This window comes from Streptomyces sp. NPDC005494 (genome assembly GCF_042872025.1).
In the GTDB taxonomy this organism is placed as follows: Bacteria; Actinomycetota; Actinomycetes; order Streptomycetales; family Streptomycetaceae; genus Streptomyces.
In genome coordinates this window covers 57672-112667 of sequence record NZ_JBIAJR010000007.1, presented here as the reverse complement: position 1 = coordinate 112667, position 54996 = coordinate 57672, and the positions used below count along the sequence as shown (strand labels likewise).

At 71.5% G+C, this 54996-nt stretch carries 54 protein-coding genes and 1 pseudogene (1 of these 55 cut by a window edge); 31 read left to right on the top strand and 24 right to left on the bottom strand.

The window, feature by feature from the left end:
• Positions 1-166: the 5' end (the start) of a LysE family translocator gene (locus ACFYQ6_RS21140; protein ID WP_361584056.1), read on the bottom strand. 476 nt of this gene lie to the left of the window's left edge; 166 of the gene's 642 nt are visible here — the first part of the coding sequence; its start codon is at positions 164-166; its stop codon lies beyond the left edge, outside the window.
• Positions 167-238: 72 nt separating this feature from the next.
• On the opposite strand from ACFYQ6_RS21140, the gene ACFYQ6_RS21135 reads away from it, so the two are divergent.
• On the top strand, positions 239-1153 hold the full coding sequence (locus ACFYQ6_RS21135) for a LysR family transcriptional regulator (RefSeq protein WP_361584058.1): 915 nt from the start codon (positions 239-241) through the stop codon (positions 1151-1153).
• 51 nt (positions 1154-1204) lie between these two features.
• Here ACFYQ6_RS21135 and ACFYQ6_RS21130 read toward each other — a convergent pair whose 3' ends face one another.
• The gene (locus ACFYQ6_RS21130) at positions 1205-1636 is read right to left on the bottom strand and encodes an ATP-binding protein (RefSeq protein ID WP_388764268.1); all 432 of its coding nucleotides are present in this window, start codon (positions 1634-1636) and stop codon (positions 1205-1207) included.
• 225 nt (positions 1637-1861) lie between these two features.
• Between ACFYQ6_RS21130 and ACFYQ6_RS21125 the strand changes: the two genes are divergently transcribed.
• A complete protein-coding gene (locus ACFYQ6_RS21125) occupies positions 1862-2815 on the top strand; it encodes a helix-turn-helix domain-containing protein (RefSeq protein WP_388764266.1) in 954 nt (317 codons plus the stop codon).
• Positions 2752-2958, top strand: a complete 207-nt coding sequence (locus tag ACFYQ6_RS21120) for a DUF397 domain-containing protein (protein ID WP_361584065.1) — start codon at positions 2752-2754, stop codon at positions 2956-2958. Before ACFYQ6_RS21125 ends, ACFYQ6_RS21120 begins: the two co-directional genes overlap by 64 nt.
• On the opposite strand, the gene ACFYQ6_RS21115 is transcribed toward ACFYQ6_RS21120, so the two are convergent.
• On the bottom strand, positions 2951-4099 hold the full coding sequence (locus ACFYQ6_RS21115; protein WP_361584067.1) for an 8-amino-7-oxononanoate synthase: 1149 nt from the start codon (positions 4097-4099) through the stop codon (positions 2951-2953). The genes ACFYQ6_RS21120 and ACFYQ6_RS21115 overlap by 8 nt on opposite strands.
• Positions 4100-4242: 143 nt before the next feature.
• Between ACFYQ6_RS21115 and bioB the strand changes: the two genes are divergently transcribed.
• From bioB to ACFYQ6_RS21095, 4 genes are all read left to right on the top strand, one after another.
• The gene (gene bioB, locus ACFYQ6_RS21110) at positions 4243-5439 is read left to right on the top strand and encodes a biotin synthase BioB (protein ID WP_361584069.1); all 1197 of its coding nucleotides are present in this window, start codon (positions 4243-4245) and stop codon (positions 5437-5439) included.
• Entirely contained in the window at positions 5432-6736 is a 1305-nt protein-coding gene (locus ACFYQ6_RS21105; protein ID WP_388764263.1) for an adenosylmethionine--8-amino-7-oxononanoate transaminase, read from the top strand. Before bioB ends, ACFYQ6_RS21105 begins: the two co-directional genes overlap by 8 nt.
• 1 nt (position 6737) lies before the next feature.
• On the top strand, positions 6738-7427 hold the full coding sequence (gene bioD, locus ACFYQ6_RS21100; RefSeq protein WP_361584074.1) for a dethiobiotin synthase: 690 nt from the start codon (positions 6738-6740) through the stop codon (positions 7425-7427).
• Between the two features lie 70 nt (positions 7428-7497).
• Positions 7498-8193: a class I SAM-dependent methyltransferase gene (locus ACFYQ6_RS21095; RefSeq protein WP_361584076.1), complete on the top strand. Its 696-nt coding sequence runs from the start codon at positions 7498-7500 to the stop codon at positions 8191-8193.
• Positions 8194-8296: 103 nt separating this feature from the next.
• Here the strand turns inward: ACFYQ6_RS21095 and ACFYQ6_RS21090 are convergent, their stop codons facing one another.
• Positions 8297-8668: a fic family toxin-antitoxin system, toxin component gene (locus tag ACFYQ6_RS21090; protein ID WP_361584079.1), complete on the bottom strand. Its 372-nt coding sequence runs from the start codon at positions 8666-8668 to the stop codon at positions 8297-8299.
• Complete coding sequence (locus tag ACFYQ6_RS21085; RefSeq protein WP_073750044.1) at positions 8665-8892, bottom strand: antitoxin; 228 nt, start codon at positions 8890-8892, stop codon at positions 8665-8667. Before ACFYQ6_RS21085 ends, ACFYQ6_RS21090 begins: the two co-directional genes overlap by 4 nt.
• A gap of 88 nt (positions 8893-8980) precedes the next feature.
• Here ACFYQ6_RS21085 and ACFYQ6_RS21080 point away from each other — a divergent pair, with 88 nt between their 5' ends.
• The 6 genes from ACFYQ6_RS21080 (at position 8981) to mug (ending at position 15550) form a co-directional block, all read left to right on the top strand.
• On the top strand, positions 8981-9400 hold the full coding sequence (locus ACFYQ6_RS21080; protein WP_388764260.1) for a GNAT family N-acetyltransferase: 420 nt from the start codon (positions 8981-8983) through the stop codon (positions 9398-9400).
• Between the two features lie 208 nt (positions 9401-9608).
• On the top strand, positions 9609-10946 hold the full coding sequence (locus ACFYQ6_RS21075) for a hemolysin family protein (protein ID WP_361584086.1): 1338 nt from the start codon (positions 9609-9611) through the stop codon (positions 10944-10946).
• Positions 10943-11962, top strand: a complete 1020-nt coding sequence (locus ACFYQ6_RS21070; protein ID WP_356744043.1) for a hemolysin family protein — start codon at positions 10943-10945, stop codon at positions 11960-11962. The genes ACFYQ6_RS21075 and ACFYQ6_RS21070 overlap by 4 nt, the downstream gene beginning before the upstream one ends.
• A 322-nt stretch (positions 11963-12284) precedes the next feature.
• The gene (locus ACFYQ6_RS21065; RefSeq protein ID WP_361584090.1) at positions 12285-13121 is read left to right on the top strand and encodes an SGNH/GDSL hydrolase family protein; all 837 of its coding nucleotides are present in this window, start codon (positions 12285-12287) and stop codon (positions 13119-13121) included.
• Positions 13122-13512: 391 nt separating this feature from the next.
• A complete protein-coding gene (gene purB / locus ACFYQ6_RS21060; RefSeq protein ID WP_356744047.1) occupies positions 13513-14955 on the top strand; it encodes an adenylosuccinate lyase in 1443 nt (480 codons plus the stop codon).
• Between the two features lie 19 nt (positions 14956-14974).
• Complete coding sequence (gene mug / locus ACFYQ6_RS21055; RefSeq protein WP_388764255.1) at positions 14975-15550, top strand: G/U mismatch-specific DNA glycosylase; 576 nt, start codon at positions 14975-14977, stop codon at positions 15548-15550.
• 65 nt (positions 15551-15615) lie between these two features.
• Here mug and ACFYQ6_RS21050 read toward each other — a convergent pair whose 3' ends face one another.
• From ACFYQ6_RS21050 to ACFYQ6_RS21040, 3 genes are all read right to left on the bottom strand, one after another.
• Complete coding sequence (locus ACFYQ6_RS21050; protein WP_361584097.1) at positions 15616-16053, bottom strand: hypothetical protein; 438 nt, start codon at positions 16051-16053, stop codon at positions 15616-15618.
• Positions 16054-16177: 124 nt separating this feature from the next.
• A complete protein-coding gene (locus ACFYQ6_RS21045; protein ID WP_361584100.1) occupies positions 16178-16921 on the bottom strand; it encodes an ABC transporter permease in 744 nt (247 codons plus the stop codon).
• 5 nt (positions 16922-16926) lie between these two features.
• Complete coding sequence (locus tag ACFYQ6_RS21040) at positions 16927-17862, bottom strand: ATP-binding cassette domain-containing protein (RefSeq protein WP_388764253.1); 936 nt, start codon at positions 17860-17862, stop codon at positions 16927-16929.
• 108 nt (positions 17863-17970) lie between these two features.
• On the opposite strand from ACFYQ6_RS21040, the gene ACFYQ6_RS21035 reads away from it, so the two are divergent.
• The 3 genes from ACFYQ6_RS21035 to ACFYQ6_RS21025 all read left to right on the top strand — a co-directional run bounded on the left by ACFYQ6_RS21035 (position 17971) and on the right by ACFYQ6_RS21025 (position 21076).
• Complete coding sequence (locus tag ACFYQ6_RS21035) at positions 17971-19143, top strand: histidine kinase (protein ID WP_361584106.1); 1173 nt, start codon at positions 17971-17973, stop codon at positions 19141-19143.
• 4 nt (positions 19144-19147) lie between these two features.
• On the top strand, positions 19148-19798 hold the full coding sequence (locus ACFYQ6_RS21030) for a response regulator (RefSeq protein WP_388764251.1): 651 nt from the start codon (positions 19148-19150) through the stop codon (positions 19796-19798).
• A 120-nt stretch (positions 19799-19918) separates the two neighbouring features.
• On the top strand, positions 19919-21076 hold the full coding sequence (locus tag ACFYQ6_RS21025) for an ROK family protein (protein ID WP_356744061.1): 1158 nt from the start codon (positions 19919-19921) through the stop codon (positions 21074-21076).
• Positions 21077-21481: 405 nt separating this feature from the next.
• Here the strand turns inward: ACFYQ6_RS21025 and ACFYQ6_RS21020 are convergent, their stop codons facing one another.
• On the bottom strand, positions 21482-22249 hold the full coding sequence (locus ACFYQ6_RS21020; RefSeq protein ID WP_361584115.1) for a GntR family transcriptional regulator: 768 nt from the start codon (positions 22247-22249) through the stop codon (positions 21482-21484).
• A gap of 301 nt (positions 22250-22550) precedes the next feature.
• Here ACFYQ6_RS21020 and ACFYQ6_RS21015 point away from each other — a divergent pair, with 301 nt between their 5' ends.
• Positions 22551-23234: an alpha/beta hydrolase gene (locus tag ACFYQ6_RS21015; RefSeq protein ID WP_361584117.1), complete on the top strand. Its 684-nt coding sequence runs from the start codon at positions 22551-22553 to the stop codon at positions 23232-23234.
• Positions 23235-23520: 286 nt separating this feature from the next.
• Here the strand turns inward: ACFYQ6_RS21015 and ACFYQ6_RS21010 are convergent, their stop codons facing one another.
• On the bottom strand, positions 23521-24405 hold the full coding sequence (locus tag ACFYQ6_RS21010; protein ID WP_361584119.1) for an RNA polymerase sigma-70 factor: 885 nt from the start codon (positions 24403-24405) through the stop codon (positions 23521-23523).
• Positions 24406-24578: 173 nt separating this feature from the next.
• Here ACFYQ6_RS21010 and ACFYQ6_RS21005 point away from each other — a divergent pair, with 173 nt between their 5' ends.
• Positions 24579-25442 (top strand): alpha/beta fold hydrolase, encoded by an 864-nt coding sequence (locus ACFYQ6_RS21005; RefSeq protein WP_361584122.1) that lies wholly within the window; start codon positions 24579-24581, stop codon positions 25440-25442.
• Positions 25443-25505: 63 nt separating this feature from the next.
• Here ACFYQ6_RS21005 and ACFYQ6_RS21000 read toward each other — a convergent pair.
• Positions 25506-26303, bottom strand: a pseudogene (locus tag ACFYQ6_RS21000) (DMT family transporter); the annotation flags it as partial.
• 47 nt (positions 26304-26350) lie between these two features.
• Between ACFYQ6_RS21000 and ACFYQ6_RS20995 the strand changes: the two are divergent.
• The 3 genes from ACFYQ6_RS20995 (at position 26351) to ACFYQ6_RS20985 (ending at position 31285) form a co-directional block, all read left to right on the top strand.
• Positions 26351-27982, top strand: a complete 1632-nt coding sequence (locus ACFYQ6_RS20995; protein ID WP_388764248.1) for a PLP-dependent aminotransferase family protein — start codon at positions 26351-26353, stop codon at positions 27980-27982.
• Positions 27983-28052: 70 nt separating this feature from the next.
• Positions 28053-29633, top strand: a complete 1581-nt coding sequence (locus ACFYQ6_RS20990; RefSeq protein WP_361584128.1) for an alkaline phosphatase D family protein — start codon at positions 28053-28055, stop codon at positions 29631-29633.
• A gap of 233 nt (positions 29634-29866) precedes the next feature.
• Entirely contained in the window at positions 29867-31285 is a 1419-nt protein-coding gene (locus ACFYQ6_RS20985) for a GNAT family N-acetyltransferase (protein WP_361584267.1), read from the top strand.
• Here the strand turns inward: ACFYQ6_RS20985 and ACFYQ6_RS20980 are convergent.
• Positions 31179-32435, bottom strand: a complete 1257-nt coding sequence (locus ACFYQ6_RS20980) for a PLP-dependent transferase (protein ID WP_361584131.1) — start codon at positions 32433-32435, stop codon at positions 31179-31181. The two genes, ACFYQ6_RS20985 and ACFYQ6_RS20980, sit on opposite strands and share 107 nt — an antisense overlap.
• 60 nt (positions 32436-32495) lie before the next feature.
• On the opposite strand from ACFYQ6_RS20980, the gene ACFYQ6_RS20975 reads away from it, so the two are divergent.
• The 3 genes from ACFYQ6_RS20975 to ACFYQ6_RS20965 all read left to right on the top strand — a co-directional run bounded on the left by ACFYQ6_RS20975 (position 32496) and on the right by ACFYQ6_RS20965 (position 35756).
• Positions 32496-33026, top strand: a complete 531-nt coding sequence (locus tag ACFYQ6_RS20975; RefSeq protein WP_361584134.1) for an Lrp/AsnC family transcriptional regulator — start codon at positions 32496-32498, stop codon at positions 33024-33026.
• A gap of 68 nt (positions 33027-33094) precedes the next feature.
• Positions 33095-34786, top strand: coding sequence for a DUF885 domain-containing protein (locus tag ACFYQ6_RS20970; protein WP_361584137.1), 1692 nt, complete (start codon positions 33095-33097; stop codon positions 34784-34786).
• A gap of 91 nt (positions 34787-34877) precedes the next feature.
• Positions 34878-35756, top strand: a complete 879-nt coding sequence (locus ACFYQ6_RS20965; protein WP_361584139.1) for an ATP-grasp domain-containing protein — start codon at positions 34878-34880, stop codon at positions 35754-35756.
• 156 nt (positions 35757-35912) lie between these two features.
• On the opposite strand, the gene ACFYQ6_RS20960 is transcribed toward ACFYQ6_RS20965, so the two are convergent.
• The 3 genes from ACFYQ6_RS20960 to ACFYQ6_RS20950 all read right to left on the bottom strand — a co-directional run bounded on the left by ACFYQ6_RS20960 (position 35913) and on the right by ACFYQ6_RS20950 (position 40933).
• Positions 35913-39002: an AAA family ATPase gene (locus ACFYQ6_RS20960; RefSeq protein WP_388764244.1), complete on the bottom strand. Its 3090-nt coding sequence runs from the start codon at positions 39000-39002 to the stop codon at positions 35913-35915.
• Positions 38999-40165 (bottom strand): exonuclease SbcCD subunit D, encoded by a 1167-nt coding sequence (locus ACFYQ6_RS20955; protein WP_388764242.1) that lies wholly within the window; start codon positions 40163-40165, stop codon positions 38999-39001. The genes ACFYQ6_RS20960 and ACFYQ6_RS20955 overlap by 4 nt, the downstream gene beginning before the upstream one ends.
• Before the next feature lie 132 nt (positions 40166-40297).
• Positions 40298-40933, bottom strand: coding sequence for a YigZ family protein (locus tag ACFYQ6_RS20950; RefSeq protein ID WP_361584147.1), 636 nt, complete (start codon positions 40931-40933; stop codon positions 40298-40300).
• Positions 40934-41014: 81 nt separating this feature from the next.
• Between ACFYQ6_RS20950 and ACFYQ6_RS20945 the strand changes: the two genes are divergently transcribed.
• A complete protein-coding gene (locus ACFYQ6_RS20945) occupies positions 41015-41431 on the top strand; it encodes a CoA-binding protein (protein WP_361584149.1) in 417 nt (138 codons plus the stop codon).
• Between the two features lie 97 nt (positions 41432-41528).
• Entirely contained in the window at positions 41529-42341 is an 813-nt protein-coding gene (locus ACFYQ6_RS20940) for an aminoglycoside N(3)-acetyltransferase (protein WP_388764240.1), read from the top strand.
• Between the two features lie 153 nt (positions 42342-42494).
• On the opposite strand, the gene ACFYQ6_RS20935 is transcribed toward ACFYQ6_RS20940, so the two are convergent.
• A complete protein-coding gene (locus ACFYQ6_RS20935; protein ID WP_356744097.1) occupies positions 42495-43049 on the bottom strand; it encodes a YbaK/EbsC family protein in 555 nt (184 codons plus the stop codon).
• A 30-nt stretch (positions 43050-43079) separates the two neighbouring features.
• Positions 43080-43664 carry an XRE family transcriptional regulator gene (locus ACFYQ6_RS20930; protein ID WP_361584155.1) on the bottom strand — a complete coding sequence of 195 codons (585 nt, stop codon included), beginning with the start codon at positions 43662-43664 and terminating at the stop codon, positions 43080-43082.
• Between the two features lie 92 nt (positions 43665-43756).
• Here ACFYQ6_RS20930 and ACFYQ6_RS20925 point away from each other — a divergent pair, with 92 nt between their 5' ends.
• Positions 43757-44623, top strand: a complete 867-nt coding sequence (locus tag ACFYQ6_RS20925; protein WP_361584158.1) for an EamA family transporter — start codon at positions 43757-43759, stop codon at positions 44621-44623.
• A gap of 141 nt (positions 44624-44764) precedes the next feature.
• Here the strand turns inward: ACFYQ6_RS20925 and ACFYQ6_RS20920 are convergent, their stop codons facing one another.
• Positions 44765-45517 carry an acyltransferase gene (locus tag ACFYQ6_RS20920; protein ID WP_388764238.1) on the bottom strand — a complete coding sequence of 251 codons (753 nt, stop codon included), beginning with the start codon at positions 45515-45517 and terminating at the stop codon, positions 44765-44767.
• A gap of 145 nt (positions 45518-45662) precedes the next feature.
• Here ACFYQ6_RS20920 and ACFYQ6_RS20915 point away from each other — a divergent pair, with 145 nt between their 5' ends.
• Positions 45663-46193, top strand: a complete 531-nt coding sequence (locus ACFYQ6_RS20915; protein WP_388764236.1) for a gamma carbonic anhydrase family protein — start codon at positions 45663-45665, stop codon at positions 46191-46193.
• Positions 46194-46280: 87 nt separating this feature from the next.
• Here the strand turns inward: ACFYQ6_RS20915 and ACFYQ6_RS20910 are convergent, their stop codons facing one another.
• The gene (locus ACFYQ6_RS20910; protein WP_361584167.1) at positions 46281-46943 is read right to left on the bottom strand and encodes a DedA family protein; all 663 of its coding nucleotides are present in this window, start codon (positions 46941-46943) and stop codon (positions 46281-46283) included.
• Between the two features lie 200 nt (positions 46944-47143).
• Positions 47144-47581: a DUF4442 domain-containing protein gene (locus ACFYQ6_RS20905; protein WP_388764534.1), complete on the bottom strand. Its 438-nt coding sequence runs from the start codon at positions 47579-47581 to the stop codon at positions 47144-47146.
• A gap of 110 nt (positions 47582-47691) precedes the next feature.
• Here ACFYQ6_RS20905 and ACFYQ6_RS20900 point away from each other — a divergent pair, with 110 nt between their 5' ends.
• Positions 47692-48726 carry a hypothetical protein gene (locus tag ACFYQ6_RS20900; RefSeq protein WP_388764234.1) on the top strand — a complete coding sequence of 345 codons (1035 nt, stop codon included), beginning with the start codon at positions 47692-47694 and terminating at the stop codon, positions 48724-48726.
• Positions 48727-48793: 67 nt separating this feature from the next.
• On the top strand, positions 48794-50104 hold the full coding sequence (locus tag ACFYQ6_RS20895; protein WP_388764232.1) for an MFS transporter: 1311 nt from the start codon (positions 48794-48796) through the stop codon (positions 50102-50104).
• Here the strand turns inward: ACFYQ6_RS20895 and ACFYQ6_RS20890 are convergent.
• The 4 genes from ACFYQ6_RS20890 to thpR all read right to left on the bottom strand — a co-directional run bounded on the left by ACFYQ6_RS20890 (position 50066) and on the right by thpR (position 54031).
• The gene (locus tag ACFYQ6_RS20890) at positions 50066-50911 is read right to left on the bottom strand and encodes a fused MFS/spermidine synthase (RefSeq protein ID WP_361584174.1); all 846 of its coding nucleotides are present in this window, start codon (positions 50909-50911) and stop codon (positions 50066-50068) included. The genes ACFYQ6_RS20895 and ACFYQ6_RS20890 overlap by 39 nt on opposite strands.
• 55 nt (positions 50912-50966) lie before the next feature.
• Positions 50967-51818 carry a patatin-like phospholipase family protein gene (locus ACFYQ6_RS20885; protein WP_361584176.1) on the bottom strand — a complete coding sequence of 284 codons (852 nt, stop codon included), beginning with the start codon at positions 51816-51818 and terminating at the stop codon, positions 50967-50969.
• Between the two features lie 70 nt (positions 51819-51888).
• Positions 51889-53058 (bottom strand): elongation factor Tu, encoded by a 1170-nt coding sequence (gene tuf, locus ACFYQ6_RS20880; protein WP_361584179.1) that lies wholly within the window; start codon positions 53056-53058, stop codon positions 51889-51891.
• Between the two features lie 373 nt (positions 53059-53431).
• Positions 53432-54031, bottom strand: coding sequence for an RNA 2',3'-cyclic phosphodiesterase (thpR, locus tag ACFYQ6_RS20875; RefSeq protein WP_388764229.1), 600 nt, complete (start codon positions 54029-54031; stop codon positions 53432-53434).
• 250 nt (positions 54032-54281) lie between these two features.
• On the opposite strand from thpR, the gene ACFYQ6_RS20870 reads away from it, so the two are divergent.
• Positions 54282-54995 carry a TVP38/TMEM64 family protein gene (locus ACFYQ6_RS20870; RefSeq protein WP_361584184.1) on the top strand — a complete coding sequence of 238 codons (714 nt, stop codon included), beginning with the start codon at positions 54282-54284 and terminating at the stop codon, positions 54993-54995.
• Position 54996: the final 1 nt, after the last annotated feature.

The following is a 54996-nucleotide window of genomic DNA, read 5'->3' as shown; positions in this document are numbered from 1 at the left end:
CGGCGAGCGCGGTGTGCACCAGCAGCCCTCCGGCCACCCCCACCGCCGAGGCCAGACCGGACCGCCGAGAGGCGAGCGCGTTGCGTACGACGACGGTGAAGTCCGCGCCGGGCAGCGCGACCATACCCGCGGCCACGGCGACGAAAGCGAGCAGTTGTGCGTCCATGGGTCCACCTTGAACGCCCGAAGCCTTTAGCGTGTACTTGCAATCTCCTGGGTCCGCCAAAAGGAATGCTTAATGTACGACCCCACACGGCTGGCCGCGCTGGTGGCGGTGGCCGAGGCCGGCTCGATCACCCGGGCAGCGGCTCGGCTGGGTTACACCGCGCCCGCGCTCTCGCAGCAGTTGGCCAAGCTGGAGCGGGAGGCCGGGGCGGCCCTGCTGGTGAGGCACCACCGTGGCGCACGGCTCACGGTGGCCGGCGAGCTGCTGGCGGGGCGTGCCAGGCGCGTCCTGGACGAGATGGACCAGGCGCGGCACGAGCTTGCCCGACTCGCCGGGCTTTCGGGGGGCCGGCTGCGGGTGGGCACCTTCGTCACCGCCGGGATCCACCTGCTGCCCCCGGTGCTCACCGCGTTCCGCCGTGCCCACCCTGACGTTGAGCTGGCCGTCACGGACTACGAGCCGCCGGCCGGGGTCGCAGCGGTGGCGGCGGGCGACGTGGATCTCGCGTTGACCCACGCGTACGAGCCGGCGGCCCCTGATCCATTGCCTGCGGGAGTGTTCTCGGAGCCGTTGCTCGTCGAGGAGCTGGTGCTCGTGACCGCCGTCGGCCAGATGCTGTCCGAGGGCAGCGGCCCGCTGCCCGTGTCCGAACTGTCGGGCCGGCCACTGATCAGCAGCGCGCCGGAGCACCCGCCGAGGCGCGGGGTGGAGCGTGCGCTCGCCGAGGCGGGGGCGACGCCCGCCGTGGTGTGCGAGTCGCCCGGCTACGCCCTGGTGTGCGCGCTGGTCAGTGCGGGCCTCGGCGCGGCGGTCGTGCCGGAGATGGTCGCGGCGATGTCGCCGGCACCACTCGCCGTGCGGCGCCTGGAGCCGGCTGCGTTCCGGCGAACAATCTCGGTGGTGCACCGGGGGCCCCGGAACCTGGCGGCCGCGGAGACGCTGACGGCGCTGCTGCGCAGCGGATTCGGCCGTGCCACCACGTCGTAGCCGTAGGGCAAGCGCTCGCCCGGTCCGATGCGGCGGCCCGCCCGTGGGGGTTCAGGCCTGCGTGGGAACGGCCCATGGGAGCTCGATCGACACGGTCTTGCCCCCGTCCGGAGTCGGGCTGACGCTGAGTCGGCCACCGCTTTCCTTGGCGAGCGCCCGGACGATCACCATGCCGCGGCCGTTGTCCTGCCGTACGGCCGCGGGCAGGCGCTGGGGCCAGCGGGGGTGGCTGTCCGTGACTCCCAGATACAACTCGACGTCACGGTCGAGGCGCAGGTCCACGGTGAAGGTGGGTGACTGCCCGAAGGTGTGCTGGACCGCGTTCGTCGCGAGTTCCGAGACGATCAGCTGGATGGCGTCAGCGGTCTCGCTCCCGTCCGCGAGACCCCACTCGGCGAGTACGCGCGCCACGTGTCTCCGGGCCCGGGACACCGAGACCGGGTCGCTCGGCAGGGTGACAGTTGCTTCTTGCTGGTCTGCCATGGCGACGCCGTCCCTTTCCCGCCTGACCGACCCGCGATCGGCCTGGATTGTGCTTCGCGCCAGAGTGCCACCGATACGGCCCTCGGTGACGGCCATCCGCCAAGATATGCATATATCTGTCGCCCATTCCGGTGAACTCTCACCCGTAGCCGTACACAAGCGTCACACTGGCCACTTTCCGGGCCGCCGCCGCAGGCGGCTCCCCGCAGGAGGAGAGGAGCCGACATGCGCCACGGTCCGGCGGTACGCCGACGCAAACTCGGGGAGGAGCTGCGCGGCCTGCGCCAGGTTTCCGGGCTCACCAGCCGGGAGGCCGCGGACAGGCTGGGCTGGAATCAGTCGAAAGTGAGCCGGATCGAGACGGGCACGAGCGGGGTGACCGAGGGTGATGTGAGCCGCCTTCTGGACGTCTACGGCGTGGACGACGGGCAACTGCGCTCACTGCTCCAGCAACTGGCCGGCTCGGCCGGTGGCGGCGGAAGCGGCTGGTGGCACGCCTACCGCGGTCTCATCCCGCCTCAGTACCGGGACTTCATCAGCCTGGAGTCCCAGGCCGGTGCGGCCCGGACTCTGGAGACCTCGGTGGTGCCGGGGCTGCTCCAGACCGCCGACTACGCGCGAGCGGTGACCCGGTCCACGCTGGACGGGCTTCCGCCCGCACAGCTCGACTCCCTGGTGGAGATCAGGCTGGCCCGGCAGAGCGTTCTGTACGACTCCACCCCTCTGCGGCTCAGCGCCGTGATCGACGAGGCCGTCCTCCGGCGGCGGGTCGGCGGCCCCGGCGTGATGCGGGAACAGCTGCGCCACCTTGCGCACTCGGCACAACTGCCCCACGTGACAATCCAGTTACTTCCGTTCGAGGCCGGGAGCTACATCGGGCTCACAGGGCCTTTCGTTATCTTCTCTTTTCCGAACACTTCCGATCTGGATGTGGTCGTTCTTGACCATTTGACGAGTAGCCTCTATCTGGAGCGGAAAGAAGACCTTGCGGCGTACAGCTCGGCCTTCCGCTCCATGCAGGCTCACGCGCTGTCGCCGGAGCGTTCGCTGGACCTCATCGCCGCAGTAGGCCACGGCGGTCAGGCGGAACCTTCAGACTGCCCGAGGGGGGCACGATGTCCGACCGTCCCGCACAGCCCGGCCCCAGGTGGCGGCGCAGCAGCCGCAGCACCGGGATGAACAACTGCGTGGAAGCCGCACGGCTCGGCGAGGACCGGCTGGCGGTAAGGGACTCCAAGGACGTGACCCTGCCACCGCTGCGCTTCTCGGCGGGAGCCTGGACGACCTTCGTGGCCGGACTGCACGGGCCGCTGATCAGCTGACGGGCACGGGCGCCGTCGCGAGGACCGTCCCTACGGCGAAAGCGATCTGTTTCTCCGTGAGGTCCGCACGCGCCGTCAGCCTGAGCCGCGAGATCCCGTCCGGCACCGACGGCGGCCGGAAGCATCCCACCGCCAGGCCCGCACCGCGGCAGTCGGCCGCCCAGCGCACGGCGGCCTCCGCCGAGGGCGCGCGGACGGACACGACGGCGGCGTCGGGGCGTACGGCGGTGAGCCCGGCGGCGGTGAGCCGCCCGTACAGCTCGGCCGCGACCCTCCCGGCCGCGGCCGCGCGTCCGGGCTCCCGGCGCAGCAGCCGCAGGGCGCCCAGTGCTCCACCCACCGCCGCCGGCGCGAGCCCGGTGTCGAAGATGAACGTACGGGCGGTGTTGACGAGATGACCGATGACGCGGGCCGGGCCGAGGATCGCACCGCCCTGACTGCCCAGCGACTTCGACAGGGTCAGCGTGGCGACGATCCCCTCGCCGCCCGCGAGCCCGGCGGCGGCGAGGCCGCCTCGCCCGCCCTCACCCAGGACGCCCAGCCCGTGCGCGTCATCCACCAGGAGGGCCGCGCCCGCTTCGCGGCAGACGTCCGCGAGGGCGGGCAGGGGGGCTGCGTCGCCGTCCACCGAGAAGACCGAGTCGGTCACGGCCAGCGCCCGTCCACCGTGTGCGCGGAGCGCCTTGCGTACGGCCTCGGGATCCGCGTGCGGCACGACGGCGACGGCCGCCCGGGAGAGGCGGCAGCCGTCGACGATCGAGGCGTGGTTGCCCGCGTCGGAGACGATCAGTGAATCCTGTCCGGTCAGCGCGGTGAGAGCCGCCAGATTGGCCGCGTAACCCGAGGAGAACACGAGGGCCGCTTCGAACCCGCAGAAGTCGGCGAGCTCCCGCTCCAATTCGGCGTGGAGTGCGGTGGACCCGGTGACCAGCCTCGAACCGGTGGAGCCCGCACCCCACTCACGGGCGGCCTCGCCGGCGGCCGAGGTGACCTCGGGGTGCCGGGTGAGCCCCAGATAGTCGTTGCCGGCGAGGTCCAGCACATCCGTCCCGGACGGCCTGGGGCGCAGGGACCGGACGAGTCCGGCGTCGGCACGGCGGCGCGCCGCGTCGTCGATCCAGTCGAATGGGGCGTAGGACATGAGCGGGTCCCTTTTGTAGGCAGCTCACAGACCCTAACCGGGTGCGCAACAGGCCAGGGTGTGGCAATACACACAGCATCGGCCGGCTCTCCTGTCCGGTTCCTCCTTGGCCGATGGCGGTGCCGTACGTCAGGATCAAGCCCATGGACCTGCTGAACACGCTGGTGGACAAGGGGCTGCGGCGCGAACTGCCGACCCGTGACGAGGCTCTCGCCGTGCTGGCGACCTCCGACGACGAACTGCTCGACGTGGTGGCCGCGGCCGGAAAGGTGCGACGCCAGTGGTTCGGGCGCCGCGTCAAGCTGAACTACCTGGTGAACCTGAAGTCCGGGCTCTGCCCGGAGGACTGCTCCTACTGCTCGCAGCGGCTCGGCTCCAAGGCCGAGATCCTCAAGTACACCTGGCTGAAACCGGACCAGGCGACGAAGGCCGCCGCCGCTGGTGTGGCGGGCGGCGCGAAGCGGGTCTGCCTGGTGGCGAGCGGCCGTGGGCCGACCGACCGGGACGTGGACCGGGTGTCTCGGACGATCGAAGCCATCAAGGAGCAGCACGAAGGCGTCGAGGTGTGCGCCTGCCTCGGTCTGCTGTCGGAGGGCCAGGCCGACCGGCTCCGGTCGGCGGGCGCCGACGCGTACAACCACAACCTCAACACCTCGGAGGGGACGTACGGGGACATCACGACCACCCACACGTACGCCGACCGGGTGGACACCGTGCAGCAGGCCCAGGCTGCCGGTCTGTCGGCCTGTTCCGGTCTGATCGCCGGGATGGGCGAGTCCGACGCCGATCTGGTGGACGTCGTCTTCTCGCTGCGCGCGCTCGACCCCGATTCGGTGCCGGTGAACTTCCTGATCCCCATGGAGGGGACACCGCTCGCGAAGAAGTGGCACCTCACGCCCCAGCGGTGCCTGCGCATCCTGGCGATGGTCAGGTTCGTCTGTCCTGACGTCGAGGTACGGCTCGCGGGCGGGCGCGAGGTCCACCTGCGCTCGATGCAGCCGCTCGCCCTGAACCTGGTCAACTCCATCTTCCTGGGTGACTATCTGACCAGTGAGGGACAGTCCGGCCAGACCGACCTCGACATGATCGCGGACGCCGGGTTCGAGGTGGAGGGCGCGGGGACGACCACGCTGCCCGAGCACCGCGCGCAGCCGGCCGGCGGCTGCGGATCACACGACGGGGGCTGCGCTCCGTGCGGTGACGCGGCGGGGAGCGTTCCGGCCACATCGGAGACGGTGGGGGTGCCTGCGGCTCAGGCGACGGAAGCCGTCGCTGCACGCACGGACCTGGTGGCGGTACGCCGTCGTGGTGCGGGGACGGATCTCGCCCCCAATGCCTGATCCGCTCCGCCCCGCCGACCTCCTCGCCCTGGACCGGGCCCATGTCTGGCACCCCTACGGCCCGATGCCCGGGCGGCAGGAGCCGCTGGTCGTGGAGTCCGCGTCCGGTGTCCGCCTCCGGCTCGCCGAAGCCGCGGAGGGGCAGGCGGAATTGGTGGACGGTATGTCCTCCTGGTGGTCGGCGGTCCATGGTTACAACCATCCGGTCCTCAACGAGGCGGCCCGCGGGCAGCTGGACCGGATGAGCCACGTGATGTTCGGCGGGCTCACCCACGAGCCCGCCGTCCGGCTCGCGACCCGGCTGGTGGAGATCACCCCGGAGCCGCTGCGGCACGTCTTCCTCGCCGACTCCGGCTCCGTCGCGGTCGAGGTCGCGGTGAAGATGTGCCTGCAGTACTGGCGTTCGATAGGCCGGCCGGGCAAGCACCGGCTGCTGACCTGGCGCGGCGGCTACCACGGGGACACCTGGCAGCCGATGTCGGTGTGTGACCCCGAGGGCGGGATGCACGAGCTGTGGTCCGGCGCCCTCCCCCGGCAGGTCTTCGCGGACGCGCCACCGGACGGTTTCGACGCCGAGCCGGACGTCGCGTACGTGACGCACCTGCGCGAGCTGGTGGCCGCCCACGCCGACGAACTGGCGGCGGTGATCGTGGAGCCGGTGGTCCAGGGTGCGGGCGGGATGCGCTTCCACTCGCCCGCCTATCTGCGGGTGCTCCGCGAGGTCTGCGACGCCCACGACGTCCTGCTCGTGTTCGACGAGATCGCGACGGGCTTCGGCCGCACCGGCAAGCTGTTCGCCGCCGGGCACGCCGGGGTCTCGCCGGACGTGATGTGTGTCGGCAAGGCTCTGACCGGTGGCTATCTGACGCTTGCGGCGACGCTGTGTACGTCGCGGGTGGCAGAGGGCATATCGAGCGGAGAGGTGCCGGTACTGGCGCACGGGCCCACGTTCATGGGGAACCCGCTGGCGTCGGCGGTGGCCTGCGCCTCCGTCGACCTCCTCCTGGGTCAGGACTGGGAGCGGGAGGTGGAGCGGATCGGCGGCGGCCTGCGGCGCGGCCTGGCCGAGGCCGTGGAACTGCCGGGCGTGCAGGACGTCCGGGTGCTGGGCGCGATCGGGGTCGTACAGCTGGACCACGAGGTGGACATGGCGGCGGCCACCCGGGCGGCGGTGCGGGAGGGCGTGTGGCTGCGCCCGTTCCGCGATCTCGTGTACACGATGCCGCCCTATGTGACCGGTGACGACGATGTGGCACGAATCTGCCGGGCCGTGTGCGCGGCGGCGAAGGAAGGCTGAGATGACGATCCTGGTGGTGACCGGTACGGGCACCGAGATCGGCAAGACGATCGTGACGGCGGCGCTGGCAGCGGCCGGCCGGGACCGCCGTGTCGCGGTGCTCAAGCCCGCCCAGACCGGGCTCGGTCCGGGCGAGGCGGGCGATGCCGCGGAGGTGGCCCGGCTGGCCGGGGCCCATGTGACAGCGGTCGAACTGGCCCGGTTCCCCGAGCCGTTGGCACCCGAGACCGCAGCGCGCCGCGCCGGCCTCGCCCCCGTACGCCCGTACGAGATCGCAGATGCCGCGCAGAAGCTGGCGACCGAGCACGATCTGGTGCTGGTCGAGGGCGCGGGCGGGTTGCTGGTGCGCTTCGACGAACAGGGGGCCACGCTCGCGGACGCCGCACGGCTGATGGCCGCGCCCGTGCTGGTCGTGGCCCCTGCGGGCCTGGGCACACTCAACGCCACGGCTCTGACGACGGAGGCCCTGCGGGCGCGCGGACTCGTCTGCCCCGGCGTGGTGGTGGGCAGCATGCCGGCCGAGCCCGACCTGGCGTCACGGTGCAATGTCGAGGACCTGCCGGTGGCGGCGGGTGTGCCGCTCCTGGGTGCGGTTCCGGCCGGAGCAGGCGCGCTGGCCCCCGCCGACTTCCGTGCGAGAGCGGCGAGTTGGCTCGCGCCCGAACTCGGCGGAAACCGGGTCGGTGGATGAGCGGCTGAGCGGGCCCGTACGGGGGAGAATGCAGGAGGAGCGGTATCCCCCTGCGTGAAGGAGGCCCCTCATGAGCCGGCGCAACACGAGAACCCCGCGGGACGCGGTGCACCACCCCGTGTTCGCCCGCTTCTACGCCAGGATGAGCGTGGCCGCCGACCTCAAGGGCGGCATCGCGGCTCATCGTGAGGAGCTCCTCTCCGGTCTCTCCGGACGGGTCATCGAGATCGGCGCGGGCAACGGCCTCAACTTCGCGCACTACTCGGGTGCCGTATCGGAAGTGGTGGCGATCGAGCCCGAGCGGAACCTGCGCCGGCTGGCGGCGGACGCCGCGCTGCGTGCGGAGGTGCCGGTCGATGTGGTGCCTGGCACCGCGGAGGCGCTGCCGGTCAAGAGCGAGGCCTTCGACGCGGCGGTGGCATCGCTGGTCCTGTGCACCGTACGGGACCTCCCCCGGGCCCTGGCGGAGATCAAGCGGGTGCTCAGGCCGGGGGGCGAGCTGCGCTTCTTCGAGCACACCCTGGCGGAGGGCCGGGCGCTGGCGACGGCACAGCGCGCGGTGGACCGCACTTTCTGGCCCCTGTTCTTCGGGGGCTGCCACACGTCACGCGACACGATCACGGCTCTGGAGGAGGCGGGCTTCGAGCTGGGGATGTACCGCAGGTTCCGCATCCCCGAGCACGGCGTGCAGCTGCCGACCACCCCGTGCGTGCTGGGCGTGGCCAGGCGGTCCGCAGTGGTGGACCGGTCGGACCCGACCCACTAGAGCGAGGGTCGGGCTCCCTCGGCGGATGCCTTGCGGCCGCCCTCACGGGTGCCCGTCAGAGCGGTGCGGGCACCGTCACAGGCTCCAGACGGTGCGGGCTCCGTCACAGGCTCCAGCGGCGGAGTTCGTCCGCGATGGCCCTGACATCCGCCTTTCCCTCCTTCACGAGCCGCGCGAGATCGCGGACCTGCTCGGGCGAGGTGATGATCTTCAGTCCTGAGGCGACGAGATAGCCGTAGGCGACGGCGGAGGCGAACATCGCGTTCGAGTGTTCGAGCGCGGGCACGTGGAGAAGCAGCTGCAACAGGGCAGCCGCCCGGGAGTGCGGGTCGCTGTAGACGGGGCTGCCGAAGATCTCTGCCTCGTGCCGGCTGACAGCGGCGACCAGCGCGCCCCAGTCGACGACCTGTGGATCACCGGGCGTCTTGTGCTCGGCGACCATGAGCAGCCAGGAAAGGTCGATCTGCAGGTTCAACGGGTGCCTTTGCGCTCCGTGCCGAACTCCTCGGCGAACACCGACTCGTACTGCTTCATGAAGTCGGCCGCGGCCTCGACGAAGGTGTGTCCCACTTCGCCCGCATCCTGTTTGACGAGCTCCTCTATGTAACGGTTCACGCTCATCCCCCGCTGGAGGGCACGCTGTCGCGCGGCCTCGGCGGTGGCCTCGTCCACTCGAACGTTCAGCTGAGTCTTGGGCACGCCCTCACGCTAGCGCGTGCGCGCTAGCACCCGCAAGAGGAGCGGAGGCGCGTACCGTTCTCCTCACGCGGTCTGGTTGGCTCTGGCCATGACCGACCTCGAAATCCGCCACGCCACCCTTTCGGACATCGACGCCGTGCTGCGGTTCTGGCGCGAAGCCGCGGAGGGAATCAGCATCACGGACGACCGCGACGGAGTCGCCGGGCTCATCGACCGGGACCCCGAAGCCCTGCTCCTCGCCGTATGCGACGGCCGGCTCGCCGGGACGGTCATAGCGGGGTACGACGGATGGCGCTGTTCGGCCTACCGGCTCGCCGTGCATCCCGAGTTCCGCCGGCAGGGCATCGCCCGGGAGCTGATGGATGCCGCGGAGCGGCGTTTCCTCGCCCTCGGCGGGCGGCGGGTGGACGCCATGGTCCTCGAGGTCAACACTCAGGCCCATCACACATGGACAGCCGGTGGCTACCATCGCGAAGACCACTGGCGGCGCTGGGTCAAGTCCCTCTGAGCGGGTAAGGAGCTGCCAGAGGCCGTTGACCAGCCGCTCGACCTCTGCGGCAAGCCGGATTTTGCCGGTCCTTTACTATGTGATCTCGACCGTCCGACCCCTTCGAAAGGTGTGAGCGTCCGCCCATGGGCGAGCCCCCCAGTAGTAGATACCGCCGACACCGCGCGAGCCTCCTGTCCCTGCCCGATCATGGGACGGAGGTGAACCGATGACCGAAGTGCTTCTGCTTCTCGTGGCGGTACTGCTCTCCCTCGCCTGCGGCGCCTTCGTGGCGGCCGAATTCTCCTTGACCACGCTCGAGCGCAGCGACCTGGAACGGGCCGTCGAACGGGGCGAGCGGGGTGCGGCGGGGGCCCTCAAGGCCGTACGCAGCCTGACCTACCAGCTCTCGGGCGCACAGCTCGGCATCACGGTCACCAACCTGGTGGTCGGCATGCTCTCCGAGCCGTCCATCGCCAAGCTGATCCGGGGACCCGTCGAGGCGATCGGGCTGTCGCCCGGTGTGTCCTCCTCAGTGGCACTGGTGATCGGCACCGCCCTGTCCACCGTGGTCCTGATGGTGGTCGGTGAACTCGTCCCGAAGAACTGGGCGATCTCCTCCCCGCTGGCGGTCGCGAAGGTGGTCGCCACACCGCAGCGGATGTTCACGGCCGTCTTCCGGCCGTTCATCAGCCACCTCAACAACACCGCCAACCGGATCGTGCGCCGTTTCGGCCTCGAACCGGCCGAGGAGCTCGCCTCGGCGCGCAGCCCTCAGGAGCTGGTGGCCCTGGCACGTCATTCCGCGAAGGAGGGCGCGCTCGAGGCCGACACGGCCGAGCTCTTCGTCCGCACCCTCAACCTGTCCGAGCTGACCGCGGAGAACGTGATGACACCCCGCGTCCAGGTCACGGCCCTGGAGGTGCAGGCCACCGCCGAGGACGTCGCGAACGCCACCCGGGCGACCGGTCTCTCCCGCTTCCCCGTCTACCGGGGAAGCCTGGACACGGTGGTCGGTGTCGCGCACATCAAGGACGTACTGGCCATTCCGGCTGACGAGCGACCCCGTAAGCGCGTGTCGGAGATGCTGCGAGAGCCGCTGCTCGTACCCGAGACGCTGACTGTGGACCGGTTGCTGGACCGCCTCTCCGGCAAGCTCGCCATGGCGGTCGTCATCGACGAGTACGGCGGCACGGCGGGAGTCGTGACGCTGGAGGACATCGTGGAGGAAGTGGTCGGCGAGGTGCGGGACGAACACGACCCGCACGAGACCCCCGACCTGGCACCCGCCGGTGAGGACGCCGACGGCCGAACCCTGTGGTCCGCCGACGGAGCCGCCCGCACGGACCAGCTCCGCACCATCGGGCTGCGCGTCCCGGACGGGCCGTACGAGACCCTGGCAGGTCTGATCGCGACGGAGGTCGGGCGCATCCCTGTGGTCGGCGACACCATCGAGCTCACGGACTGGCGGATCGACGTGGTGGACGCCTCGGGTCATCGCGCGGCGCGCGCGTTGCTGCACGCACCGGTCGCGGTGGACGAAGAGTCGGCGGAGGCTGAGCGATGATCGCGATCCAGCTCTTCATCGGCCTCCTGACCCTGGTGGTCAACGCGTTCTTCGTCGGCGCGGAGTTCGCACTGATCTCCGTACGGCGCAGTCAGATCGAACCTGAGGCAGAGGCGGGGAACCGACGGGCGCGCAGCGTCATCTGGGGCCTCGAGCACGTCTCGGCGCTCCTCGCCGCCGCACAGCTGGGCATCACGCTCTGCACGCTGGTGCTGGGCATCGTGGCCGAGCCCGCGATCGCCCATCTGCTGGAGCCCCTGTTCGACTCGGTGGGCGTGCCGCACGGTCTGGTGCATCCGATCTCGTTCGTCATCGCCCTCACGGCGGCGACGTATCTGCACATGCTGCTGGGCGAGATGGTGCCGAAGAACATCGCGCTCGCCGAACCCGTCCGGACGGCGTTGCTGCTGGGTCCGCCTCTGGTGACCCTGGCCAGGGCGCTGCGGCCGGTGATCTTCACGATCAACGCCTTCGCGAACACCCTGCTCAAGCTCCTGCGGGTGGAGACGAAGGACGAGGTCGCTGCGACGTTCTCCGACGACGAACTGGCACGGCTCGTCAAGGACGCCGAGGACTCGGGGCTCGTCGACGACCGCTCGGCGGACCGGCTGCGCCATGCGCTGGAACTGGGCCGCCGACCGGTCAGGGACGTGCTCCTGCCGGTCGACCGGGTGCTCTACACCAGGGTCGGGACGACTCCGGAGGAGTTGGAGCGGCTCTCGCACGAGTCCGGCTTCTCCCGCTTCCCGGTGATGGACAGCGAGCAGCGGATCATCGGCTACCTGCATGTGAAGGACGCCCTGGACGCTGCGCCCCGCGATCTCCCGTTCCCGGTGACCGCTCTGCGGCCGATCGCACGGGTACGCGCGGCAACGCCGCTGGACGACGTGCTGACCGCTCTGCGGCGGAGCCGTACGCATCTCGCGGCCGTGCTGGACGAGGACGGCCGCCTGGCCGGCATGATCACGATGGAGGACGTCCTGCGTGAGCTGGTGGGCAGGCCCCAGAACCGCTGACTAGCGGCGTGACGACGGAGAGGGGCGCGGCCGCGGTCGCGTCCCTCTCCATCGTCTGCGAGGGCAGCGGTTTCCCGTCGTCTGCGAGGGCGGCGGCTTTCCGGTCGTCTGCGAGAGCGCGGTTTCCCCGCCGTCTGCGAGAGCGCGGTTTTCCCGTCGTCTGCGAGGGCGCGGTTATCCCAGCGGTCCCCCATCCTGGCCCTCCGTCGAGCCGTCATGCCCGGATGACCCTCAGGTGACCCCACCCGCCGACGGCCTCTGCCCCGAGCCGGTCCCTTCACGTATGGGCCTCGGGGCCCGTCGCGGTACGATCGGCAGCGACATGGAATTGAATGCCTCCTACACCAGTCTCGTCGCGGTCGGCGACTCGTTCACCGAGGGCATGTCGGACCTGCTGCCCGACGGTTCCTACCGCGGGTGGGCCGATGTCCTCGCCTCCCGGCTCGCGGCCCGCACACCGGGATTCCGGTACGCCAACCTTGCCGTGCGGGGAAAGCTCATCAGCCAGATCGTGGACGAGCAGGTCGCCGTCGCAGCGGCTCTGCAGCCGGATGTGATCACGCTCGTCGGCGGGCTGAACGACACGCTTCGGCCCAAGTGCGACATGGGCATGGTGCGGGACCGGCTGGAGGAGGCCGTGGAGCGGCTGGCTCCGTCCTGCAAGACCTTGGTGCTGATGCGCAGCCCTGGCAGGAACGGCCCTGTGATGGAGCGCTTCCGCCCGCGCATGGAGGAGCTGTTCTCGCTGGTGGGCGATCTGGCCGAGCGCCACGGCGCGCTGGTGGCCGACCTGTACGGCGTGCCCTCGCTGGGCGACCCACGGATGTGGGACGTCGACCGGCTGCACCTGACGGCCGAGGGGCATCGCAGGGTCGCCGAGGCCGTCTGGCAGACGCTGGGGCTGCCGGCGGAGGACGACTGGCGGGTTCCCATGCCCGTGACCCCGCCCGCGCGGTGGGCTCAGCGACGGGTCGAGGACATCCGCTTCGCCCGGCAGCACCTGGTGCCCTGGATCGCGCGGCGGCTCACCGGGCGCTCGTCCGGTGACGGGCGCGCCGGAGCGCAGTTCGACGCGGCCCTCGGAAAGGCTTTCTGGATCACCCCCGGGGACGCGACGGCTCCCGGGCCGGTGACGGGCTGGCGTCGGCTGGACAGCTGACGCCGACCCGGTCGCGAGCCCTCGCCGACAGCGCGCGGGAACCGGCCGCCGGCCGCCGACGACTGTTCTCACTACTGCCGCCTGCGGCTCACTGCCGCTGCTTGCTGTCGGCCGTCCGGCCGGGCCTTTCGCTCCGCCGGTAGGCCTGAGCCGGTCGTTCCACGACCGGCGCTTCATGCCCGGCGGCACTGCGCGGACCGGGCGGGACCGGCGTGCGGAACGGGCGGGACCAGCGTGCGGAACGGACGGGACCAGCGTGCGGACCAGAGCAGCCCCGGGCCTGCGACCAGGGCGGACCAGGGCTTGCGATCAGGGCTGACCAGGGCTTGTAGGAACGCACAGACCGGCCCGCGGCGCGGACCTGCAGAAACCGCCAGTAGAATCCGGACACGTGACTGCTGTGTCTGCGAAGCCTCGCATCCCCAATGTCCTGGCCGGCCGCTATGCCTCTACGGAGCTGGCCGTCCTCTGGTCCCCCGAGCAGAAGGTGAAGCTGGAACGTCAGCTGTGGCTGGCGGTGCTGCGCGCTCAGAAGGACCTCGGCATCGAGGTGCCCGACGCCGCGCTGGCCGACTACGAGCGTGTGATCGACCAGGTCGACCTTGCTTCCATCGCGGAGCGCGAGAAGGTCACCCGGCACGACGTGAAGGCCCGGATCGAGGAGTTCAACGCCCTCGCCGGCCACGAGCAGGTCCACAAGGGCATGACCTCCCGGGACCTGACCGAGAACGTCGAGCAGTTGCAGATCCGGCTCTCGCTGGAGCTGATGCGCGACCGCACCGTGGCCGTTCTGGCGCGGCTCGGCAAGCTGTCGGCGGAGTACCGCGAGCTGGTCATCGCAGGCCGTTCACACAATGTCGCCGCTCAGGCGACGACACTCGGCAAGCGCTTCGCGACCGCGGCGGACGAGCTGCTGGTGGCGTACGGGCGACTGGAGGACCTCCTCGGCCGGTACCCGCTGCGCGGCATCAAGGGGCCCGTCGGCACGGCGCAGGACATGCTCGACCTGCTCGGCGGCGACGCGGGCAAGCTCGCCGAGCTGGAACAGCGCATCGCCGGTCACCTCGGCTTCGCCCACGCCTTCACCTCTGTCGGTCAGGTCTACCCCCGCTCCCTCGACTACGACGTGGTGACGGCGCTGGTGCAACTGGCCGCCGCACCGTCGTCGGTCGCCAAGACGATCCGGCTGATGGCCGGACACGAGCTGGTGACCGAGGGCTTCAAGCCGGGACAGGTCGGCTCCTCGGCCATGCCGCACAAGATGAACACGCGCTCCTGCGAGCGGGTCAACGGCCTGATGGTGATCCTGCGCGGTTACGCCTCGATGACCGGCGAGCTGGCAGGCGACCAGTGGAACGAGGGCGACGTGTCCTGTTCCGTGGTTCGCCGTGTCGCGCTGCCTGACGCCTTCTTCGCGTTCGACGGTCTGCTGGAGACCTTCCTCACCGTCCTCGACGAGTTCGGCGCGTTCCCCGCGGTCGTGGCGCGCGAGCTGGACCGCTACCTGCCCTTCCTCGCCACCACGAAGGTGCTGATGGGCGCGGTGCGGGCCGGGGTCGGCCGTGAAGTCGCCCACGAGGCCATCAAGGAGAACGCGGTCGCCTCGGCACTCGCCATGCGGGAGCAGGGCGCGGAGCGCAACGAGCTGCTGGACAAACTGGCCGCCGACGAGCGCATCCCCCTCGACCGGGCGGAGCTCGACGCTCTGATGGCCGACAAGCTGTCCTTCACCGGCGCGGCGGGCGATCAGGTCACCTCCCTGGTGGCCCGGATCGAAGAGATCGCCAAGCAGCACCCCGAAGCCGCCGGTTACACCCCCGGCTCCATCCTCTGACGGAGTTCTCCCTTTGCGGATGACGCCCGAGGAACTCCAGGCCGCTCGCGGCCGCGTCGTACCCGACGTGGCCGCGGGCGGCCTGCGCGTGTTGTTCTGCGGGATCAATCCCAGCCTCATGACCGCGGTCACGGGGCACCACTTCGCCCACCCGGGCAATCGCTTCTGGCCGGTGCTGCATCGGTCAGGTTTCACGCCCAGGCAGCTGAAACCGTCGGAACAGGACGAGCTGCTGCGATACGGCCTGGGCATCACCAACGTGGTGGCGAGGGCGACGGCGCGGGCGGATGAGCTGCACCCGGACGAGTTCCGTGAGGGCGGCAGGCTGCTGTCGGCCAAGGTGGAGGCACTCCGCCCGCGGTGGCTCGCAGTCGTCGGCGTCACTGCGTACCGCACCGCCTTCGGTGAACGCCGTGCCCCGATAGGGCCGCAGGACCGCGTCATCGGCGGGGCGAGGGTCTGGGCTCTGCCCAACCCGAGTGGCCTGAACGCCCACTGGACGGTGAGCACCATGGCGGACGAGTACGCCCGGCTGTTGGTGGCGGTCGGCCATGACTCCTCCGCCTGGACGAGCCCCACGACTTCCCGAGGCTAGCCCGAGCCTGTTGCAGCGGGACACCCCTGTGTCTGCCGCATCGAGGGTTGAGGCGTCCGGACCGCTCAGGGCGGGTCGACCACCGTCACCAGAACTCCCAACTCGCATCCCGTCCCCTCGTCCTCCGTGTGGAGCACCACTGCTATCCATCGGTCCTCCGCACGCCACAGCTGGAGGTACTCGCAGCTCGCGACCGCTTCACTCCAGGGTTCGGCTATCGCCTCGCCGGCCATCATCCGTTCCTGTGCGCTCCACAAGCTGACGACCTGCGGTTCGCCCCATCGCAGTGTGAGCAGTGTGAGCAGGGCGTCGTGTTCGGCCAGGCACCGCGCCCGGTGTTCGGCACGGTCCGCCTCGTCTCCTTCCTCTTGGCCGTCCTCGCCGTGGAGGATTGCGGTGTGGTAGCCGGGTCCGCTGACTCCCGAGCCCGACGGAAGGCGCTCAAGGGGAAAGTCCTTGGTGCGCATCCCGTCGATGAGGCGGAGGTGATGTGCGGTGGTCATACCGTCAGTAAACCGTCCCCCACTGACACATGGCCTCCCGCAGGCCGTACCCCGCGTTCCTGGAACTCCGTCGGCCGGTGTCTCGGTGTCTGGCCCCGCTGAGACGCCCTCCCCCGAAGGCCATTCAGGCGTCGCGTTTCCGAAGGGTCCACCAGCCGGCGACCAGGGCCGTGCATGTCCACCCGGAGGTCACCGCGAGCCCGGTCCACGGCCCGAGGCTTCCCGGATGCTGCCCATGGAGAATCAACTGCCCCGCACGGTCGGGTAGATACTCGGCTGCGCCTCCTGCTATGTCTCCGATCACGAAGGAGACGATCAGGATGAAGGGGATGAGCAGACTGAGCACCGCGACCGCGCTGCGCAGCACCGTCGTAAGTCCTGCCGCGAACAGCGCCATCAGCGCGAGATAGACACCGCCGCCGAATGCAGCGCGCAGCACTCCGGGATCACCCGGACCGATCGCGTACTCCCCCATGAACATCTGCCCCACCACGAGCGCGGCGAAGCTGGTGACCAACCCGACGACCAGAGCCAGTCCGCCGATCACGGCCATCTTGGCCGTGTACAAGAGGCCTCGAACCGGAACAGCCGCCAGCGATGTCCGCAACGCGCCGTTCAGGAATTCCGTCGACACCGCGGTGGCGCCGAATCCTATCGCCGCGATCTGACCGAAGTTGAGTCCGTAGAAGGCGGAGAAGAGGGGATCACTGTCCGCTTCACGCGCCTCTGACTGTCCTACGGTGGCGAACACGAGAACGGTGACGGCGAGCGTGACGGCGAAAACCGCCGCAAGCGCACCCGTGACCGACCTCAACGATTTGATTTTGATCCATTCGGACCGCACCACTGCCGTTTTCGTCAGGGTCACAGCGCTCAGGCCTCCTTGTGGCTGGTCGGCGAGGGCATCGCCGCGAACTGCGCAGAGTTCGTGGTCAGATCGAGATAGGCCTCTTCCAAGCTCGGCCGTATGTCGCTGAGTTCCAGGAGCGGGATTCCCTCCGTCGCCGCGGTGGTCCCGATCTCCTCCGCGGTGGCCCCTTCGACGGTCCAACGTCCGTCCTCGCTCTCCTCGGGCGCGTAGCCCCTGCGGACCAGGACGTTCCGCAACCGCGTGGCTTCGCTGGTCCGCAGGCGAACGGACGGCCGGCTGCGGGAGTCGAGGAAATCCTGCATAGGGAGGTCGGCGAGGAGCCGGCCTCTGCCGAGGACGATCAGGTGATCGGCGAAGGAAGCGGTCTCGTTCATCAGGTGACTGGAGACCAGGACGGTCCGGCCGTCGCGCGCCATGCTGCGCATCAGCTCGCGGATCCAGATGATCCCTTCCGGGTCCAGTCCGTTCGACGGTTCGTCCAGCATCACCACGTCCGGCTCACCGAGCAAGGCTGCTGCGATGCCGAGCCGTTGCCGCATTCCGAGCGAGAACGACTTGATCCGGCGTCGCCCGACGTCCGCGAGGCCCGTTTCCTCGAGAACCGCCTCGACCCTGCGGCTCGCTATGCCGTTGCTCGTGGCGAGCGCCAGCAAGTGATCGCGAGCGGTGCGCGAGCCGTGTGCCGCACGGGCGTCGAGCAGAGCACCGACGCGGCGCAGCGGGTCGGCCAGCGATGTGTAGGGCCGGCCCGCGATCGTGGCTGTGCCGGCTGTGGGTCTGTCCAGTCCGAGCACGAGCCGCATGGTGCTCGACTTGCCCGCGCCGTTGGGGCCCAGAAAGCCCGTGACCCGTCCAGGCCTCACGGTGAAGGTGAGCCTGTCCACGGCACGTGTGCGGCCGTAATCCTTGGTGAGTGCCTGTACGTCGATGCTGGTCATGAATCGAGCATGGCTCTCGCCCCGCACCCGTGGCCTCCCTCCTCCGAGGGGATCGTCTCCCTCGGAGGAGGGAGCCGCTCACCGCCGGACGCTGACACGATGGCGGTCATGCGCCACTTTCTCGGACCGATCGCAGCGCCTGTCACCTACAGCCGCTGGCTGCATCTGCTCATCCCGGGTGCCGTCGTCAGCGTGTGGTTGTTCATTTCCATGGACACCCCGTGGGTGCCCTTCGTCCTTGCTGTGCCGGCCGGGCTGTTGCCGGTGTTCCGCCTGGCCGAGGGAGTACAGGCGCAACTACTCCTCACCCCCGCGGAGCGTGGCCGTCCCGATGCCTCGATCTCCGCCGCACCCAGCGCCACGTGGGCGGAGCGCTGGCGCACCGTGGCCTGGCTCCAGGTGCGGCTGCTGCTCGCCACAGCAGCCGGGTTCGCGACCGTATGGCTGCCTGCGACGACCTTCGACCTGGTCTGCGCCGCGGCGGGGGCAGGCACAGACATGGACTGGGTGGCCGGCCTGTTTCCGGCCCGATGGCTGTACTGGCCGGTCGCGCCGCTTCCGGTCCTGGTACTGCTCGGGTTGATCGTCCTGTGCGGTGAAGTGGCCACGGCTGCGGCCCGAGGGCTGCTGGGGCCGTCACCGGCCGAGCGGCTCACCGCGTTGGAGGAGCGCACGGAGCAGTTGCTGGAACGCAACCGGATAGCGCGCGAACTGCACGATTCGATCGGGCATGCCCTGACGGTCGCGGTGGTGCAGGCAGGGGCCGCCCGGACCGCGGGCGATCCGGATTTCACCGCGCGCGCACTCGCCGCCATCGAGGAGACGGGGCGCAACGCCCTGGACGATCTCGAACGTGTCCTGGGGGTGTTGCGGGAATCGGGCCCCGCCGCCAGCAGGCGTCCGACCCTGGTCGAGGCTGATCGGCTACTGGAATCGGCCCGCGGTTCCGGGGCGAAGATCGACGTCGCGATGACGGGCCCGCTGGAGCTGGTGCCCGGCCCCGTCTCCCGGGAGGGGTACCGAATCCTGCAGGAGTCGCTGACCAATGTGCTCCGTCATGCCGGCGCTGTTCCCGTACGGGTGAGGCTCGCCGTGGTGCGCGAACGGCTGGAGCTGGAGGTGACCAACCCTCTCGGCGGGTCCCCGCACAGCAGGGGCGGCGGCAGCGGGCTGAGAGGCATACGGGAGCGGGCCGCGCTACTGGGCGGCGAAGCCGTGACCGGACCGTACGAAGGGGAATGGAGGGTGCACGTGAGCCTACCGATGGACCACATACGCTGACCGGATGCCGGTTACCGTTCTTCTCGTCGACGACGAACCCCTCGTGCGTGCTGGACTGCGCGCGGTCCTGGAGGCGCAGCCCGACATCGAGGTGGTGGGTGAGGCCGCCGACGGTGCTGCGGTGATCCCCCTGGTGCGCCAACTGCGCCCCGACGTCGTGGCGATGGATGTGCGCATGCCCCTCATGGACGGCATCGAAGCGACCAGGGCGGTTCTGCGCACCGTGACCGACCCACCGAAGATCCTGGTGGTGACGACGTTCGAGAACGACGAATACGTCTACGAGGCCCTGCGCGCCGGTGCGGACGGATTTCTGCTCAAGCGGGCCCGGCCGACCGAGATCGTGCATGCGGTGCGGCTGGTGGCGGAGGGCGAGTCGCTGTTGTTCCCCGCTGCGGTCCGGCAGCTTGCCGCGGATTACGGCACGACCGAGGCGCGGGCAGCGATGGACCGAGCTGCGCTCACGGAGCGTGAAGCGGGGGTGCTGCGTCTGATGGCGCAAGGGCTGTCCAACGCGGAGATCGCCGCGCAGCTCGTCGTCGGCGTGGAGACGGTGAAGACCCATGTCAGAGCGGTGCTGGCGAAGTTGGGAGCCCGGGACCGCACGCAGGCGGTCATCGCCGCCTATGAGTCCGGCTTCGTGGCTCCCCGCTGAGCCGAGGCCCCACACGGCGCCATGGCTCGCTCCGCTTGCCATTGTGCGGGGGCCGGTCGCCGCAGTGGGGACCAGCGAGTACGATCCGGCAGACACGCGCACGACCTGGGAGGACACACCGTGAGTCGGCTGACCGGTGGGGACCCGTCTCTGCTGCGGCGGATCAATTCCGCTGTGGTGCTGCACGCCCTGCGAGGGGCTGACTCACCCACGCTCACCGACCTGACCCGGATCACAGGTCTGTCGCGCCCCACGGTCGAAGGCGTCGTGGAAGGGCTCTTCGCCGCCGGTCTGGTGGTCGAGGCTCTGCCCGACGAGAGCGGCACCCGGCGGCAGGGGCGTCCCGCCCGGCGGTTCAGGTTTCGTGCGGAGGCCGGCTATCTCCTGGGCGTCGAGATCGGCCCGCACCGGGTCTCCGCTCTCCTGTCCGGGCTGGACGGCCGGATCATCGGCGCGGGGTCGCGTGACGTCTCCGAGACGGCCTGCGCGGACGACCGGCTCGACTCGGTCCGAGCCATGATCGCCGATGTGCTGCGTCGCGCCGGGGTGCAGCGGAGCAGCCTGCGGGCGGTCGGGGTGGGCAGTCCGGGCATCGTCGAGGCGGACGGGACCGTCCGGCTCGGTACCGCGCTGCCGGACTGGACCGGCCTCGCGCTCGGCGACAGACTGCGGCGGTCCTTCCGATGTCCGGTCCTGGTGGAGAACGACGCCAACGCGGCAGCGGTGGCCGAGCACTGGAAGGGAGCCGCTACCGAGTCCGACGACATCGTCTTCGTCCTGGCGGGTCTCAGTCCGGGCGCCGGATCGCTGATCGGCGGGCGGCTGCACCGCGGGTTCGGCGGTGCGGCCGGGGAGATCGGCGCGCTGCACCTGCTCGGCCGCGATGTCACTCCGGAACATCTGCTCTCGACGACGGACACCCCGCTGGACCCTCTGGACGAGCAGGCCGTGGCCGCCGTGTTCGCCAAGGCCAAGCACGGGGACGCCGGGGCACAGGCCGCGGTCGCTAGGTTCATCCAGCGGCTGGTGCACGATGTGGCCGCTCTGGCGCTGGCGCTCGACCCGGAGCTCGTCGTGGTCGGAGGGTGGGCCGCCGGCCTGGACGGTGTCCTCGATCCGCTCCGCGACGAACTCGCCCGCTACTGCCTGCGTCCCCCTCGGGTGGCCCTGTCGCTCCTGGGAGAGGCCGCCGTCGCCACAGGAGCACTCCGCTTGGCGCTGGATCACGTCGAGGAACAGCTCTTCGCCGTGGAGGGAACGGTGACCACCCGTCGATGAACGACGGGGGTCACGAGCTGCGGGCGGGGCGGGGACGGGGCGACGAGCGGCAGCACGGCCACGGGCTGCCGGCTGCTGAAGACGTCGGCGTGCTTACGCGAACACCTGAGGCAGGCCCGGACACGCGTGTCTACGCCGCAACTTCACCTGAGTGCCCACGGTCCGAAGGACGTTGCTGCGCAGCTCACCTGGGTGCCCTGGGCACGGAACCACACGTCCAGGCCTCAGAGCCGCCCCACGGGCCGGTCTGAAGCTGTCACGCCGGCAGGCCCAAACTGTCCAGCGGCTCGGTCTGAGAGCGGAAGGACAGTACTGGAGTATCTCGCTGCGCAGGTCCCACCTCACGTGCGAGCCGCGCGTGTGCCGTCCTCCGACGTCAGCTGCGCAGTCGCGCGTGTACCGGCTTCAGGAGGCCTGGCGCTCCTGCTCCTCGTGGCTGATCTCCAGTGCTCCGGAGTCACCGAACGTGAGACGGCAGGTGTCGGCCCGGTAGGTGGCGACGGAGACAGCGGCCGTTCCGGCGGCGGCGAAGTACCGGGTCGTGACCACGAGTACCGGTGCCCCCGGAAGCCTGTCGAGCTCCTTGGCGTCGTCAGCGCGCGCCGACCCGAGCTCCACCGAGCGGTCCTGGCCTTCGAGGCCACGGCGGTGCAGCTCACGCATGACGCTCCGGGCCCGGGCGGGCCCGGACGGCGCGTCGATCGCCGACAGTTCGGGCACGGACGCTGCGGGAACATACAACAGTTCGGCCGCCACAGGCTGTCCATGGGTGACCCGGATACGGCGTACGACGTGCACCAGTTCGTCGGCGTCCACGTCGAGAACAGCGGCAACCGATGCCGGGGCGGTGGCGCTGACGCACTCGACGGGCTGCCATGCCTCGTCCGACTCCCCGCCCGCCCAGCCGTGCTGAGCCGTGGCAACGGCCACTCCGACGCGCGGAGGGGCCACGGTCGTACCGACGCCCCGGCGTCGCTGCAGCCGGCCTTCGAGCTCCAGCTGTTCCAGAGCCTGGCGAAGCGTCGCGCGGGCGACGCCGAAGCGCGCGGCGAGTTCGCGTTCGTTGGGCAGAATCTCTCCGACCGCGAAGTCCGAGTCGAGTGCCTCACTGAGCACGGTCTTGAGGTGCCAGTACTTCGGCTCCTGCACCGATTCCAGCTGCGTGGTCCCCACCCTGTCCTCGCAATCGCTCGGCGGCTTTTCCGCGACGTTATTTATTAAAGGTTCCTGCCTTAACGTTCAGACCATAGGACGGCGCAGGACCTTGGTCAAGACCAATCCTCACCCGTGACAGAGCGGAACGGCTCACTGCCGCAGAGCGTTCACGGGACGTTCGTGCGCCCGTGAGGCCAGGCAACACCGAACCGTCGCGGCCCACGGTCGGCTTCCCGGTGACGAGCACACCGCCCCTCTGTCAGGGCCTCCCGGTAGCGTGCGGGCGACCCCGATCCGACTCTCCTCCAGGAGCAGCACCGTGGACATCCTGCTCATCGCCGGCCTGTGGCTCGACAGATCCGTCTGGCGCGACGTCGTACCCGAACTGACCGCGCTCGGCCACCGCCCCGTGGCGCTCACCCTCCCGGGCCAGGGCGACGGCAACAGTTCCGCGACACTCGACGACCAGCTTTCGGCAGTACTCGCCGCAGTGGACGCCGCGCCTCAGAAGCCGCTGGTGGCAGGGCACTCCGCAGCGGCCACCCTGGCCTGGATGGCCGCCGACGCACGACCGGAGAAGGTGGCCAAGGTCGCCTTGATCGGCGGCTTTCCCTCCACCGATGGGCAGGCGTACGCCGATCACTTCGCGATCGAGGGCGATGCCATGCCGTTTCCGGGCTGGGCTCCCTTCGAGGGCGCGGACGCCGCCGACCTGGACCAGCAGGCCCGGGACCGCTTCTCGTCCGCCGCCATTCCCGTCCCCGAGGGCGTCGCACGGGGAGTCGTGCGACTGACGGACGAGCGCCGCTTCGGCCTCCCCGTGGTGGTGGTCTGCCCTGAGTTCACTCCCGCCCAGGCAGAGGAGTGGGTGGCCGGCGGCGAGAGTCCCGAACTCGCCCGCGCCACCCACGTCGAGTACGTGGACCTCGAGTCGGGCCACTGGCCGATGTTCACCCGCCCCCGGGAGCTCGCCGACGTCCTGGCGAAAGCCGCCTCGTCGTAGCCGGCCGGACGTGGGCGCCCGGACGCCGCTACGACGTGACGGATGTCCGGGCCGGCATGCGGGCGGATGCCCGCAGGTGGGTGGGCGGGCAGCCGGTCCGGCAGGTGGACGAAGGGCAGTGGGGCGAGTGGTCCCGTAGTCGGAGGCGCGGCCGAACCACCGCACCGGACGAGGAGGAAGACCGGAGGCAGGGGCTCAGGCAGGGACCGAACCACGCAGAACCAGCCCGAACCGAGCAGAACCGGCCCGAACCCCCGCAGAATCGCACGGACGGCGCCACCCGCCATCAGTCGACCGCCAGCGCACCCAGTTTCTCCGGGTTACGGAGGATGTAGACGCACTGGATGATCCCGCCGTCGATCTCCGCCTGCACGACCGTGTCCGCCTTGCCGTCCACGCTGAAGACCAGCGCCGGGGCGCCGTTGACCTCCAGCATCCGGACGTCCAGCGTCCCGCGCCAGTCCTGCCCGACGGCGACGAGGAAGCGGCCCACCTTGCGCGCGGTCTCGATGACCCGCCGGGGTGCCTTCGCGTTGCCCCCGCTGTCACTGACCAGCCGCACATCGGGTGCCAGCAGGCTCAGCATCTGCTCCAGGTCTCCCCCGGCCGCTGCGGACAGGAAGCGCTCCGTGAGATCGCGCCGGACGGCAGGATCCACGTCGTACCGCGGCTTGCGCTCCTCCACATGGCGCTTCGCCCGACCGGCCAGCTGGCGCACCGCCGCCTCCGACCGGTCCAGGGTGGCGGCGATCTCCGCATAGGGGAAGCCGAAGGCCTCGCGCAGGACGAAGACGGCACGCTCCAGCGGGGATAGTGACTCCAGCACGACGAGCACGGCGAGGGACACGGACTCGGCGAGCACCACACGCTCCGCCGAGTCCGGCACCGTCGTGCCGAAATCGGTGACCACGGGTTCCGGCAGCCACGGCCCCACGTACGCCTCGCGGCGGGACCGCAGGTGGCGCAGCCGGTCGATGGCCAGGCGCGTGGTGGTCCGCACGAGGAAGGCCCGCGGCTCCCGCACGTCCCCCCGGTCCGCGGACGACCAGCGCAGCCACGCCTCCTGCACGACGTCCTCGGCGTCGGCGACACGGCCGAGCATGCGGTAGGCGACCCCGGTGAGGACGGAACGGTGTTCTTCGAAGACGTCGGTCACGGTGTCGGCAGTCACCGCCCCATCCCAGCCGACGCACCCCATGGTGTCCAGCGGAATCGCGCTCCCCCTGACCCGGGAACGCTCCGAGGTACTCACCCCTTGAACTGCAAGCTACTCGGCGGTAATCATTGTCGACGGACAGTCCCGTTCTCTCCTTGTCCGGCCCACAGATCGTCCCGAGGAGCAGCATGCCCACCACGGTCTCGTTCGCAGTCGACTCGCCCGCCGGCCGTCGCGTCGTCAGAGTCGCGTACGAACGCCGCGGCTCCGGTGAGCCGTTGGTGCTGCTGCACGGCATCGGTCATCACCATCAGGCGTGGGAGCCCGTCCTGCGCATCCTGGCGGCCGAGCGGGACGTCATAGCCGTGGATCTCCCCGGGTTCGGCGCCTCGCCGGCACTGCCGGACGGTCTCGGGTACGACCTGCACACCCTGGTCCCGCTCCTCGGCTCGTTCTTCGAGACGCTCGGCCTGGTTCGCCCGCATGTCGCAGGCAACTCGCTGGGAGGGCTGATCGCGCTGGAGTTGGGCCGGCGAAGCCTGGTTCGTTCGGTGACTGCCCTCTCGCCCGCCGGGTTCTGGACACAGGGCGAGCGCCGCTACGCCTTCGGGGTGCTGCGTGCGATGCGCGGAGCGGCGCTCACGATGCCGATGCCCCTGATCCAGCAGCTCTCGAAGAGCGCTCCCGGGCGTACAGCGCTGACGAGCACCATCTACGCCCGGCCCGGCCGCCGTTCACCCGGCGCGGTCGTGTCGGAGACCGTCGCCCTCCGCGAAGCCACCGGTTTCCGCCAGACACTGGAGGCCGGTCTGTCCGTCGCGTTCACCGACGACGTGCCCGAGATTCCCGTCACGGTCGCCTGGGGTACCAAGGACCGTCTGCTCCTCCGCCGCCAGGGTGTCCGGGCCAAGCACACCATTCCGGGGGCCCGCCTCGTGCGCCTGCCCGGCTGCGGCCACGTTCCGATGAACGACGACCCGGCCGCCGTGGCCCGGGTCGTCCTTGACACCAGTCGTCCACGAGGCGGGGCGCTTCCGCCCGAGGACGCCTGATCCGAGCACGACCCCCAGACCCACCAAGAGGCTCCCCGCGCCCTGGCCGATGCCGTACGTCCCTGTGCCCACCAGGGGCGCGGTCAGCGCGGCCGACACGGGGATGAGCCCCGAGAAGAGTGCGGCGCGCTCGGCACCGATACGCCGCATCCCGCTGTACCAGCACACGAAACCGATCACCGTGACCACGGCCGCCTGCCAGAACAACGCGACCGCTTCCGTGGGCGTGGGGACCCGCAGAAAGCCTCCCCCGTCGAGCAGTACGCCCAGTAGCGCGGACTGCACGGCTGCGACGGCGCACACGGCCGCGGACAGCGACTTCGGCCCGAGACGGCGCAGCAACGGCACGGCCAGGACCGCGAAGCCGACCTCTCCCGCCAGCGCACCCACCGAGTAGAGGATGCCTGCCGGGTCGGTCCGGCCCCACCCCTGGACCGTGAACGCTCCGGCGGCGACAAGGCCGGCGGCCCGGAGAACCCCGGCGGTCGGCCTGCGCCCTTCCATGGCGGGCACGAGGACTCCCACGACGATGGGCGCGCATCCGACGAAGACCCCCGGAACCGCCGGCTCCGCCGTACGTTCGGCAGCCAGGACGGCCAGATTGAACCCGACCATCCCGATGGCCGCGAGAGCTCCCAGCCTGCCCCACTCCCGGCCTGTGAGCGCCCGCGGAGCAATCGTCCCCCCTCTGTCTCCCCGGTCGAGGAACGGCAGGAGCAGCAGGGCCGCGAGGCCGTACCGCAGTGCCTGGCCACCGGCGTACGGATAGTCGCCGAGCACGCTGTTGGCGGTGAAGGAGGCTCCGACCAGGGTGCAGGCGAGAGCGGCGAGCAGGGATCCGCGCAAGGAAGTTGCGTTCATGCGGACGACGCTAGATTTCCCGGCGGACCCGCTTAAGGTCCACTTCCATGACGTCTACGGGGACCAATTCGCAGCCCAGCACTCCCGCGACGGGGGACGGCCCGCCCGCGTCGGCCGCATGGGAGCTGCTGCTCCCCGCCGTGTCCGCGCCCCCACGCCGACGTGGTCGGGCCTTGCAGTCGGCCCTGCGCGAGGCCGTGCGTTCGGGGCGGCTCCCGGCCGGAACGCGTCTGCCCGCGAGCCGGGAACTCGCCGCCGATCTCGGGGTGTCCCGCGGACTGGTGACCGAGGCCTACGAGCAGCTCACAGCGGAGAGTTACCTGCGCGCAGGCCGGGGCGCGGGCACCTGGGTGAGCGACGCCGTGCGCCCCTCCGCCGGGAGGGCGCGGAACCTTTCACCGCGTGCGCCCGGCACGCGGGTGGACTTCCGTCCGGGCACCCCGGATCTGTCGCTCTTCCCGCGGAGCGCCTGGGCCTCGGGGCACCGCGCCGCCCTGGACCGGATGCCGCACGGCGCTCTCGGTTACCCGGACCCGCGAGGCCTCCCGGAACTGCGCACGGCGCTCGCCTCCCTGCTGACCAGGCGCCGCGGGGTGGTGGCCGATCCGGAACGGGTGGTGGTGTGTTCGGGAGTGGCCCAGGCGACGACACTGCTCGGCTTCGTCCTGCGCGGACGCGGTGAGACAGCGGTCGGCGTCGAGGACCCCGGAAGCCCTGAGCACGCCTCCCTGTTCGGCTCCACCGGACTGACCACGGCCGCGCTCCCGCTCGACGGCGACGGTCTCGCCATGGGACCACTGCTGAGTTCCGGCGTCCGCGCCGTGGTCACCACACCGGCTCATCAGTTCCCCACCGGCCTCGCCTACTCCGCCGAGCGACGCGGCGCGCTGCTCGACTGGGCCCGGGAGACGTCGGGGGTGATCATGGAGGACGACTACGACGGCGACTTCCGCTACGACCGGGCACCGGTGGGGGCGCTGCAGGGTCTGGACCCGGAACACGTGGTGTACACCGGCTCGGTCAGCAAGTCCCTCGCGCCCGGCCTGCGGCTCGGCTGGCTCGTCGCACCGGCGTCGATGACCGACGAGATCGTCGCGCGCAAGCGGACGATGGACCTCGGCAATCCCTCCCTCGACCAGGCGGTGCTCGCCGACTTCGTCACCGGCGGAGGGTACGACCGTCAACTGCGTCGTTGTCAGCGCGCGTACAGGGAACGCCGGGACGCCTTGACGGCTGCGCTCGCCGCGCACTTCCCGGGGGCCGAGGTCAGCGGGATCTCCGCCGGCCTGCACATCATCGCCCGGTTGCCCCGGCGGTACGGCCCGCAGGACGTCTTCCTGCGCCGGGCGGCCGAGGCGGGTGTCGCGCTGCGATCGCTGGACTCGTACGCGGCAGCAGCTCCCGGCGGGACCGAAGGCACCAGCGGGACCGAAGGGCCCACAGGCACCCCAGCCGCGCGAGGCGCCACAGGAACCGCGGGAACCACGGGAACCCCGGTCACCGGCAGCGGCGACCAGGACGCAGGGACCGGCACGGTCCGGCTGGTACTCGGATACGCGCATCTGGCCCCCTCCGCCATCGAGCGCGGCGTGCGCCTTCTGGCGGACGCGGTCCAGGCGCAGGGGCGGCGCGACCGTTGTTCACCTCCGGTTGGGGTGGCCGCTGCCACCGGCGACTAGGTATGGGTGCGCAAGAAGCCTGTACGGAAACGCCGTTCCGGCAGCCACGCTCGCCCTTGGAGGCGCATCGATGTCGAACCGTCCCCGCATCCCGGCCCCGGGCCGCCGCACCGTGCTGCGCGGCTCGCTCCTGGCCTCGGCCGCGACCGTCGTGCCCGCGACGCTCACCAGCGCGCCCGCGTTCGCGCTGTCCGGCCGCCCGAGCGCGTCGTGGGGCGTACAGGTCGGTGACGTGACGGCCTCGTCCGCCCTGGTGTGGGTACGTTCCGACCGCCCCGCCCGAATGGTGGTCGAGACGTCCGCGACCGGCTCCTTCCGCCGCGCCCGCAGGTGGCACGGCCCGCTGATCGGCGCTCTCACGGACTTCACCGGCACGACCCCGCTGTACGGGCTGCCGGCCGGCGAGCAGGTGCACTACCGCGTCATCCTCGAGGACCCGCACGACCCCCGCCGTACCGGCAAACCGGTCCACGGCACCTTCCGCACCGCTCCGGCCACCCGTCGGGACGGGGTGCGGTTCCTCTGGTCCGGCGACATCGCGGGCCAGGGATGGGGCATCAACCCGGACATCGGCGGCTACCGGGTCTACGACGAGATGCGCCGCCTGGACCCGGACTTCTTCCTCTGCAGTGGCGACAACATCTACGCGGACGGGGTGCTCGAACCCAGCGTGGCCCTGCCCGACGGGCGGATCTGGCGCAACATCACGACGCCGGAGAAGTCGAAGGTCGCCGAGACGCTGGACGAGTACCGCGGGAACTTCCGGTACAACCTGCTCGACGACAATCTGCGGGCGTTCAACGCGCAGGTCCCCTCCATCATCCAGTGGGACGACCACGAGGTACGGAACAACTGGTATCCCGGGCAGATCCTCGACGACGCCCGGTACACGGAGAAGAACATCGACCTGCTGGCCGCGCGTTCGATGCGGGCCTTCCGCGAGTACTTCCCGGTTCCGACGCTGCAGGGCTCGCCGGAGGACAGGCGTATGCACCGCGTCGTGCGCCACGGGCCGCTGCTGGACGTGTTCGTCCTGGACATGCGGTCGTTCCGCGACGCCAACTCCCCCAACCGGCAGCCCGACGACACCACGGGCATCCTCGGTGCCGAGCAGCTGCGCTGGCTCAAGCGCGAGCTCTCGCGATCGCGTGCGGTGTGGAAGGTGATCGCCGCCGACATGCCGATCGGGCTGGTGGTCCCCGACGGTGCCACGGACTTCGAGGCGATCGCGCAGGGCGATCCGGGCGCGCCGCTCGGACGGGAGCTGCAAATCGCCGAACTGCTGCGCCACATCAAGCACCAGCGGATCACCGGCACGGTCTGGCTGACCGCCGATGTGCACTACACCTCGGCTCAGCACTACGCCCCCGAGCGCGCGGCGTTCAAGGACTTCGCACCGTTCTGGGAGTTCGTGTCCGGGCCGCTCGCCGCCGGAGGCTTCCCGGCCAACGCGCTGGACGGGACGTTCGGGCCCGAGCGTGTCTTCGTCCGGGCACCGGACCGGGCGAACGTGTCCCCGATGGAACAGCCTCAGTTCTTCGGGGAGGTGGACATCGACGGCGGGAGCGGCGAACTGACCGTGCGGCTGAGGGCCCAGGGCGGCACGGTCCTGTTCTCCAAGGTGCTACAGCCGGGGCGTACCGGACAGTGACCGCAGGCGGTCCCACAGCGCCGCCCCGTCCTGCCCCACACCTGACCGGATCGGCTCACACCCCGTGACCGGAAGGGCGTACACGGCGAGGCCGGACGGCTCCGGACCGAGCCGGCGGCCTCGGGCACAGGCGAAAAAAGCATTGAAGACGACCAGACCCACACGTAACCCATCGGTCACAATCCGTTCGTGATCAGGCAACACCGCTCGGTCACAGTAGGGACATGACTGATGTGACATCCGCGAAGAGTGCCCGCCGTCCGCACCACTGGCGGCGGGACCTGATCGAGCTGGCGGCACTGTTCACGGCCGTGGCCGTGGCCGACGCGATCGCCAATCTGATCGGGCACCAGCCCGACGGCCCCTATCTCCTCGGTGCCTCGGCCGTGGCCCTGGTGGCCACGGCCGCGTTCCACACATGGTGGGCACGCAGGCACAGTCACGCCCCGCCGCCGGATACCGGCGCCGGTACGGAGGGCGGGTCCCCGTCCGCCGACGCCGGTGCCGATGAGGTGAGCGAAACGGTGCTGTGGCGGATGCGGACGACCGTACGGGACGCCCCCGGCACTCTGGCCGCCCTGTGCATCGCCCTCGCCCGCCACCGGATCGACATCCTGACTCTGCAGACCCACCCGCTGGCGGAAGGCACCGTCGACGAATTCCTGCTGCGTGCCCCGGCGACGCTGCCGGCCCAGCAGCTGACCCGGGAGATCTCCGCCGCGGGCGGCTCCTCGACCTGGATCGAGCGCGCGGACGCCCACGACCTGGTGGACACGCCCACCCGGGTCCTCGGCCTCGCCACACGGACCGCGCTCGACGCCGCCGAGCTCCCCCTCGCGCTGCGTCAGCTCCTCGGCCGGTGCACCATCCACTCGTTGCCGGCCCTCTCCGTGACCGGACGCCCCACCGGGGAGAGCGCGCCGGTGGAAGGCGTCCTGGAGGACACGGTGATGCGGCTGCGCGACCCCTCGGGCGGCGTGATCACCGTGGAGCGGCCGTATCTTCCCTTCACCCCGACCGAGTTCGCCCGCGCCCGTGCCCTGGTCGAGCTCGACACCCGGCTCGGTCCGCGCGTCCCGCGCAGCGAGGACGTACTCACGCTCCCCGAGGGCAACGAGATCACCGTCCGCCGCGCGGACCGTACCGATCTCGGTGCCGCCCGCGCCATGCACGACCGCTGCTCCGACCGCACCCTCGGTCTCCGCTACCACGGTCCGGTCCGGGACGCCGACCGCTATCTGGACCACCTGCTGAGCCCGCGCTTCGGCCGCACACTCGCCGTGCAGACGGCCTCCGGCCGGCTGGTCGCGCTCGGCCACCTGCTCTGGGACGGGGACGAGACCGAGGTCGCCCTGCTCGTGGAGGACGACTGGCAGCGCCGTGGTATCGGCTCCGAGCTCCTCGGCAGGCTGGTCACTCTGGCTGTCGAGGCCGGTTGCGACAGCGTGTACGCCGTGACGCAGGCCCACAACACCGGCATGGTCGCGGCCATGCGGGCGCTCTCGCTGCCGCTCGACTACCAGATCGAGGAGGGCACCCTCGTCATCACCGCCCGGCTGAACCCGTCGGCCTCGCAGCCGGCGGACGGGTCCGTGGCGCCGGTGTCCCTGCCGCAGCCGCAGGCCGGACAGGCACAGCAGCTTCGTCGCTGAGCGCCTGGCACAGGTCGGTCCAGAGGTCCTCGACGTCCTCCAGGCCGACCGACATACGCAGCAGACGGTCGCCGACCCCCGCGGCCCGCCGGTCTCCTTCAGCCACGATGCGGTGGCTGATGGAGGCCGGGTGCTGGATGAGCGTGTCCACGCTGCCGAGGCTCACGGCGGGAGTGATCAGCCGGACGGCGGAGATGATCCTGTGGGGGTCCCCGAAGACCTCGAAGGACACCATCGCGCCCCCCACCTCCGGGTAGTGGACCCGGGCGATGCGGGGATCGGCGGAGAGCCTGCGGGCCAGTTCCGCGGCGGAGGCCGAGGCGGCCCGCATCCGTACCGGCAGCGTGGACAGGCCGCGCAGCAGCAGGTAACCGGCCATCGGATGCAGGACGCCCCCGGTCGCGAAGCGCACCTGCCGCAGGGTGGCGGCGAACTCCTCATCGCAGGCGACGACTCCGCCCATGACATCCCCGTGGCCACCGAGGTACTTGGTGGCGCTGTGCAGCACGATCCGGGCGCCGTGTTCGACGGGCCGCTGGAGCACGGGTGTCGCGAAGGTGCTGTCCACCAGCAGCGGCACGGATCCGCAGGAGTGCGCGACGGCTCGGATGTCGATCTCGGCCAGCGTCGGATTGGCGGGCGTCTCGACCATCACCAGACCGGTGTCGGGCCGGATCGCCTCGGCGATGCCCGCCGGGTCCGTCCAGGTCACCTCGGTACCCAGCAGCCCGGCGCCCAGAAGGTGGTCGCTGCACCCGTAGAGGGGGCGCACCGCGACGACATGCCGCAGGCCCAGGCTCGCGCGGGCCAGCAGCACCGCGGTGAGCGCCGCCATTCCGCTGGCGAAGGCGACGGCGCTCGCGGTGCCCTCCAAGCGGGCGAGGGCCGTCTCGAAGCGAGCCGTCGTCGGGTTGTCCAGCCGTGCGTAGACCGGCGGGCCGTCCGGCCTGGCTCCGGTGGTGGCGAAGGCGTCGATACGCGCGGCCTCGCCCTGCGAGTCGTACGAGGGGTAGGTGGTGGACAGATCGATCGGCGCGGCGTGCAGCCCGAGAGAGGCGAGGTCGTCGCGTCCCGCGTGCACGGCTTCGGTGGCGAGCGCCCTGGACCGGAAGGGTGCCGGGGGTGTCGGTGAGCTGGCTTCGGTGTCCATGGCAGCCAGCTTGAACATCGACCGGGCGTCCATGCCCTCATGCCGTGCTACGTTCGCCGAATGCCTGAATCCGTCGCTCTCGATCCGGTCGATCTGCACATTCTGCGATTGCTCCAGAACGATGCCCGGACGACGTACCGGGAGCTCGCCGCCGAGGTCGGGGTGGCCCCCTCGACCTGCCTGGACCGGGTGGCGCGGCTGCGTCGCTCGGGGGTGATCCTCGGGCACCGGCTGAGGCTCGACCCGGCGAAGATCGGGCGCGGTCTGGAGGCGCTGCTGCTGGTGCAGGTCCGCCCGCACCGCAGGGAGCTGATCGGTCCGTTCGTCGAGCGGATCCGGGCGCTGCCAGAGTCCCGGGCGTTCTTCCACCTCACGGGGCCCGACGACTATCTGGTGCATGTGGCCGTGGCCGGACCGGCGGATCTGCAGCGTCTGGTGCTGGACGAGTTCACGTCCCGCCGGGAGGTAGCGCGCGTGGAGACGCGGCTGATCTTCCAGCAGTGGGAATGCGGCCCGCTCCTGCCGCCCTCGGCGGAGGCGCGGACGCAGGTCGGGGCCCCGGAGCCGCCACCCGGTCCCCCGGCGCCGTAACGGCCCCGGCCCTGACGGGAAGTCGATTCCCCGTGACGAACAGGCCGTCGCCGTACGAGGATGTCCATATGTCAGACACTTCGAGCAGCGCACTGCCGCGCCAGGTCGCCGACGCGTACGTCGACGCATACATCGAACTCGACCCCATCACCGGTACCTACCTCGGTGTCGCGGAAAGCTCCCGCCGGCTGCCCGATTTCTCGCCCTCCGGTCAGGCCGCGTCGGCCGACCTCATCCGCCGCACCCTCGTGGAGCTCGACGCCGCGGAGAAGGTGCCGGGGGCGGAGGCCGAGGAGGAGAAGCGGTGCGCGAGGCTGCTGCGGGAACGCCTGACGGCCGAACTCGCCATCCACGAAGCCGATGAGGGCCTGCGAGCCGTTTCCAACATCCACTCCCCGGCCCACAGCATCCGGGAGGTGTTCACCGCGACACCGACCGCGACGGACGAGGACTGGTCGGCGGTCGTGGACCGCTTGCGTGCCGTACCCGCCGCGCTGGAGGGATATCGCGCCTCGCTCGCTCTCGGGCTGGAGCGCAGGCTTTACGCCGGCCCGCGCCCGACGGCGACGTTCGTCGGACAGCTGGGCACCTGGGCAGAGGGCGAGGACGGCGGTCCGGGGTTCTTCCAGGACTTCGTGGCCGAGGGGCCGGACTCGCTCCGCACGGAGCTGGACGAAGCCGCCGCACAGGCGGCCGCCAGCCTCCTGGCGCTGCGTGACTGGATGAGGGACGTGTACGCCCCCGCCGTCGAGGGCTCCCCCGACACCGTGGGTCGCGAGCGCTACGCCCGCTGGTCGCGCCAGTTCAACGGTACGGATCTGGATCTGGACGAGGCGTACGCGTACGGCTGGTCCGAATACCACCGGCTGCTGGCCGAGATGAGGACCGAGGCGGAGAAGATCCTTCCGGGCGCCGGACCGTGGGAGGCGCTCGCCCACCTCGATGTGCACGGCAAGCACATCGAGGGCGTGGACGAGGTGAGGGTCTGGCTGCAGGGCCTGATGGACGAGGCGATCGAGGCGCTCGACGGCACCCACTTCGAACTCGCCGAGCGTGTGCGGAAGGTGGAGTCCCGCATCGCCCCGGCGGGTGGCGCCGCCGCTCCGTACTACACCGGGCCGTCGGAGGACTTCTCGCGCCCCGGCCGCACGTGGCTGCCCACGATGGGCGAAACCCGCTTCCCGGTGTACGACCTGGTGTCGACCTGGTACCACGAGGGCGTGCCGGGCCACCATCTGCAGATCGCGCAGTGGACCCATGTCGCCGACAGCCTCTCGCGCTACCAGGCGTCCATCGGACACGTCAGTGCCAACGCCGAGGGCTGGGCACTGTACGCCGAGCGGCTGATGGACGAGCTGGGCTTCCTGCCCGACGCGGAGCGCCGGCTCGGCTATCTGGACGCGCAGATGATGCGTGCCTGCCGGGTCATCGTCGACATCGGCATGCACCTGGAGCTGAAGATCCCCGCGGACTCGCCCTTCCATCCCGGCGAGCGGTGGACGACGGATCTGGCCGAGGAGTTCTTCGGCAACCACAGCGGCCGGCCCGCCGACTTCGTGGAGAGCGAGCTGACCCGCTACATGTCGATGCCGGGGCAGGCCATCGGCTACAAGCTGGGCGAGCGGGCCTGGCTGCTGGGCCGGGAGAACGCCCGTAAGGCGCACGGTGACGCGTTCGACCTGAAGGCGTGGCACATGGCCGCCCTGTCCCAGGGTTCGCTCGGCCTGGACGACCTGGTGGACGAGCTGTCCAGGCTCTGATCCCGGGGTGCCGGGGACCGGTGGGCGCCCACCGGTCCCCGGTTCGCCCCTCACACGCCCGCCCGCCTCCGGCCCGAAGGACGAGTCCCGCATGACCACGCCCGGTTTCCTGTTCTGCCGCGACCCCCTGCGGCCCGGCGGTGCGGATCCCCAGTTCGCGCCCGAGGCGGCCGTGCTGCGGCGGGCCGGTGCGCGTGTGGTGCTGGTCGACCACGACGCGTTGCTCGCCGGGGACGCGGGGGCCGCCGTGGAGCGGGTGCCGCGCGGCTCGGGGGCCTACCGGTACCGGGGCTGGATGGTGCCCGCCGCCCGTTACGAGGAACTGGAGCGGGCTCTCGCCGCCCGTGACTGTGCTCTGGTCACGGACGCCGCCGCGTACCGCTCGGCCCATGAACTGCCCGGCTGGTACGCGGCGTTCGCCGGCCTCACGCCTCGTAGCGTCTGGCTCGCCCTTTCCCCGGAAGACCCGCTGCCGGACCCGTCGGTCTGGGCGGGCCTGGCCTCAGGTCTCGGCGCGGGTCCGGGCATCGTGAAGGACTTCGTGAAGTCCCGTAAGCACGAATGGCACGAGGCGTGCTTCGTCCCCGAGCTGACGGATGTGGAGCGGCTCGCCTCCGTCGTCGGCAGGTTCGTCGGACTGCAGGGCGAATTCCTGTCGGGCGGGGTGGTGTTGCGTGCCTACGAGCCCTTCGTCGCGGGAGGTGAGGCGCGGGTGTGGTGGGTGGACGGCGACCCGGTGCTGGTGACGGCCCACCCGGACAGCCCTGGCCAGGTGCCGGCGCCCGGTCTCGACGAGGTCGGCGAGGCCGTGCGCCGCCTCGGCTGCCGCTGGGTGACCACCGACATGGCGTTGCGCGAGGACGGGGCGTGGCGCGTGGTGGAGGTGGGCGACGGTCAGGTCAGCGGCCTGCCCGCGGGGGACGACGGCCGGGTTCTCTTCGACGCGCTCGTCGGCGGCGGGGTCGTCTGAGCCGCTCCGGCCCTGCCGGGTCTCGAAGGCGAGGCCCGCGCGCACCGATCAAGCCGAATCCGCCCGGCATCTCCTTCACCTGTGGCCGAGTTCGGTGAGTGCGAGCGCGGGGCGGGCCCCCGGTTGCAGCCCGGGGGCCCCTCCCGCGCCGCTCGGTCAGCCGCTGAGCGTGCCGGAGACCCGATGGCGGACCGCGGAGCCGTGACGCTCCTTCACCACTTCCAGCTGGGCGGGGATGCGCCGGCGCAGATCGCCGACGTGGCTGACGATGCCGACGCTGCGGTCGCGTTCGCGCAGTGAGTCCAGGACATCGAGGACCTCGTCCAGCGTCTGGTCGTCGAGGCTCCCGAATCCCTCGTCGATGAACAGGGTGTCCAGGCGTACGCCGCCCGCCTCGTCCGTCACCACGTCGGCGAGACCGAGTGCCAGTGCCAGGGAGGCGAAGAAGGTCTCGCCGCCGGAGAGGGTGGCCGTGTCGCGTTCGCGGCCCGTCCAGGAGTCGACGACGTGCAGGCCGAGGCCCGCCCTGCGTCCTCCGCTGCGCTCGTCCGAGTGGACCAGGGTGTAGCGGCCCGAGGACATCCGCTGGAGGCGGGCCGTCGCGGCGGCGGCGACCTGTTCGAGCCTGGCCGCCAGTACGTACGCTTCCAGCCTCATCCTGCGCTCGTTGTCGGCCGAGGTCCCTGCGGTCAGACCGGCGAGGCGGGCCACCCTCTCGTACTCCTGGCGCAGTGGCCCGAGTGCGTGTACGTCGTCCTCGACTCGGCGGGACAGCCGGTCGAGCTCCGCGCCGCGCTCACGCGCGGCCGAGTGCGCGGCAGCACTGTCGCGCAGCAGCCGCACGGACTGCTCGTACGCCGCCTGTGCGGCGTCCGGCGTGGCGGGCGGGCGGCCTGCCGCGTCCCTGGCGTCGGCCTCGGCCAGCCGGTCGGCGACGGTGGCGGCCTCCGTCTGCCAGGCGTCGATCCGGTGCTGGAGCTCCCGCTGTGCCGTCTCGCCGAGGAGCTTCGCCGCCGCGGCCTGCGGAGTGTCGAATCCGGCCCGGAAGGCGGCGTCCGCCAGCCTGCCGTCGGCCTCCTTGAGCCGCCGGGCGGCGCTCTGCTCGTCCCGCAGCGCCTCCGCCGCGCCCGCCAGCAGCCCGGCCCGCCGTTCCAGCAGACGCGCGTGCGCGGCGACGGACCCGCCGGCGCCGCGTGCCTTCGCGAGTTCAGCCTCCAGTGCCGCCTGCTCGCGGTCGAGCGCTTCGCGCTGCGAGGTACGCGCAGCCGCCCGCCGCTCCGCCTGCTGCCGGTCCTCGATCCGGCCGAGGTGCTCACGCTCGGCGACGGCGAGTGCTTCCCTGGCCGCGTGTGTACCGGCGGCGAGGCGATGCGCTTCGGCGTGCTCCCGGGTCAGCCGGTCGGCGATCTCCTGGAGCGAGGCCACCGAAGCGAGTCCGTGGCCCTCCGGGGCACGCGCAGCGGCGCCGTCCTCCGCGCCGCCCGGTCCGGGCACGCCTCCGTGCTCCTGCGGGTCCTCGGCCTCGGCACGGGCCGCCGCCAGACGCTCCCGCAGCACAACGAGTTCCGCCTCGGCCTCCGCGCGGGCCTGGCCTGCTCGCTGATGGGCGGCGAGGGCCGCCTCCTCGGTGGCCCGGTCCACATGGCCGTCGCCGGCCCGGGCGGGCTCCGGGTGCTCGGCGGAGCCGCACACCGTGCAGGCGACGCCGTCGACCAGGGCACCGGCCAGTTCCGCCGCGATGCCGCGCAGCCGCTGCTCCCGCAGCCCCAGCCACTTCTCGTGTGCGGCTGCCGCGCGTTCACGCGCGGCGGTCAACCCCGCGGCGGCGGCCTCCTCCTGCGCGGAGAGGGCGTCGCGCCGCCGCGCCGCGTCCAGCCTCCTGCGCGCCGGGCCGAGCCGGCCGGCCAGCTGCTCCGCCAGGGTCGCCGCGTCCTGCGCCGCCTCGATACGCGCCCTCAGTCCGCGGTGTGTCGCGTCCCAGCCCGCCAGCCAGGTCTCCGTCTCCTGGATCAGCTCGTCGTCGGCGCGTGACTGCCTGTCCAGACCGGCCCGTTCGGCGTCGATGTCCTTGCTGCGCTGTTCCGCGCGGCGCGCGGCGTCGAGGGCGCCCAGTTCCGCCCTGAGCGCCCGTTCCCTCTCCGCCAGCTGCTCGTATCCCGCGTCCGCCAGCTCGGGCGGCAGTTCGGCGCGGGATCGCTCGCGGGCGACGAGGGCCGTGCGGTGGGCGCGCTCCGCCTCGTCCCGCAGGTCGAGTGCGGGAGCGACCAGATCCGCCTTGCGCGCGCGGGCCAGTTGCTCGTGGCACCGGTCGCGTTCCGCACGGCGCTCCTCCAGGCCTGCGGCACGGCGCCGGGTCTCCTCGTACCGCTGCTGGAGCCGGGCGAGTTCGCGCTCGGCTTCGACGGCGTGGCGGGCGACGGCGTTCCGGCCCTCGGCCTCGGCCAGGACGCACTGCGCGATGTCGAGCCGCTCGCGGGCTCCGCTGCGGGCGACGGCCGCCCACCGCAGGACCCCGTCGGCCAGCCCGGGCTCGCCGGGGCGCTCCCCGGGTTGCGGCATCTCGTCCGCCGCCGGGCCGGCTGCCTGCGCGATGCGCTGGGCGAGCGCGAGGATCTGCTCGTCCGCCGCTTTGACGCGGGCCTCCGCGGTCCGGCGCAGCTCGGCGAGGCGTTCCTCGACGGCGGCGAACCTGCGGGTGTCGAAGAGCCTGCCGAGCAGCTTGCCGCGCGCCTCGGCGTCGGCGCGCAGGAATCGCGCGAAGTCACCCTGCGGCAGCAGCACCACCTGACAGAACTGGTCCCGGCTCATGCCGATGAGGCCACCGATCTCCTCACCGATCTCCTGGTGGGAGCGGCTCAGTGCCTTCCAGCCGTGTTCCGGGTCGTACTCGCGCAGCCAGCTCTGCGCCTTCTCCGTGGTGAAGCCGCCGCCCCGCTTCTTGGGCCGGGGCTGGGCGGGCCGCCTGGTGATCTCCAGCCTGCGTCCCCCCACGGTCAGCTCCAGGCACACCTCGGTCGGCCGGTCCACGGCGGCGTGGTCACTGCGCAGAGAGGTGCCGGGGCTCTGCCGCGCGCCGGGCACGGCTCCGTACAGGCCGTAGCAGACGGCGTCGAGCACCGAGGTCTTGCCCGCGCCCGTAGGTCCGTGCAGCAGGAAGATCCCGGCCGAGGAGAGCGCGTCGAAGTCGACCTCCTGGGTGCCGCCGAAGGGCCCGAACGCGGTCAGGGTGAGCTTGTGCAGCCTCAACGGGACACCTCGTCCACCGCGTCGTCGACGCGTACGTCGTCGAAGGCGGCACGCAGCACCGCCCGCTCCTGTGCGCTGGGGCCGCTTCCACCGCGTACATGGGCCACGAAGTCCTCCGCGATCTGGTGGTCGTCCCTGCCCTTGAGCCGCTGGGCGTACGAGGCGGAGGGGTCCTCGGGGGCGCGCTCGGGCTCGAAGACCAGGCTCAGGGTGTGGGGGAAGCGTTCGAGCAGCCGGGCCATCGGATCGTCCGGCCGGACGGGGTCGGTGAGGGTCGCCTCGACCCAGGAGTCCCGGTGACGTTCGGCGGCGGGATCCTCCAGCAGCGTGCCGAGACGTCCCCGGAGGCGCGCGAGCGGACGCGGTACCGGGCAGTCGACGCGTTCGGCCACGAGGTCGCCGCCCGCGCCGAGGTCGATCAGCCACATGGTCTTGCGGTGGGTGTGCTCGGAGAAGGAGTAGGCGAGCGGGGAGCCCGAGTAGCGGACGCGTTCCGTGACCGTCTGGCAGCCGTGCAGATGGCCGAGCGCCACGTAGTCGACGCCGTCGAAGACTCCGGCGGGGACGGCCGCGACGCCGCCGACGGTGATGTCGCGCTCGCTGTCGCTGGGTTCACCGCCGGCCACGAACGCATGGGCGAGGACCACCGAGCGGGTGCCTCCGGAGCGGGAGCCGAGATCGGCACGCACCCGGTCCATGGCCGCCGTGAGGACCGCCTCGTGCCCCGCCTTCGACGCGCCCAGGGTGTCCTTGACGAGGGCCGGCTCGAGGTAGGGCAGCCCGTAGAAGACCACGTCACCGTGGGTGTCGTCCAGCACGACCGGGGTGGCGCAGTCCTCGGGGTCGGTACGCAGATGGATACCTGCCCGTGCGATCAGCCCGGCACCGACGCCCAGCCTGCGGGCCGAGTCGTGGTTCCCGGAGATCATGACGGTCGGAACCCCGGCCGCTGCGAGCCGGTGCAGTGCGTCGTCAAACAGCTGGACGGCCGACAGCGGGGGCACGGCCCGGTCGTAGACGTCGCCGGCCACGACGACCACGTCGACCGCCTGCTCCCGCACCGTCTCCACGAGGTGGTCGAGATAGGCGGCCTGGGCGTCGAGCATGGCGACGCGATGGAAGGACCGCCCCAGGTGCCAGTCCGAGGTGTGCAGAATCCTCACGACATCACTCCGACGGCTACGACCGGCATGTTCCACTTCCTCCGCCCCCAGGACCCCACAGGTCCGGCACTCCGCCCGCCCCGGATTGCGCTGCGGACCGGACCACGCTAATGCCGCGGGGCCCCGGATCCCTCATCGGCCTCGGACGTCCCCGTACGCCTCGCCACCCAGTTCGAGTGTCGCGGCACCCGCCGTGGCGTCCGCCAGCCAGCTCCTGAACCCGTCCACGTCGGCGTCCGGCAACCCGATCCCGATGGTCACGGCCTCGGCGTACGACACCTCACGCACATCGACACCGGTGGCACGCAGATCGTTCTCCAGCTTGCCCGCCCGCTGGTGGTCGACGGTGACGGTGGCGAGCCTGAAGCGCCTGCGGGTGGTCGTGCCCAGCGCGTCCAGCGCCTCCCCGACCGCTCCGCCGTACGCCCTGATCAGGCCGCCGGCTCCGAGCTTGACGCCCCCGAAATAGCGGGTGACGACGGCGACGACGTACCGCGTCTCGCGGCGCAGGAGCATCTGGAGCATGGGGACACCCGCCGTGCCGCCGGGCTCCCCGTCGTCCCCGGCCTTCTGCACGGAGGCGTCGGCGCCGATCACATAGGCGAAACAGTTGTGGTTTGCGGTGGGGTGCTCCTTGCGGACACGGGCGACGAAGTCCTGCGCCTCCTGCTCGGTAGCGGCGGGGGCCAGCGCGCAGAGGAAGCGTGATCGGTTGACCTCGGTCTCGTGCACGCCCGCGCGGGCGACTGTCCGGTACTGCTCCTGCATCGCCCCAGCCTATGCGCCGGTCCGACGGCACGTTCACCCTCCCGTGGGGAATGTGCCGGGCGGGCCGTCCGTTGTCCGGGCATGTACGCAGACGACGAGACGGTCCGCAGGATTCTTCTGGACTCGGGCGACACCTGGGCGGTGGTCGGCCTGTCGGGCAATCGCTCCCGCGCGGCCTACGGGGTGGCCGGGGTGCTCAAAGCCTTCGGCAAGAAGGTGGTGCCGGTCCACCCCAAGGCGGAGACGGTCCACGGCGAGCAGGGTTACGCCTCTCTGGCGGACATACCCTTCCCCGTCGACGTGGTGGACGTCTTCGTGAACAGCGCCCTGGCGGGGGGCGTGGCGGACGAGGCGGTGGCGGCCGGGGCCAAAGCCGTCTGGTTCCAGCTCGGAGTGATCGACGAGGAGGCGTACGCGCGCACCCGTGGGGCGGGACTCGACATGGTCATGGACCGCTGCCCGGCGATCGAGATCCCCCGGCTGGGCAGCCGCGCCTGACCGGAGGGAGCGGGCCGGCCCCGGCGGGCCACCCTCCGCGTCACCCCCGCACCCTGTCCTGAAGGAGTGGTGTCACGGCGCCTCGCCGGCAGGGAGAATGTGCGCTGTGACACAGCATCTCCTTCGGCCCGGTGCGCGCACCGTCTCCCAGCTGGACGACCTGGGTGTTCGGCGGGGCGGCGTCCTGCTGGTGCATGCCTCGATGCGTTCCGCGGGTGGTGACGCCGACGACCTGGCCGCCGCGCTCCGGCGGGCTCTGGGGCCGGACGGGACCTTGGTCGTCCCGGCCTTCACCCCGGAGAATTCGGACACCTCCCGCTCCTACCTCGACCGTGTCCGGGGCCTGAGTGAGCAGGCACGCGCGGCCGTGCGGGCGGCGATGCCCCCGTTCGACGCGGCGACGTCGCCCGCGCGCGCGATGGGTGTGCTCGCCGAGACGGTGCGGCGGACGCCGGGCGCGCTCCGCAGCGGCCACCCGCAGACCTCCTTCGCCGCGATCGGCCCGGCGGCCCGGGCGCTGCTCCGCCACCATCGCCACGACTGCCACCTGGGCGAGGATTCCCCGCTGGCCCGGCTGTACGAAGCCGACGCGCAGGTCCTGCTGCTGGGCACCGGTTTCGAGAGCTGCACGGCCTTCCACCTGGCGGAGTACCGCGTTCCCGCCCCGGCCCGGCGTCATTACCGCTGCGTTGTGGCGTCGGAGGGCGGGCGCCGCTGGTGGGAGTACGAGGACATCGAGCTGGACGACGGCGACTTCGCCGCCCTGGGAACCGACTTCGTCCGCAGCATGCCCGCGGGATCGGTACGCACGGGTCCGGTGGCTTCGGCGCCGAGCCGGCTGTTCGGCTTCCGCGCTGCGGTGGACTTCGCAACGGGATGGTTCAAGGACCATCGGCCCGGCGGTAGTTGAGCAGCCCCTCACGGCGATGTGGCCGCCACCCTGCCCGTGCCGTACTCCGCGCGGCGGACCTGGTCCGCTCCGGACGGCGGGCCGGGCCTGTTCCAAAGGGCGGGCCCCACGACAGGCCCGACCACCGCGCCCTCAGCGTGCGACAGGCCTGGCTCAGACCCCGAGGCCCTCCACCAGGACCGCTCCCGGCAGGGCCGCCAGAGCCTTGCCCGGGACGATGAGCTTGCCGCGGCGGCGGCCACTGCCGATGAGAACCCATTCCTCGTCGGCCACGACGGGGTCGAGCAGCAGCGGCCAGGCTGCGGGGAGGCCCACCGGGGTGATCCCGCCGTACTCCATACCGGTCTCGCCGATCGCCACGTCCATCGAGGCGAAGGACGCCTTGCGGGCGCCGAGATGCCTGCGCACCGCCCCGTTCACGTCCACGCGGGCGCGTGAGAGCACCACGCACGCGGCGAGCGTGACGTCGGACCCGCGCTTGCCCGCGACCACCACGCAGTTGGCCGACCGGTTCAGCAGTTCGGGGCCGTAGTGCTCGGCGAAGACGGCCGTGTCGGCCCACTCCGGGTCGGTGTCGACGTGGACGAGCGACTCGGCGGGAACGCCGCCCCAGCCCTCCGCCACGGCCTTCGCGACGGGCGCGGGGAGGAGATCGAGCCGCTCGGCAGCGGGAGAGGCGTCGGTGAAGGTGCCCAGGGGTGCGTGCATGCCGTCACGCTAACAGCCTCCGGCCACAGCTCACTTGCCCTCTCCGCGCACGGGCGGTACCGATACGGCCATGGTCATTTCGGCCGGTTCGGTGCCGTCGTTGCGGTAGATGTGCGGCACGTGCGCCTCGAACGTCGCGGAGGTACCTGCCGGGACCTCGTGGGCCTCGCCGTCGACGACCAGGGTCAGTTCACCAGCGGTGACGTGGAGGAGTTCCACCGTCCCCACGGGGTGGGGGTCGGAGGCGCTGCTGTCGCCGGGCATCAGGCGCCAGGACCAGAGTTCGATCGGTCCCCGGGCCTCCGTGCCGACGAGGAGCGTGGTGGAGCTGCCGGCCTCCGTCGACCACAGGCGAACCGCCTGGCTCTCGGGCACCAGCCGCACCTGGGGGCCCTGCTCGAAGTCGAGCAGGGTGGTGATGCTGATGCCCAGAGCGTCGGCGAGCTTGACGGTGGTGCCGACACTCGGGTTCGTACGCGCCTGTTCGATCTGGATGATCATGCCCCGGCTCACGCCCGCCCGGGCTGCGAGCGCGTCCAGAGTGAAGCCGCGCTCGCCCCGCCAGCGCTTGAGGTTACGCGCGAGCGACTGGGTGAGCTGATCGAGGTCCGACACATTCCGTCCAATATCATGGATGACAGGGTTCAAAATATTGCACTAGGGTGCGGTGTACCCACCCGAGCACCCGACTGTACTGCGAGGCCCCGATGACGGCACTGTTCGCCCTGGCCACGAGCCTCCTGTGGGGCCTGGCCGATTTCGGGGGCGGAGTGCTCACCCGGCGGGTGCCCGCGCTCACCGTCGTGGTCGTGTCGCAGTGCATCGCCGCGGTGGTGCTGGGTGCCGTAGTGATCGCGACCGGCGGATGGAGCGAGGCCGGCGGACGGCTCTGGTTCGCGGTGGCGGCCGGCGCCGTAGGACCGGTGGCGATGCTCAGCTTCTACAAGGCCCTGGCCCTCGGCCCGATGGGCGTCATCTCCCCCCTCGGTTCGCTAGGGGTCGCCGTCCCCGTCGGCGTGGGCCTGATCGTGGGCGAGCGGCCGGGCCTGCTGCAGGCCGCGGGGGTGGCGGTCGCCGTCCTCGGCGTCGTACTGGCCGGCGGGCCGCAGTTGCGCGGAGCGCCGGTACAGCGCCAGGCGGTCGTGCTGACCCTGCTGGCCGCCTTCGGGTTCGGGGCTGTCATGGCCCTGATCGCGGAGGCGTCCACGACGGTGACGGGGCTCTTCCTCGCCCTGTTCGTCCAGCGCGTCACGAACATCGCGGTGGGCGGAACAGCGCTGTACCTCTCGGTGCGCCGGGGCGGCCACGCTCTTCCCGAGGAGGGAGGGGCCCGCGCCGTGCGGGCAGCGCTGCCCGCACTCGCCTTCGTGGGCCTCGCCGACGTGGCGGCCAACGGCATGTACGCGGTGGCCGCGCAGCACGGCCCTGTCACCGTCGCCGCCGTCCTGGCGTCGCTGTATCCGGTGGTGACGGCGCTGGCGGCGCGGGGCGTGCTGGGCGAGCGGATGCGCGGGATCCAGGCGGCGGGCGCCGGGCTGGCCCTGCTCGGCACGGTCCTGCTCGCGACGGGCTGAGGACTGCCTCCCACCGCTCACTGGGCGCGGGCCCTGAGGCCCTGTCGGTCGGCTCCTCCGGGAGCAGCGCCACGGCGGGCGCGGGCCCTCAGCCCTGTCGGCCGGGTCCTCCGCCAGCAGCGCCACGGCGGACGCGGGCCCTCAGGCCCTGTCGGCCGGGTCCTCCGCCAGCAGCGCCACGGCGGCCAGTTGTTCCGGCGTGACCCCTTCGGGAATCGGTACGGGGGCGGGCGTCCGCAGCGGCGGCTGCCAGCCCTCCTCCGGGTCCCAGCTGCGCACGACGCGGGCCGGCGCCCCCGCCACCACCGCGTGGTCGGGTACCTCGCCACGCACGACGGCCCCTGCCGCGACCACGACGTTACGGCCGAGCGTGGCCCCTGGGAGGATCACGGCACCGGTGCCGATCCAGCACCCGGGTCCGATCACCACGGGCTCCATGCGGGGCCATTGTTTGCCGACCGGCTCGTGCGGATCGTCATAACTGTGGTTGGTCGACGTGATGTAGACGTACGGACCGCAGTACGTGTTCGAGCCGATCGTCACCGTCGTGTCGGCGATGACATGGCTGCCCCTTCCGAGCACCACCCCGTCGCCCAGGGTCAGGATGGGCTCGGAACCGAGGTCCAGATCGGGCATCAGGCCTGCCGTGAGGGTGACCTGCTCCCCGATGATGCAGTGGTCGCCCAGCTCGATCCACGGCTCCCCGAACACGGTGCCCTGCGGGAAGGCGAGCCGGGTCCCGGTGCCGATACGGCCGAATCGCAGACGCCCCGGATGCTGTGCGGTGACGGCCCCGGTCTCCTGCACCCAGGCCCACACACGGTGGACGGCGCGGGACATGACACCACGCCGCCGGAGGGTCAGGGAGGAGAACATGTTTCGGTTCTTCGGCACCCGCTCACGGTAGTCGGCCCCGTCACGACGGGTCCGCGCGGCCGGCTGTGATGTTCACCCCACCCGGCTGGGCCCGGTGGACGGTCGATTAGGTTCGTCCGGAGCGCGGGACGCCGCGCACCACACCACACCGGAGGAGCAGGCGATGGCAGAGCAGGCATTGGTCACCGGCATCGGCGGCAAGGAGCCGGACGTCGATCCGGACGCCTTTCTCGCGCCGACGTCCGTCGTCATCGGTGAGGTCTCGCTGGCCGCCGGCTCGAGCGTCTGGTACCAGGCCGTGCTGCGCGCCGACTGCGGCCCGATCTCCGTGGGTCCCGACAGCAACATCCAGGACAACTGCAGCGTGCACACCGACCCCGGCTTCCCGCTGACCGTGGGCGCACGTGTCTCGGTCGGGCACAACGCCGTCCTGCACGGCTGCGTCATCGAGGACGACGTCCTGGTGGGCATGGGCGCCACCGTGCTCAACGGCGCGCACATCGGAGCGGGTTCACTGATCGCGGCGCAGGCACTGGTGCCGCAGGGAATGCGGGTGCCGCCGGGTTCCCTCGTGGCCGGCGTGCCCGCCAAGGTCAAGCGGGAACTCACCCCCGAGGAGCGCGAGGGCATCGCCTTCAACGCGGCAGGCTACGTCGAGCTGGCGAAGGCCCACCGCGCGGCGCACGAGGGCTGACGGCCCGCTGCCGGGAGGCCCTGCAGCAGCGGCGCCGGGCCGCCCCGGGAGGACCGGCGCGGGGGGTGGACCGCTTCCGCGCCGGGATCAGTCGGTCGCGGCGACCGCGTCCGGCTCGGCCGGCGCCGCCGCGTGGCCCCCCTGCTCCGCAGCCTTCTTGGCCCGGTTCTTCAGTACGAGCATCGAGACGAGCCCGATGAGCACGGCGGCCAGCAGCCCCAGCCACGAGAAGCGCTTGAGCCACGCCTCGGCGACGACTCCGACCGAGTAGACGACGGCGGTGGTGCCGCCGGCCCAGACGATTCCGCCGAGCACGTTGGCGATGAGGAACTTCCAGTAGGGCATGCGCAGGACACCGGCCAGCGGTCCGGCGAAGATGCGGAGCAGCGCGACGAAGCGGCCGAAGAAGACCGCCCACACGCCCCACTTCTCGAAGGACCGCTCCGCCATGGCGATCTGGGGCGCCCCGAAGTGCTTCGGGAACTTGCCGCCGAGCCAGGCGAGCATCGGCCGCCCGCCCTTGCGGCCGATCGCGTACCCGATCGAGTCACCGATGATCGCCCCGGCCGACGCGCAGGCGCCGAGCACCACAGGGTCGACTTCGCCGTGCTGGGAGGCGAGGAGGGCGGAACTCACGAGGATGATCTCCCCGGGCAGCGGGATCCCCAGACTCTCGAGTCCGATGACGACCCCCACCAGGAGGTAAATACTGACCGCCGGTACGGTCTCGAGCCACTCCTGGACGTGCAACGCCGGTCCCTCCGGTAAGAAGTCTGCCGCCGGGCACGACGATGGTGCCCGGCGGCAGCCTACCGGTCCGCACGGTCCGGGTGGCCGCGGCGGGTTCCCCGCCGGGGTCACCGTCCCTCCGCCCGGTACGCGGGGACGCGGCGGGCCCCAGTCGGCGCCCGCGGGACCGGGCCGGGTCCAGGCCGGGATCCGGGCCCGGATCAGCTGTTGGGGCGCAGGGTCCAGACCACGCTCATCTCGCTCGTGACGTCGCCGTCGGCGCGGCGGATCTCGACCTTCACCGGGAACTCCGGACGCTTGCCCTCGTCGAGCTCGGCGACGACCTCGGCGGCCGGGCGGGCCAGCACCGCCGTGGCGGTGAGCTCGCCCCTGGCCACCTTCTTGAAGGACATCTCGGTGGTGACGGGCAGCGGAACGGCCCGGTGCAGCTGGTCGCCGAAGGCCGCCACGACGATCGCGCCGCTCGCCGACTCGGCGAGCGTGAACATCGCTCCGGCGTGCGGTCCGCCGAGGTGGTTGTGGTATTCGGCCTGGTCGGGAAGCGAGAGGACAGCACGCTCCGCGGTCGTCTCCAGGTAGGTGATGCCGAGGGTCCTGACCATCGGGACGCTCGCGGACAGCATGTCGCCGACCGTCATCTCTTCAGTGCTCATGGCCGCGATGTTACTAGCGAGTAGCAGGCTTTGACCATCCCCTCACAGGGGCGGCCGTAGCAGCGGGTACCCACCCCCCTCTATGGTTACTGGCCATGTGGCCAGGACAGCAGCCGCCCGGGGGCGAGCAGAACCCGCAGGACCAGAACCAGAACCCGTACCAGCAGCCGGGGTACCAACAGCCGAATCCCTATCAGCAGCCGGGATATCAGCAGCAGGGCCAGCCGGGGCAGCCGGGCTGGCAGCACAATCCGTACCAGCAGCCGACCGTGCCGCAGTACGCCGTGCCCGGCGGGCCCGGTGGTCCGCAGCCGGACGACAAGAAGAAGACGACGGTCGTCGCGGTCGTCGCGGCCACCGCGGTCGTCGTCGCCGCTGTCGTCACCGGTGTCGTGGTCATGAACAAGGACGACAAGGGTGGGTCGACCGTGGCCGAGGACAAGTCGTCCTCGTCACCGTCCGCCAAGCCGTCCGACACCGCTTCGTCCCCGGCCGCGAACCCGCGGGGCGGCGAGGAGGCCGCGCCGTCGATTCCCGGCTGGAAGGTCGTGACCAACCCCAAGTGGGGCACGCAGTTCGACGTGCCGGGGGACTGGGAGGTCGCGGGCACCGGCGTGTTCGCGGGCTTCGAGGACGCGAAGGACCCGACCGGTCCGCCGGCCGCCGGCTTCTCCGCTCCGGCGTACTACAAGAGCAAGTGGTGCGTGGACGATGCCGACAAGGACGGTTCCAAGGAGGACACCGGCCTCGCGGGCGTCGGCACCAAGGGGGCCCAGGGCGCCAAGAGCACGGACGAGGCCGCCACCAACGAGGCCGCCAACTGGGTCTGGGCCGCCTACGCCCAGGAGGACCCCAAGGAGAAGGTCAAGATCGGCAAGGCGGCTCCGTACACGACCAAGTCGGGTCTCTCCGGCAGCGTCGTGACGGCCACCGCCACCGGTCTGGCCAACAAGAACAAGTGCGACACCGACGGCAAGTCGACGGCGTTCAGCTTCAAGAACGGCAAGGGCGAGTACTCGACCTGGGTCCTCTACGCCAACGCCGGTGTGGACGACGAGCTGCCGGACGCGACGATCCAGAAGATCCTCAGCACGGTACGGCTCGCGGAGGGCACGGAGAGCACCTCCTGACCCCCTTGCGGCCGGAGCGGAGGCCGTCCATTTGGCGACAGGGGGCCGGGACGGGGATAGTCCCCTGGTGACTTCCGCCGTTTCTGCCCCCTCCCCCGCCTCCGGCCCCGCGCGGGCCGGCCGCAATTTCGGTCTGCTGACCGCCGCCGCGATCATCACGAGCCTGGGTACCCACGGCGCACTGATCGCGGCGGCGTTCGCCGTTCTGGAATCGGGTGGCGACGGAGGAGACGTCGGCCTGGTCGCCGCGGCGCGCACCGCGCCCCTGGTGCTCTTCCTGCTGATCGGCGGGGCGGTCGCCGACCGCCTGCCGCGCCACAGGGTCATGGTGGCGGCGAACACACTCAACTGCGTCTCGCAGGCGGTGTTCGCCTGGCTGGTCCTGACCGGCGGAGCCGAGCTCTGGCAGATGATGCTGCTGACGGCGCTCTGCGGCACGGGCCAGGCCTTCTTCAGTCCGGCTGCCGAGGGCATGCTGATGTCCAGCGTGACCGGGGAGCAGGCGGCCCGGGCCTTCGCGTTCTTCCGGATGTCGATGCACGGCGCGGCCATCGGCGGTGCGGCGCTCGGCGGCGCCATGATCGCGGCGATGGACCCGGGATGGGTGCTGGCCGTCGACGCCGCGGCGTTCGCCGTGGCCGGTACGCTCCGTGCCTTCCTCGACGTGAGCCACATCCCCCCGCGCGCACCCGGCAGCGGTCTCCTCGCCGATCTCCACGACGGCTGGAAGGAGGTCGCCGGGCGCCCCTGGCTCTGGGCGATCGTGCTGCAGTTCTCGGTCGTGGTGGCCGTCGTCGGAGCCGCCGAGGCGGTGTACGGCCCCCTTGTGGCCAGGGACGAGCTCGGAGGGGCCCGGCCCTGGGGGTTCGCGCTGGCCGCGTTCGGGGTCGGCACGCTGGGCGGCGCACTGCTGATGATGCGCTGGAAGCCACGGCGGTTGCTGCTGGCGGGGACGCTCTGCGTCTTCCCGCTGGCGCTGCCGTCCGCCGGGCTCGCCGTGCCGCTGCCGGTGGCCGGCCTGTGCGCGGTCATGTTCGTCACCGGGGTGGCGATCGAGGTGTTCGGCGTCTCCTGGATGACGGCCCTCCACCAGGAGATCCCGGAGGAGAAGCTGTCCCGGGTCTCCGCGTACGACTGGTTCGGCTCCGTCGCGATGGTGCCGCTGGCCACGGCGGCGGCCGGCCCGGTGGAGTCGCTCGTCGGCCGCAGCGAGGCGTTGTGGGGCTGCGCCGCACTGATCGTCCTGGTGACCGCGGGCGTGCTGCTGGTCCCGGACGTACGGAATCTGACGCGCCGCAGCACGGTGAAGGGGGCCGCCGTCCCCGCGCCGGCCCGGGAGTCATCCGATGCTGAAGGCGCCGTCGGGAGGCTGGGGTGAGGCGACGGCCTCGCTGTCCCGCACGGGCCTCGCACTCCCGACGAGCCGGGTGAGCGACGCACCGTACTCGACCCGGGCGGGAAAGACGTCGGCGGCGCACAGCCTGGTCAGCGCGGCGATGTCGAGGGGTGCGCGGGAGGCGACGAGCACGGCGTTGCCGAAGCGGCGGCCCCTCAGCACCGCGGGTTCGGCGATGAGCGCGAGCTCCTCGAACACCTCGGCGAAGTTCGCGATCTGCGAGCGCAGGAAGGTGAAGGGCGCACCGTCGGCGAGGTTGGCCGCGTAGAACCCGTCCGCCCGCAGCACCCGGCCCGCTGTCCGCGCGTACTCGACGGACGTGAGGTGGGCCGGGACCCGGGCGCCACCGAAGACGTCGGCGACCAGGAGGTCGGCGGAACCCTCCGGCGCCTGTTCGAGCCAGTCCCGGGCATCGGCGCCGTGGACCGCGATCCCGGCGCCCTCGGGCAGCGGCAGGTGCTCACCGACCAGTCGGACGAGTCCCCGGTCCGCCTCCACGACGTGCTGCCTGGAGCCGGGCCGGGTCGTCGCCACATAGCGCGGCAGGGTGAGCGCCCCGCCGCCGAGATGAACGGCGTCCAGCGGAGCACCCGGCGCGCCCGCCCGGTCCACGACGTGGCCGAGCCGTCGCGCGTACTCGAATTCGAGGTGCTCCGGCTCGTCGAGGTCGACGTACGACTGCGGGGCCCCGTCGACCGTGAGCAGCCAGGCCCGGTCCCGGTCGACGTCGGGCAGCAGCCTGGCGGTGCCGCAGTCGGTGTCGCGGATGACGGGTATCTGCTCGTTCACTCCCCCATTGTGACGGGCTCCGGCCCCTGTTCCGACCCCGCACGCCCCGCCGGAGTCAGCCGTTCCACACTGCGGCGACCGCCTCCGTGTGCGCCACGGACTGGGCCAGGCCGGCTCTCGCCGCGGGAGCACGCCGGGCCGGGTCGAGGGAGTTGCGGCCGATGGCCTTCCGCGCCCCCGCGTCCGGGGTGATGACCTCGACGCGGGCTCCCGCCGCCTCCAGTTCGGCGGCCTGCGCCCGGGGCGAGGCGATCACCTTGCTGCCGCCCGCGGTGGGGGCGATCACGACCACGCGTTCGTACCCCGCGGCGAGATGGGCGTTCGCCGGGGAGTGCACGCCGCCGTCGATCCAGCTCCCGCCCCCGGCGACGACCACCGGCCAGACCGCGGGGACCGCGCAGCTGGCGGTGACCGCGTCGGCGAGGGGGACCGTTCCCGTCCGGTCGAAGGTGTGCAGGGCCCCGGTGGAGGCGTCCACCGCTGTGATCAGCAGGTGCCGGTCGGGCCACACCGTCGACGGCAGGCGGCCGCCGATCATCTCCCGGCGTTCGGCGGCTGTCGCGTCGGCACGGCTGTCCCGGGCGAGGGCTCCCAGTCTGCGGCCGTACTCCTCGGGCGTGCGGGAGGACAGCACGGCGCGCGCGTACCGCAGGACGGTGACGGGGCCGAGCCGTGCCACGGGCTCCTTCTCGGTCTGCGGATCGGCGAGCTGGCGCTCGTAGAGCTCGCCGACGGGGACGGTGCCCCACGCGAGCTGTGCCCCGACGATCGCCCCGGCCGAGCTTCCCACGATCAGATCGGCGGTGGAGAGGTCTACGCCCGCCTTGACGAGTCCGTGCAGGATTCCGGTTTCCCATGCGGTGCCGGTGACGCCTCCGGCACCCAGTACGAGAGCTGTGTCTGCCATGGACCCCAGTCTGCTGCACGGCTCACGGCGCGCCTGACCGGGGCCGGGCAGGCGCGCCGTGCAGCAGCCGTCAGAGCAGGCCGGTCACCGTGCCGGCGCCGACCGTGCGCCCGCCCTCGCGGATCGCGAAGCCGAGGCCGGACTCCAGCGGCACGTCACGGCCGAGCTCGACGGTCATCGTGACCGTGTCCCCGGGCCGGGCCACCGCCACCTCCCCGAGGTCGACGTCGCCGACCACGTCGGCCGTACGGATGTAGAACTGCGGGCGGTACCCCGTGGTGACCGGGGTGGTCCTCCCGCCCTCACGGGCCGACAGGACGTACACCTGCGCCGTGAAGCGCCGGCTGGGAGTGACGCTGCCGGGGGCCGCCACCACGTGGCCACGGCGGACCCTGTCGCGCTCGACACCACGCAGCAGCAGCGCGACGTTGTCGCCCGCCTCCGCGGACTCCATCGGCTTGCCGAAGGTCTCCAGACCGGTGACGACGGTCTCCACGTCCGCGCCGAGCACCGACACCCGGTCGCCGACACGCACCGTGCCGCGCTCCACGGCCCCGGTGACGACGGTGCCGCGACCGGTGATCGTGAGCACGTTCTCCACGGACAGCAGGAACGGCGCGTCGGTGTAGCGGACCGGCATCGGTACGTACGTGTCGACGGCGTCGAGCAACCCTTCGACGGACGCCGTCCAGCGTGGGTCGCCTTGCAGCGCGCCGAGCCCCGACACCCGTACGACGGGCACGGTGTCCCCGCCGTATCCGTGTGCGGAGAGCAGCTCGCGGACCTCCAGCTCGACCAGGTCGGTGAGCTCGGGGTCACCGGCGTCGGCCTTGTTGAGGGCGACGACGATGTGGTCGACGCCGACCTGACGGGCCAGCAGCACGTGCTCCGCGGTCTGCGGCATGATGCCGTCGAGCGCGGAGACGACGAGGATCGCCCCGTCGAGCTGCGCCGCTCCGGTGACCATGTTCTTGATGTAGTCCGCGTGTCCGGGCATGTCGACGTGCGCGTAGTGCCGGGTGTCGGTCTCGTACTCGACGTGCGCGATGTTGATGGTGATCCCCCGCTGCGCCTCCTCCGGCGCCCGGTCGATCCGGTCGAACGGCACGAACGTGCCGCTGCCGCGGTCGCTGAGCACCTTGGTGATGGCGGCGGTGAGGGTGGTCTTGCCGTGGTCGACGTGGCCCATGGTGCCGATGTTGAGGTGCGGCTTGGTGCGCACGTATGCCGTCTTGGGCATGGCTGCTTTCCTTGGTGTTCGAAGCTGAGAGAGAAGACCCCAGGGCCCCGCCGACCCTCCCCTTGCGGGGTCCGCCGGACTGTCGGGGGAGGGTCAGCTTCGGGCGCCGCCGAAGGGCGCCGCCGCAGCGGTGAACGCTGCGTCAACTGCTGCTGCTGCGGCTGCGACCGCAGGGCTCACGGCAGCCTTCGGCGTGTCCGCGACTGCGGACTGCGCTGCGAGGAAGGCGTACCGGAACATGCCCCTGATCATGTCCGAGCCGCGCGGCACCGTCGAACGGTTTTTGTGGCGCCCGTCCCTGCACCGGACCCGGGCTCGTGGCACGGGCTGGATCGAGCGGGCCGAGCGCGAGGCCCGGCCCGGATCGAACGGTTCAGGAGCCGGTGCCGTTCCCCTCGCCGAAGGCCCATGCCTCGATGTCGCGGTAGTGGATCGGTCCCCGGCTGCGACCGAAGTTGCTGCCGACCAGGTGCAGCCGCTCGGCGGGCCATCCGCTGCCGGAGAACCCGGCGAGCCCTTCGGCGATCTCCGCTGCCGAGGACCGGTCCCCCCGGCGGGCACGAGCCAGCGTCAGATGCGGGCGCAGGGGCCGGTCCTCGAAGGCGATGCCGCAGTCCTTGACCACCGTGCGTACCTCCGCCGCCAGCATGTTCAGCTCGTCGAGCTCTCCGTCGACGCCGCTCCACAGCACCCGGTCGTCGAAGACTCCGCTGCCGCGCAAGGCGAGGCGGACAGGCCGGCGGTCCGCCGCGAGGCCGGCGAGAGGCGCGCGCAGGAGCGGCACGGTGCCGGCCGGCAGCTCACCGAGAAAGGCCAGGGTGATGTGCCAGTCCTCGATGCGGTTCCACCGCATGCGCGGGTGTGTGCCGTAGGCGTGGCGTAGCTCCCGGGCCAGTTCGTCCTTCGCGTGGTCGGGCGGGGCGAGGGCGATGAACACGCGGACGGTGGCGGCGGGCTGGGTCTGATTCTCCACATCGGACTTCGTACCTCATCGGCGTGGGCGAGCGGACGGCCGGGGCCCACGGGAGAACGGCCGGCGGGCAGCGGGGCCGCCGGCGCCGCCACACGCCACCGGCGATGCCGCACGGCAGGCAGCGCGACCAGCGGCGACTCCGCTCGCCCGCCGCGTCCCCCCGGCCGTCACGCGCCTGTCGTACGGCTGTTGCATGCTTGCCGCACGCACATTACGGCGATCACACACCCATTTCGGTTACGCTCCCCAGATGTTCGACCCCGTCCCCGCAACACGGCCTTCCGGTGGCCTCGCAGTGCGCTGTACGAGGGCACTGCTGTCCCCCTGGTCCCGTCTGTCCCTGCTCGTGGCGGTACTGCTGGCCGCGGCGTTCACCATGCTGCTGTTCGAACCACAGCGGCTTCTCGCCTCCGGCTGGCCCTCCGGGCTGACGGGTTCGGGCGCCGCGATGCTGTTCGGCCTGGCGTACGGCGTGTGCACCGTGGCTTTCGTGCCGCGTCCGCTGCTCAATCTCGCCGCCGGCGCGCTCTTCGGCTCCCAGACGGGCCTGGTGGCTGCTCTGGCGGGCACGGTGCTCGGCGCGGGCGTCTCCTTCATGCTGGGCCGGGTGCTGGGCCAGGACGCGCTGCGCACACTGCTCCGGGGGAAGTGGCTGAAGGCCGCGGACGGCCTGCTGAGCCGGCACGGATTCCGCTCCATGCTCGCGATACGGCTGTTCCCCGGCGTTCCGTTCGCCGCGGCCAACTACTGCGCGGCTACCTCACGCATGGGGTACCCGCCGTTCCTGCTGGCGACCGGGCTCGGGTCCATCCCCAACACTGCGGCGTACGTCGTCGCCGGCAGCCAGGCCACCTCACCGACATCGCCCGCGTTCCTGGCGGCCATGGGCTTCATCGTGCTGTCCGGCGTGGGCGGGGCACTGGTCGCTTGGCGCAGGCGGCATCGGCTGGGCGGCGGTTCCTGAG

Coding starts and splice junctions, on each gene's coding strand:
- ACFYQ6_RS21075 (WP_361584086.1), top strand. CDS start 9,609: ATGACCGAAGTGCTTCTGCTTCTCGTGGCGGTACTGCTCTCCCTCGCC.
- ACFYQ6_RS21040 (WP_388764253.1), bottom strand. CDS start 17,862: ATGACCAGCATCGACGTACAGGCACTCACCAAGGATTACGGCCGCACA.
- ACFYQ6_RS21005 (WP_361584122.1), top strand. CDS start 24,579: ATGCCCACCACGGTCTCGTTCGCAGTCGACTCGCCCGCCGGCCGTCGC.
- ACFYQ6_RS21125 (WP_388764266.1), top strand. CDS start 1,862: ATGCGCCACGGTCCGGCGGTACGCCGACGCAAACTCGGGGAGGAGCTG.
- ACFYQ6_RS21130 (WP_388764268.1), bottom strand. CDS start 1,636: ATGGCAGACCAGCAAGAAGCAACTGTCACCCTGCCGAGCGACCCGGTC.
- ACFYQ6_RS21050 (WP_361584097.1), bottom strand. CDS start 16,053: ATGACCACCGCACATCACCTCCGCCTCATCGACGGGATGCGCACCAAG.
- ACFYQ6_RS21115 (WP_361584067.1), bottom strand. CDS start 4,099: ATGTCCTACGCCCCATTCGACTGGATCGACGACGCGGCGCGCCGCCGT.
- ACFYQ6_RS20905 (WP_388764534.1), bottom strand. CDS start 47,581: ATGACGGTCGGCGACATGCTGTCCGCGAGCGTCCCGATGGTCAGGACC.
- ACFYQ6_RS20935 (WP_356744097.1), bottom strand. CDS start 43,049: ATGCACGCACCCCTGGGCACCTTCACCGACGCCTCTCCCGCTGCCGAG.
- ACFYQ6_RS21080 (WP_388764260.1), top strand. CDS start 8,981: ATGACCGACCTCGAAATCCGCCACGCCACCCTTTCGGACATCGACGCC.
- ACFYQ6_RS20950 (WP_361584147.1), bottom strand. CDS start 40,933: ATGCAGGAGCAGTACCGGACAGTCGCCCGCGCGGGCGTGCACGAGACC.
- ACFYQ6_RS21135 (WP_361584058.1), top strand. CDS start 239: ATGTACGACCCCACACGGCTGGCCGCGCTGGTGGCGGTGGCCGAGGCC.
- tuf (WP_361584179.1), bottom strand. CDS start 53,058: ATGCCCAAGACGGCATACGTGCGCACCAAGCCGCACCTCAACATCGGC.
- ACFYQ6_RS20900 (WP_388764234.1), top strand. CDS start 47,692: ATGTGGCCAGGACAGCAGCCGCCCGGGGGCGAGCAGAACCCGCAGGAC.
- ACFYQ6_RS21065 (WP_361584090.1), top strand. CDS start 12,285: ATGGAATTGAATGCCTCCTACACCAGTCTCGTCGCGGTCGGCGACTCG.
- ACFYQ6_RS20945 (WP_361584149.1), top strand. CDS start 41,015: ATGTACGCAGACGACGAGACGGTCCGCAGGATTCTTCTGGACTCGGGC.
- ACFYQ6_RS20915 (WP_388764236.1), top strand. CDS start 45,663: ATGGCAGAGCAGGCATTGGTCACCGGCATCGGCGGCAAGGAGCCGGAC.
- ACFYQ6_RS21035 (WP_361584106.1), top strand. CDS start 17,971: ATGCGCCACTTTCTCGGACCGATCGCAGCGCCTGTCACCTACAGCCGC.
- ACFYQ6_RS20970 (WP_361584137.1), top strand. CDS start 33,095: ATGTCAGACACTTCGAGCAGCGCACTGCCGCGCCAGGTCGCCGACGCG.
- ACFYQ6_RS21120 (WP_361584065.1), top strand. CDS start 2,752: ATGTCCGACCGTCCCGCACAGCCCGGCCCCAGGTGGCGGCGCAGCAGC.
- bioD (WP_361584074.1), top strand. CDS start 6,738: ATGACGATCCTGGTGGTGACCGGTACGGGCACCGAGATCGGCAAGACG.
- ACFYQ6_RS20870 (WP_361584184.1), top strand. CDS start 54,282: ATGTTCGACCCCGTCCCCGCAACACGGCCTTCCGGTGGCCTCGCAGTG.
- ACFYQ6_RS20980 (WP_361584131.1), bottom strand. CDS start 32,435: ATGGACACCGAAGCCAGCTCACCGACACCCCCGGCACCCTTCCGGTCC.
- ACFYQ6_RS21105 (WP_388764263.1), top strand. CDS start 5,432: ATGCCTGATCCGCTCCGCCCCGCCGACCTCCTCGCCCTGGACCGGGCC.
- ACFYQ6_RS20965 (WP_361584139.1), top strand. CDS start 34,878: ATGACCACGCCCGGTTTCCTGTTCTGCCGCGACCCCCTGCGGCCCGGC.
- ACFYQ6_RS21070 (WP_356744043.1), top strand. CDS start 10,943: ATGATCGCGATCCAGCTCTTCATCGGCCTCCTGACCCTGGTGGTCAAC.
- ACFYQ6_RS21030 (WP_388764251.1), top strand. CDS start 19,148: ATGCCGGTTACCGTTCTTCTCGTCGACGACGAACCCCTCGTGCGTGCT.
- ACFYQ6_RS21095 (WP_361584076.1), top strand. CDS start 7,498: ATGAGCCGGCGCAACACGAGAACCCCGCGGGACGCGGTGCACCACCCC.
- ACFYQ6_RS20885 (WP_361584176.1), bottom strand. CDS start 51,818: ATGGCAGACACAGCTCTCGTACTGGGTGCCGGAGGCGTCACCGGCACC.
- bioB (WP_361584069.1), top strand. CDS start 4,243: ATGGACCTGCTGAACACGCTGGTGGACAAGGGGCTGCGGCGCGAACTG.
- ACFYQ6_RS20990 (WP_361584128.1), top strand. CDS start 28,053: ATGTCGAACCGTCCCCGCATCCCGGCCCCGGGCCGCCGCACCGTGCTG.
- ACFYQ6_RS20975 (WP_361584134.1), top strand. CDS start 32,496: ATGCCTGAATCCGTCGCTCTCGATCCGGTCGATCTGCACATTCTGCGA.
- mug (WP_388764255.1), top strand. CDS start 14,975: ATGACGCCCGAGGAACTCCAGGCCGCTCGCGGCCGCGTCGTACCCGAC.
- ACFYQ6_RS20925 (WP_361584158.1), top strand. CDS start 43,757: ATGACGGCACTGTTCGCCCTGGCCACGAGCCTCCTGTGGGGCCTGGCC.
- ACFYQ6_RS20995 (WP_388764248.1), top strand. CDS start 26,351: ATGACGTCTACGGGGACCAATTCGCAGCCCAGCACTCCCGCGACGGGG.
- ACFYQ6_RS20940 (WP_388764240.1), top strand. CDS start 41,529: ATGTGCGCTGTGACACAGCATCTCCTTCGGCCCGGTGCGCGCACCGTC.